Origin of the sequence: Mycobacterium sp. 852014-52450_SCH5900713 (assembly GCF_001667075.1) — a bacterium.
In the GTDB taxonomy this organism is placed as follows: Bacteria; Actinomycetota; Actinomycetes; order Mycobacteriales; family Mycobacteriaceae; genus Mycobacterium.
In genome coordinates this window covers 57,672-114,294 of the sequence record NZ_LZIL01000050.1, presented here as the reverse complement: position 1 = coordinate 114,294, position 56,623 = coordinate 57,672, and the positions used below count along the sequence as shown (strand labels likewise).

The following is a 56,623-nucleotide window of genomic DNA, read 5'->3' as shown; positions in this document are numbered from 1 at the left end:
GCACCATTTCCCGGCTCACCGGGGCGATCCGGCCGAGCCTGGCCGAGGCGAGCATGGCGGCGACACCGTACTCCTTGGTCAACCCGTTGCCGCCCATCGACTGCACCGCCTGGTCGACCGAACGGGTAGCCGCCTCGGCCGCAGCGTATTTGGCCATGTTGGCGGCCTCGGCCGCGCCCGCGTCATCGCCGCTGTCGTAGAGTGCGGCGGCCTTCTGCATCATCAGCTTGGCCAGTTGCACCTCGATGTGGCACTGCGCCAGCGGGTGCGAGAGTCCTTGGTGCGCGCCGATCGGCGTACCCCACACCTGGCGGGTCTTGACGTAATCGGCGGCCCTGTCGAGGGCGAAGCGTCCCATCCCGACCGAGCTGGCGGCGCCCATGATTCGCTCGGGGTTCAGGCCGGCGAAGAGCTGCGCGATCGCCGCGTCCTCGGAACCGACCAGCGCGTCGGCCGGCAGCCGGACGTCGTCGAGGAAAACCTGGAACTGCCGCTCGGGGCTGACTAGCTCCATTTCGATTAATGTGTAGGAGAATCCGGGGGCATCGGTGGGCACCACAAACAGTGCCGGCCGCAGCTTGCCGGTCTTAGCCTCCTCGGTGCGGCCGACCACCAGGACGGCCTGCGCCTGGTCGATACCGGAGATGTAGACCTTCTGGCCCTTGAGGATCCAGTCGCTACCATCGCGCCGGGCGGTGGTGGTGATCTTGTGCGAGTTGGAGCCGGCGTCCGGCTCGGTGATCGCGAAGGCCATGGTCAGGGTTCCGTCGGCAATCCCGGGAATCCAGCGCTTCTTCTGCTCTTCGGTGCCGAACTTGCTGATGATGGTGCCGTTGATCGCCGGCGACACGACCATCAGCAGCAACGCGCTGCCCGCCGCCGCCATTTCCTCCATCACCAGGGACAGCTCGTACATGCCGGCGCCGCCACCGCCGTACTCCTCGGGCAGGTTCACCCCGAGGAAGCCGAGCTTGCCCGCCTCCGACCACAATTCGTCGGTGTGCTCGTGCGCGCGTGCCTTCTTGAGGTAGTACTCGCTGCCGTAGTTGGCGGCCCACGCGGCGACCGACTTACGCAGGGCCTGCCGCTCCTCGCTCTCGATGAAGCTGGTGTCGGTCATTTACGAATCTCCTTCTGCTTGGGGCGATTCCACTCGTGCCAGGACGGCGCCCACCTCGACTTGCTGACCGGTACCGACGTTGAGCTCGGCGAGCACTCCGTCGGAGGGTGCGGTGATGGTGTGTTCCATCTTCATCGCCTCCAGCCAGATCAGTGGCTGCCCGGCGGTAACGGTGTCGCCGACCGCGGCGGCGAGGCGGATGACGTTGCCGGGCATGGGCGCTACCAGGGAGCCCTTTTCGACCGTAGAGCCCGGCTCCGGGAAGCGCGGCAGCGCGACCAGGTGAACGGGGCCGCGGGCCGAGTCGACGTAGACGTCGTCACCGTACCGCGCGATCGCGAACGTGTGCGCCACCCCGGCGTCCGCGAGAGTGACCTGATCGGCCGTGGCGGAAACCAGCTGCACCCCTGCGTCGTTCGGCAGTGCCAATCCGGTTCTGGTGAACCGGTATTCGATGTTTTGCTCGGTGTCACCGTCGTCACGATAGGCCTTGACCTGGTAGCCAGACGCCAGGTTTCGCCAACCGCTGGGGACGGCTCCGAGGACGGGCGCCGCCGCGCGATTATGGGCCGCCTCGGCCAGCGCGGCGGCGATCGCGGACAGCCGGACGACGGCGGCGTCTGCCAGCGGCGCCGACAATTTGTCCAGGCCGTGCGTGTCGAAAAACGCTGTGTCGGTGGCGCCTTCGAGGAATGCCGGGTGCCGCAGCACGTTGACCAGCAGCTCACGGTTGGTGCGCATGCCGTGCAGGCCGGCGCGGGCCAGCGCGTCGGCGAGTACGAGCGCCGCCTGCCGGCGGGTCGGGGCGTACGAGATGACCTTGGCCAGCATGGGGTCGTAGTGGATCGACACCGTGAAACCGTCGAGGATGCCCGAATCGAGGCGGATTCCGGTCCGGTGGCCGAGTGAGGCGAACTCGGTCCGAACCGCCGGTACGTCGATCCTGTGCATCACGCCGGCCTGGGGCTGCCAGCCGCGTGCCGGGTCCTCGGCGTAGAGCCGGGCCTCGATCGAATGCCCCTGGGCGGCAGGGGGTTCGGCGTCGAGTCGGCCGCCCTCGGCGATCATGAGCTGCAGTTCGACGAGGTCGAGCCCGGTGGTCTCCTCGGTCACCGGATGCTCGACCTGCAGCCGCGTGTTCATCTCCAGGAAGTAGAACTCTCCGTCGTCATCGGCGAGGAACTCCACCGTCCCGGCTCCGGCGTAACCGATGGCGCCCGCCGCCAGCCGCGCCGCTTCGAACAGCTTGGCCCGCATGCCCGGGGTGCGCTCCACCAGCGGCGAGGGGGCCTCCTCGATGACCTTCTGATGCCGGCGCTGAATCGAGCACTCCCGTTCCCCGACGGCCCAAACGGTGCCGTGGGTGTCGGCCATGACCTGAACCTCGATGTGATGCCCGGTGGGCAGGTACCGCTCGCAGAAGACGGTCGGGTCGCCGAACGCTGACTGCGCCTCGCGCCGGGCCGCCTCGACTTCGCCGGCGAGAGAAGACAATTCGCGAACCACCCGCATCCCGCGCCCGCCACCGCCCGCGGAGGCCTTGACCAGGACGGGCAGCTGCGCCTCGGTGACCGCGTCGGGGTCGAGCTCGTCGAGCACCGGAACCCCGGCGGCGGCCATCAGTTTTTTGGCCTCGATCTTGGAGCCCATCGCCCGTACCGCGTCCACCGGTGGCCCGACCCAGGTCAGGCCAGCGCCCTGCACGGCGGCTGCGAAATCGGCGTTCTCCGAGAGGAACCCGTAGCCCGGGTGGACCGCGTCGGCGCCCGCCGCGCGGGCCGCGGCGATGATCGCGTCGGCGTTCAGATAGTCGTTGGTCTTGGGCAGCCGCACCCGCGCGTCGGCCTCGACTACGTGCGGCGCGGCGGCGTCGGGGTCGGTGTAGACGGCGACCGTGCCCAGGCCCAGCCGCCGGCAGGTGGCGAACACCCGCCGGGCGATCTCGCCTCGGTTGGCGACCAGCACTCGAGTGACCATGGGACTCACATCCGGAAGACGCCGAAGTTCGACGTCCCCTCGATCGGGCCATTGGCAATGGCGGACAAACACATTCCCAGCACCGTGCGGGTGTCGCGCGGGTCGATCACCCCGTCGTCGTACAGCATTCCGGACAACACCAGCGGCAACGACTCCGCCTCGATCTGCCCTTCGACGGCCGCGCGCATCGCGGCGTCCGCTTCCTCGTCGACCTGCTGGCCGCGGGCCTCGGCGGCGGCCCGGGCCACGATGGACAAGACGCCCGCAAGCTGGGCGCCCCCCATCACCGCCGATTTGGCGCTGGGCCACGCGAACAGGAACCTCGGGTCGTAGGCCCGGCCGCACATGCCGTAGTGGCCGGCGCCATAGGAGGCGCCGATCAACAGCGAGATGTGCGGGACGGTCGAGTTGGAGACGGCGTTGATCATCATCGACCCGTGCTTGATCATCCCGCCCTCTTCGTAGTCCTTGCCCACCATGTAACCGGTGGTGTTGTGCAGGAACAACAGTGGCGTGTTCGAGCGGTTGGCCAGCTGAATGAACTGGGTGGCCTTCTGCGACTCCTCGCTGAACAGCACCCCGCGCGCGTTGGCGAGGATGCCCAGGGGGTAGCCATGCAGGCGGGCCCATCCCGTCACCAGCGACGAGCCGTACATGGCCTTGAACTCGTCGAATTCCGAGCCATCCACGATGCGGGCGATCACCTCGCGCGGGTCGAACGGGACGCGCAGGTCCGCGGGCACGATGCCGATGAGCTCCTCGGTGTCGAACAGCGGCTCGATCACCGGCCCCGGGGCCGGGCCCTGCTTGACCCAGTTCAGCCGGGCCACGATGCGGCGGCCGATGCGGATCGCGTCGAGCTCGTCGGCGGCGAAGTAGTCGGCCAAACCCGAGATGCGAGCGTGCATTTCGGCACCACCCAGCGACTCGTCGTCGGATTCTTCGCCGGTGGCCATCTTCACCAGCGGGGGACCGGCGAGGAACACCTTCGAACGTTCCTTGATCATCACGACGTGATCGGACATGCCCGGAATGTAGGCGCCGCCGGCGGTGGAGTTGCCGAAAACCAGTGCGATGGTGGGAATCCCGGCCGCGGACAGGCGGGTCAGGTCCCGGAACATCTGCCCGCCGGGAATGAAGATTTCCTTCTGGGTGGGCAGGTCCGCCCCGCCGGATTCCACCAGCGAAATGACGGGCAGTCGGTTCTCGAATGCGATCTGGTTGGCCCGCAGTATCTTTTTCAGGGTCCACGGGTTGCTGGTGCCGCCCTTGACGGTCGGGTCGTTGGCGACGATCAGGCATTCCACACCGGACACCACGCCTATGCCGGTGACCGTGCTGGCTCCGACTGTGAACGCGCTGCCCCACGCCGCTAGCGGGCTGAGCTCCAGGAACGGGGAGTCGGGGTCGACGAGCAGCTCGATGCGTTCCCGCGCGGTCAGCTTACCGCGGGCGTGGTGCCGCTCGACGTACTTGGGGCCCCCGCCCGCAAGCGCTTTGGCGAGTTCGGCGTCGATCTCCTCAAGCCTCGAGGTTGCCGTCGACGACGCGTCGGCGTACGCGGGGGACTTGGGATCGAGCGTGGACTGCAGAGTGGTCACGATTGATACCCCAGGGTCTTAGCTGCAAGTGAGGTCAGGATTTCGGTCGTCCCGCCGCCGATGCCCAGGATCCGCATGTCCCGGTATTGGCGTTCGACTTCGGATTCGGCCATGTAGCCCATGCCGCCGAACAGCTGGACGGCCTGGTTGGCCACCCATTCGCCGGCCTCGACGGCGGTGTTCTTGGCAAAACACACCTCGGCGATCAGGTTGGTCTCGCCGGCCAGCTGACGTTCGACCACGTGGTGAGAGTAGACCCGGGCGACGTCGATGCGCCGGGCCATCTCGGCCAGCGTGTTCTGCACCGATTGCCGCGAGATCAGTGGGCGGCCGAAGGTCTCCCGGTCGCGGCACCACTGCAGCGTCAGGTCCAGGCACCGCTGGGCGCTCGAATACGCCTGCGCGGCAAGGCCGATCCGCTCAGCTACGAATGCCTGCGCGATCTGGGCGAATCCGCTGTTCTCGGCGCCGACCAGGTTGGCCGCCGGCACCCGCGCGTCGACGAAGGACAGCTCGGCGGTGTCCGAGGACCGCCACCCCATCTTGGCCAGCTTGCGGCTCACCTCGAAACCCGGTGTGCCCTTCTCGATCACGAGCAACGAAACACCGGCCGCGCCGGCCCCGCCGGTGCGCACCGCGGTGACCACGTAATCGGCGCGGACGCCCGAGGTGATGTAGGTCTTGGCGCCGTTGACCACGTAATGGTCCCCATCGAGCACCGCCGAGGTTCGTAGGTGCCCGACGTCCGAGCCGCCGCCGGGCTCGGTGATGGCGAGCGCGCCGATCTTGTCGCCCGCCAACGTCGGCCGCACGAACTCCTCGATCAGCCGCTGATCGCCGGAGCCGATCATGTGCGGCACCGCGATGCCGCAAGTGAACAGCGAGGCGAACACCCCGCCCGGAGCGCCGGCCTGATGCACCTCTTCGCAGATGATCACCGCGTCCGCGCCGTCACCCCCGCCGCCACCGACCGCCTCGGGGAAGCCCGCGCCCAGCAGGCCGGCCGCCCCGGCGCGCCGGTGCAAGTCGCGCGGCAACTCGCCGATGCGCTCCCACTCGTCGGCATGGGGCAGGATCTCGCGTTCGGTGAAGGAGCGCACCGTCTTTCGCAACTGTTCGCGCTCCGGCGTCGTCCACAGGTTCATAGCAGCCTTTCAGGAATGTCGACATGCCGGCCGCGCAGCCATTCACCCAGCCCCTTGGCCTGCGGATCGAAACGTGCCTGATACGCAACACCCTGGCCCAGAATGCCGTCGATGACGAAGTTGACCGCGCGCAGGTTCGGCAGCACGTGTCGGGTGACCTCGAACTCCGCCGCTTCGGGCAGCAGCTCCTTGAGCAGCTCGACGGTCAGGGTGTTGGCCAGCCAGCGCCACTGTTCGTCGGTGCGGACCCAGACCCCGACGTTGGCCGAGCCGCCCTTGTCGCCGCTGCGAGCCCCGGCGATGCGGCCCAGCGGCACCCTGTCCACCGGCCCGGCGGGAAGCGGCTCGGGCAACGCCGGGGCATCGGCGGGTGCCAACTCCAAAGTGTCGGTTGCGCAAGGGATATCGGTGCGGGTCCCGTCGGCGTGCACCGCGACGTGCGGCACCTCGTTGGCGTCGACGTAGCCGGCGGTGGACACGCCGTAGACCTGGCCGTCGCCGGGTGGGGCGGTCACGTGAAAACCGGGATAGCTGGCGAGCGCCAATTCGACGGCGGCCGAGGAGAACTGGCGCCCGACGTTCGCGGGATCGGGGTCGCGGACCACGCAGTGCAGTAGCGCGCTGGCGGCTTCCTCGGTGTCGGCGTCGGTGTGGTCGGTGCGGGCGAGCGACCACTGCAGCTCCGCGGGCTTGACGGTCAGCGCGGCCTCGAGCTGCCGGCGCACCAGGCCGGCCTTGGCCTCGATGTCCAGGCCAGTCAGCACGAAGGTCATGGAGTTGCGGAATCCGCCGATGCTGTTCAGCGACACCTTGTAGGTGGGCGGCGGCGGTTCGCCGAGCACGCCGCTGATGCGCACCCGGTCGGGGCCTTCGGCGGACAGCTCGACGGTGTCCATCCGGGCGGTGACGTCGGGGTTGGCGTAGCGCGCGCCGGTGATCTCGTAGAGCAGCTGCGCGGTGACGGTGTCGACGCTGACCAGCCCGCCGGTGCCGGGGTGCTTGGTGATCACCGACGAGCCGTCGGCGTGGACCTCGGCCAGCGGGAAGCCGGCGTGGGTCAGGTCGGGCACATCCGTAAAGAAGGAGTAGTTGCCGCCGGTGGCCTGCACGCCGCACTCGATGACGTGGCCGGCGACCACCGCGCCGGCGAGCCGGTCGTAGTCGGTGCGGCCCCAGCCGAAGTGCGCGGCGGCGGCCCCGACGATCACCGAGGCGTCGGTCACCCGTCCGGTGACGACCACGTCGGCGCCGTCACCCAGGCAGTCGACGATGCCCCAGGCGCCCAGGTAGGCGTTCGCGGTCAGGGGCGTGCCCAGCCCGAGGTCCGCGGCGCGCGCCAGCAGATCGTCGCCTTCGACGTGGGCGACCCGGGCCGGGATACCGAGGCGCTCGGCCAGGGCGCGTATGGCGTCCGCCAGCCCGGCCGGGTTGAGGCCGCCGGCGTTGGCGACGATGCGGACGCCCCGGTCAAGGGCCTCGCCGAGGCAGTCCTCGAGTTGGGTCAGGAACGTCTTGGCGTAGCCGCGCTCGGGGTGCTTCATGCGGTCGCGGCCCAGGATCAGCATCGTCAGTTCGGCCAGGTAGTCGCCGGTGAGATAGTCCACGTCACCGCCGGTGAGCATCTCGCGCATCGCCGACAGCCGGTCGCCGTAGAACCCGGAGCAGTTCGCGATCCGGACAGCGTCGCGGCCAGGAGCAGAGGCCATGCGGTCCTCCAATCTGCGTTTCACCGGTGAGCGCAAACCAACCAACCAACCGGTAGGTTAGCGGGTCGCGCCGGTGTCACGTCAAGGACGCCCACCCGGCCCGCGCGGCGAGACTGCCGCCACGGTCGTTGACACGCCGGGATCACAGCCGTCACGGCAATCTCGGCGCCGGTGGGCGTCGTTTTGGTGCCGGGCAGGCCACCGACTATCCTGATAGCAATCGTCGCACGTTCGGCCCCATGGGCCACGCCCGCGCGACAAGCCCCCGACACGAGGAGTTAGGCCCGACCATGGCCGTACCCAAGCGCAGGATGTCGCGCGCGAACACCCGAAGCCGTCGCGCGCAGTGGAAGGCCACCAAGACCGAGCTCGTCGGTGTGACGGTCGCAGGCCAGAAGCACAAGGTGCCCCGCCGGCTGCTCAAGGCGGCCCGCCTCGGTCTGATCGACCTGGACCGGCGTTAGTTAATCTCGGCAAACACCCGGCGCGCCTCTCAGCCCGCTCTCAGGCGTCGGGACGACACTAGGCCCGTGCGGATACTGGTCGTCGACGACGATCGCGCAGTGCGTGAATCGCTGCGTCGATCGCTTTCCTTCAATGGCTACTCGGTCGAGTTGGCCCATGACGGGCTGGAGGCGCTCGACATGATCGCCAGCGACCGGCCCGACGCGCTCGTCCTCGATGTGATGATGCCGCGGCTGGACGGCCTCGAGGTGTGCCGTCAGCTCCGCAGCACCGGCGACGACCTGCCGATCCTGGTGCTCACCGCTCGCGATTCGGTATCCGAGCGGGTCGCCGGGTTGGACGCAGGCGCGGATGACTACCTGCCGAAGCCGTTCGCATTGGAGGAGCTGTTGGCCCGGATGCGGGCGCTGCTGCGCCGCACCAAGCCGGATGACGATGACGCCGAATCGGTGCCCATGCAGTTCTCCGACCTGACGCTGGATCCGGTGACCCGGGAAGTGACTCGCGGACAACGCCAAATCAGCCTGACGCGTACCGAATTCGCCTTGCTCGAAATGTTGATCGCCAATCCGCGCCGCGTGCTCACCCGCAGCCGGATCCTCGAGGAGGTGTGGGGATTCGACTTCCCCACCTCCGGCAACGCGCTGGAGGTCTACGTCGGCTATCTCCGCCGCAAGACCGAGGCCGACGGGGAGCCACGACTGATCCACACGGTGCGCGGCGTGGGCTACGTCCTTCGGGAAACACCGCCGTGATGAGCCGCCTCCGACGATGATCCGGTACCAACGACCCCAACGCGTACCGCTGCGTGCCACCAGCTCGTTGTCGCTGCGGTGGCGCGTCATGCTGCTGGCGATGTCGATGGTGGCGATGGTCGTGGTGCTGATGGCATTCGCCGTGTATGCGGTGATTTCGGCTGCGCTGTATAGCGATATCGACAACCAGCTGCAAAGCCGTGCGCAGCTGTTGATCGCCAGCGGTTCACTGGCCGCCGACCCCGGAAAGGCCATCGAAGGCACCGCCTATTCGGACGTCAACGCGATGCTGGTGAACCCGGGTCACTCGATCTACACCGCCCAGCAGCCGGGTCAGACGTTGCCGGTCGGCGCCCCCGAAAAGGCGGTGATCCGCGGTGATTTGTTCATGTCCCGCCGCACCGCGCTCGATCAACGAGTCCTCGCCATCCACCTGCCCAACGGCTGTTCGCTGCTGATCTCCAAGAGCCTCAAACCGACCGAGGCGGTGATGACCAAGCTGCGCTGGGTGCTGCTGATCGTCGGCGGCATCGGCGTCGCGGTCGCGGCCGTGGCGGGCGGCATGGTCACCAGGGCGGGGCTACGTCCGGTGGCCCGCCTCACCGAAGCGGCCGAACGGGTGGCGCGCACCGACGACCTGCGGCCCATTCCGGTGTTCGGTAGCGACGAATTGGCCAGGCTCACCGAGGCATTCAACTTGATGCTGCGAGCACTGGCCGAGTCCCGCGAGCGGCAGGCCCGGCTGGTCACCGACGCCGGACACGAATTACGCACCCCGCTGACGTCCCTGCGCACCAACGTCGAGCTGCTGATGGCATCGATGGAACCGGGAGCGCCGCGGCTGCCCGAGCAGGAGATGGTCGAGCTCCGCGCCGACGTGCTGGCCCAGATCGAGGAATTGTCCACGCTGGTGGGCGATCTGGTGGACCTCACCCGCGACGATGCCGGCCAGGTGGTGCACGAACCGGTCGACATGTCCGAGGTGGTCGATCGCAGCCTGGAGCGAGTCCGGCGGCGCCGCAACGACATTCACTTCGACGTCGCCATCACGCCCTGGCAGATGCACGGCGACGCTGCGGGGCTGTCGCGTGCGGTGCTCAACCTGTTGGACAACGCGGCCAAGTGGAGCCCACCGGGCGGTCATGTCGGCGTCACCATGCGGCAACTCGACCCGTCGCACGCCGAGTTGGTGGTGTCCGACCACGGGCCCGGCATTCCGCCGCACGAACGCCGGCTGGTGTTCGAGCGGTTCTACCGTTCGACGACCGCACGCGCCATGCCCGGCTCGGGGCTCGGGCTGGCGATCGTCAAAAAGGTCGTGCTGAATCACGGTGGATTGCTTCGTGTCGAGGACACCGTGCCCGGCGGACAGCCGCCGGGAACCTCGTTTTATGTGCTGCTACCCGGTCGGCGGATGCCCCCGTCGCCGTATCCGACACCCGCCGCGGGTGTCCCAGAGGAAGAGTCCGGCACCGATGCCACCGTCCCCGTGGCCGGCGACCAGTCGAACTCTCGGGAACCCGCGAACGTTATCTCAGTGGACTCTCAGTCCGCGCGGGCAAGGTAGGTCTGCAGCTACTGTTGAAGAACCCAGTCGAGCCGACGAGCCGATACTGAGATAGAGGAAGTGCGACCTAGCGACATGACGAATGACCCGAGGTATTCGCCACCGCCGCAGCAGCCGGGATATCGTCCCGCGCCGAATCAGCCTGCGCCCACCCCGACCCACCCGGGGACCTCTGCTTACGGCCAGGGGCATCAGCAACCGTATAGCCAGCCATTCGACTGGCGGCAGCGTTCGCAGACCTCCCAATTCCGGCAGCCCTACGACCCGTACAACGGCACCGGTCCGGGCCGGACGCCGGGGGGAACCGGGGTAGGCCCCCTGCCCGGGGCCACCGGGACCGGCCCGATTCCCGGCATGCTGCCCCCTATGCTGCCGCCGGGCCCCCAAAAACGTTCCCGCGCAGGGCTGTTGACCGTAGGCGCGTTGGCCATCGCGGTGGTGTCGGCGGGCATCGGCGGGGCCGCGGCGACGGCTGTCGAGCTGGGCACGCACACCACCAGCGGCAACGGGCGCAGCGTCATCGGCGCCCCCACCGTCCCGGCGGCGAACATGCCGCCGGGCAGCGTCGAACAGGTCGCCTCCAAGGTGGTGCCCAGCGTCGTCATGCTGGAGACGGATCTGGGCCGCCAGTCCGAAGAGGGCTCCGGCATCATCCTTTCCGCCGACGGGTTGATCCTGACCAACAACCACGTGGTCGCGGCGGCCGCGGGGCCGCCGAAGGGCCCCGCGGCTCCCCCCGGCGGTCCGCCCGGAGGCCCCGGTAGCGGACCCGGTGGTCCGGCGCCCAAGACCACGGTGACCTTCGCCGACGGCCGCACCGCACCCTTCACGGTCCTCGGCGCCGATCCCACCAGCGACATCGCCGTGATCCGCGTGCAGGGCGTCTCCGGCCTCACCCCGATCTCCCTGGGCTCCTCGTCGGATCTCCGCGTCGGCCAACCGGTGGTGGCCATCGGGTCGCCGCTGGGTCTGTCGGGCACGGTGACCACCGGGATCGTCAGCGCGCTGAATCGGCCGGTGTCCACCACGGGTGAGTCGGGCAACCAGAACACCGTGCTGGACGCGATCCAGACCGACGCCGCCATCAACCCGGGTAACTCCGGCGGCGCGCTGGTCAACATGAACGGCCAGCTGGTGGGCGTGAACTCGGCCATCGCCACCCTGGGTGCCGATTCGCCGGATGCCCAGAGCGGTTCGATCGGGCTCGGGTTCGCGATCCCGGTCGACCAGGCCAAGCGCATCGCCGACGAGCTGATCAGCAGCGGCAAGGCGTCCCACGCCTCACTCGGCGTGCAGGTGACGAACGACAAGGGCTCCCCGGGCGCCAAGGTCGTCGACGTCGTGCCGGGTGGTGCGGCCTCGAGCGCCGGCGTGCCCAAGAATGTGATCGTCACCAAGGTCGACGATCGTCCGATCAGCAGCGCTGACGCCCTGGTCGCGGCCGTGCGGTCCAAGGCGCCCGGCGACAAGATCTCGCTGACCTTCCAGGATCCCGCTGGTGGCAGCCGTACCGTGCCGGTGACCCTGGGGAAGGCGGATCAGTAATGCGAGTCGAAGAACCCTCGGCGGCGGGATTGTCGGAGCTCGGTTATACCGTGGCACCCATGGATACGGGTGCGGAGTTGGTAGTCGGCCGGGCCCTGGTCGTGGTGGTCGACGATCGCACCGCTCACGGGGACGAGGACCACAGCGGTCCGCTGGTAACCGAACTGCTGACCGAGGCCGGATTCGTCGTCGACGGTGTGGTTGCGGTCGCGGCGGACGAGGTCGAGATTCGCAACGCGCTCAACACCGCGGTGATCGGCGGCGTGGACCTGGTGGTCTCCGTTGGCGGTACGGGTGTCACCCCGCGCGACGTCACCCCGGAGGCCACCCGCGAAATCCTGGACCGGGAAATCCTCGGCATTGCCGAAGCCATTCGAGGCTCGGGGCTGTCCGCGGGGATCATCGACGCCGGGCTGTCACGCGGCCTGGCCGGGGTGTCCGGAAGCACGTTGGTGGTGAACCTGGCCGGTTCCCGGTACGCGGTGCGCGACGGAATGGCGACGCTGAATCCGCTGGCCGCTCAAATCATCGGGCAGCTGTCGAGCCTGGAGATCTGACCGCCTAGGTCTGTGACTCGGCGTCGGCGCGTGGTCCGTGCTCGGGTGGGGGCGTAGTGGTCGTCCCGCCGTGCTTGCCCGACGAATCTCCGTCGGTCTGGGCGAGCAGGTCCCGGATTTCGGTGAGCAGAACAACCTGGGCGTCGTCGGCCTGCTCGACCTCACCGCGCTTACGCAGCGTGTTGTAGGGCAGCACGACGAAGAAGTAGACGACCGCGGCGATGAGCACGAAGTTGATCGCGGCCGATAGCAGGATGTTCAGGTCGATGGTCTGGCCGCCGCCGATGCTGATCTTCAAGGCGCCGACGTTGGATTGCTGTTTGACGCCGATCCGGTTGATCAGCGGCGCGATGATGCTGTCGGTGAACTTGGTGACCAGTGCGGTGAAGGCGGTACCGATGACCACCGCGACGGCCAGGTCGACGATGTTGCCCCGCGAGAGAAACTCCTTGAACCCTTTGAACATTGAGATGTCCTTCCTGGGATTGGGCAGAGTTTGCTGTCGGCCGCGTGGCCGACGGCGGGGAGGCACTCAGTGCAGGGTGAGGGTCACCGCCTGACCCAGCGCCGAGCCCGCCACCGTATTCGCCACGCGAGCCGGCAGCGCAACTAAGACTACGCGGTCACCGTCCGCGCCCTGCACCTTTGGCTTGGCCGACACGAGCACCACGACGGCGTCGGTGGCCACCACCTTCGGGGCGGCCTGGGGAGTCTCCGGTGAGCCGGTTGTCGGTGCGGCCAGCACGTCGACGACGTCGCCGACGCGGACAAGGTCGATCAGGGCGCTATCCGCCAGCCGCAGCGGCACGATGCGGGCGCCGGGACCCGCCTTCGACGCGATTGCGGCCTCGGCCAGCCGGCTGCCCAACAGCCGCACATCGGTGAGCACCTCGCCGCGCCTCGCCGGGCCGGCCAGCGTCGAACCGGCCACGGCGCTGACGTCGGTCAGTGACCCATCGGGAACGGTTGAGGCCAAACGCTTTTCGAGACGGACATCGGCGGGGGTCAACGCGGCGCCCGGCCGCAGGTCGTGATCGGCGATCAGCACCTCGGCATAGTCACCGGCCGGGTCGGAGCGCAGCGCCGCCAGGGCGGCCAGCACGACGAGCCCGCCGGCGGCGACACGCCGCGCCAGCACGGTCTTGGTCCAATCCGGACGCAGCATCAAGAGGCGGCTGAACAGGCTTGGATTCAGCGATGATTCGCCCACTCCGCGAACGTAAGCGCAACGCGGTCACCGGCGCATGCCGGCGGCAAAAGCGTTTGTGGATAACCCGTTAACTCGAGGCAGCGGCGGCGGACGCCGTCGAGGTACTGCTCGACTTCTCGGTCGAGCCGGATTTCTCGCTCGACCCGGACTTCTCCGCGGATCCCGAGGTCGACCCGGAATCGCTCGACGAGGACCCGTTGGTAGAACTCGTGGACTTCTTGTTGCCGGACTCGCGGCTGTCGGTGCGGTAGAAGCCGCTGCCCTTGAACACCACGCCCACGGAGTTGAAGAGCTTGCGCAGCCGCCCGGAGCAGCGCTCGCAGGTGGTCAGCGCATCGTCGGTGAAGGCCTGCACGATGTCGAAGCGATCGTCGCACTCGGTGCACTGATAGCTGTAAGTCGGCACAAAAACCTCCGGGTGATTGCAAAGTCTGTTAGCACTCTAACGTCTCAAGTGCTAGAACCGCCACGTGACGCCGCTCATTCCCGATCTGTTATCCCAGATCGAGTGGTATTAGTCCCACCCGCGGGGTGAGCGCATCGGTCATCGGTATGTCGTGCGGCTCGGCGGGCAACTCGTCCACCAACTCCGCGTCGCGCACGAGCGCGATCAGCCGGGCGTGGGGGTCGCGGCCGGGCAGGGAGCGATCGTAGAAACCACGACCCCGGCCCAACCGCACCCCGGAGCGGTCGACGGCCAACGACGGCACCAGGATCAGGCTCGCCTCCGCGATCGCCGACGCCGGCAGCCACGGTTCCGGAGGCTCCAGCAATCCCCACCGCGCCGATGCCAATGTGCCGGGCCGGTATTCGCCCCAGCGCAACGGCAGCGGCGTGTTGTCGGCGGTGGTGCGCGCAACCGGTAGCAGCACCCGTCCGGCCAGCCGCAGCAACACGTCCACCATGTCGATCGAGCCGGGCTCGGCGCCGACCGGCACGTATGCGCAGATCGTGCTCCCGCTGCTCAGGAAGTTTTCCGCGGCCTCCAGTCGCTGGCACAACATGCGCGCCTCGTCGGCCCGAACGGCGTCGGCAACGCGACGCCGGGCCGCCTGCAGCTGCCCCCGCAACACGGCCTTGCTGGTGGTTGCCATGGGTTAACCATTGCAGCCGGGTCTTCGGCCGCGCCACATCGACTCGGCAAACCGTGTTCGGGTTATCGTGTGAACAATGTCAAGCCCAAAAGTGGTGGTCCCACACACGGCGATCGTGCCCGCTGCCGGTCTTGGTACCCGCTTCCTGCCCGCGACGAAAACGGTTCCCAAGGAGCTGCTGCCGGTCGTCGATACCCCCGGCATCGAGCTGGTCGCCGCCGAGGCGGCTGAGGCGGGCGCCGACCGCCTGGTGATCATCACCTCCGAGGGCAAGGACGGCGTCGTCGCGCACTTTGTCGAGGACCTGGTCCTCGAGGGCACGCTGGAGGCCCGCGGCAAGAAGGCCATGCTCGACAAGGTGCGTCGCGCGCCGCAGCTGATCAAGGTCGAGTCCGTGGTGCAGGCCGAGCCCCTGGGCTTGGGGCACGCCATCAGCTGCGTGGAGCCCGCGCTGACGTCCGACGACGACGCCGTGATGGTGCTGCTGCCCGACGACCTGGTGCTGCCGACGGGCGTGCTGGAGGCGATGGCGAAGGTGCGAGCGGACCACGGTGGCACGGTGTTGTGCGCCATCGAGGTGACGCCCGAAGAGATCAGCGCCTACGGGGTTTTCGATGTCGAGCCGGTGCCCGGCAACGACAACCCCGACGTGCTGAAGGTCAACGGCATGGTCGAGAAGCCCAAGCGCGAGGACGCCCCATCGATGTTGGCCGCGGCGGGCCGCTACGTGCTCGACCGCGCCGTCTTCGACGCGTTGCGCCGCGTCGACCGTGGGGTGGGCGGCGAAGTGCAGCTGACCGATGCGATCGCCCTGCTCATTTCGGAGGGCCACCCCGTGCATGTCGTCGTGCATCACGGATCCCGACACGACTTGGGAAATCCCGGCGGCTACCTCAAGGCTGCGGTTGACTTTGCATTGGATCGTGACGACTACGGCCCGGATTTGCGGCGATGGTTGGTGGCGCGGTTAGGCCTGGCCGAGAAGTAGCCGGCCGATGCGCCCGGCCCGACACGGCGCCCGTCTAGGGCAGAGAGGCGCGCTGTGCGTTCTGTGGAGGAGCAGCAGGCCCGGATAACGGCCGCCGCGGTGGCTCCGCGGCCGATCCGGGTGGCCATCGCCGAGGCGCAGGGGCTGATGTGCGCCGAGGAAGTAGTCACCGAGCGCCCCATGCCCGGGTTCGATCAGGCCGCGATCGACGGTTATGCGGTGCGCAGCGTCGACGTGCTGGGCATCGGCGAAGTGGGCGCCGACAGTCTGGGCGAACCGCCCGGCGATGCGGAGCTCGACGAAGACCGGCGCGAGGGCCTGGTCCTGCCCGTGATGGGGACCGTCGAGGCCGGTGCGCGCACGCCCAGCCGCCTGCAGCCCCGCCAGGCCGCCCGCGTGCACACCGGGGCCCCGCTACCCACGCTGGCCGACGCCGTCATCCCGTTGCGCTGGACCGATGGCGGCAGCTCGCGGGTGCGGATCCTGCGCGGGGCACCATCGGGCGCGTACGTGCGCCGCACCGGGGACGATGTGCAGCCCGGTGACGTCGCGGTGCGTGCGGGCACGGTCATCGGCGCGGCCCAGGTCGGCCTGCTGGCGGCGGTCGGGCGCGAACGGGTGCTGGTGCATCCGCGGCCGCGGGTGACGGTGGTCGCCGTCGGCGGCGAACTGGTCGATATCTCGCGCACCCCGGGCAACGGCCAGGTGTATGACGTCAACTCCTACGCGTTGGCGGCGGCGGCCCGCGACGCCGGCGCGGAGGTCAACCGCATCGGCATCGTCAGCAGCGACCCCGGCGAATTCCGCGAAGTCATCGAGGGCCAGGTCAACCGGGCCGAGGTGGTGGTGATCGCCGGCGGCGTCGGGGGTGCCGCGGCCGAGCGGGTGCGGTCGGTGCTTTCCGAGGTCGGGGAGATGGAAGTCGTCCGCGTAGCGATGCATCCCGGGTCCGTCCAGGGATTCGGGCAGCTGGGCCGCGATGGTGTCCCGACGTTCCTGCTGCCCGCCAACCCGGTCAGCGCGCTGGTCGTCTTCGAGGTGATGGTGCGGCCGCTGATCCGGCTTTCCCTGGGCAAGCGCCAGCCGATGCGCCGGATCGTGCAAGCCCGCACGCTGTCGCCCATCACTTCGGTCGCCGGGCGCAAGGGCTACCTGCGCGGCCAGCTGATGCGCGACCAGGAGACCGGTGAATATCTGGTGCAGGCGCTGGGTGGAGCCCCGGGGGCGTCCTCCCACCTGCTGGCCACCCTCGCCGAAGCGAACTGCCTCGTGGTGGTGCCCAGCGGCGCCGAACAAATCCGCACCGGCGAGATTGTCGACGTCGCCTTCTTGGCTCAGCGCGGTTAAGTGCAACGACTCCGCGCGTTCGTGAACCTGTTGCGTACCAACGCCCGTCATCCGGGTTGGCCGCTGGACGTCGGGCCGTTGCGCGTCCCGGCGGGGGTGGTCCGGTTGCGGGCGGTGCGAATGCGCGACGGCGCCCAGTGGAGCCGCATCCGGTTGGCCGACCGCGCGCACCTCGAGCCGTGGGAGCCCAGCGCGGAGGGCGATTGGACGGCCCGGCACACGGTCGCCGCGTGGCCGGCGCTGTGCTCCGGCCTACGCGCCGAGGCCCGTGCCGGCCGCATGTTGCCCTACGTCATCGAGCTCGACGGGCAGTTCTGTGGCCAGCTGACCATCGGCAACGTCACCCATGGGGCGCTGCGGTCGGCGTGGATCGGCTACTGGGTGCCGCGGTCGGCGACGGGGGGCGGCGTGGCCACGGCGGCGTTGGCGCTGGGCCTGGACCATTGCTTCGGCCCGGTGATGCTGCACCGCGTGGAGGCCACCGTGCGGCCCGAAAACGCCGCCAGCCGAGCCGTATTGGCGAAAGTCGGGTTCCGCCAGGAGGGGCTGTTGCAGCGCTACCTCGAGGTGGACAAGGCGTGGCGGGACCATCTCTTGATGGCCATCACCGCCGAAGAGGTGTCCGGATCGGTGGCCTCGACCCTGGTCCGGGGCGGACACGCCAGCTGGGCTTGACGGCCCCTCGCGATGTGGCTACCGCGACACGAGTGACTCATGGTGCTTGTGAGAGGCAAATTACAGGTGTGTAATTGTCCTGGTCACCAAGACCCGGCCGCGCTGGACCCGGTGGGCCTCGCGGGGATCGGAACCGAAGAGAGCAGGTCGTCATGCCAAGCATTCCGCAGTCACTGTTGTGGATCTCGCTCGTTGTGCTCTGGCTGTTCGTCTTGGTGCCGATGCTGGTCAGCAAACGCGACGCCGTGCGGCGCACCAGCGACGTGGCCCTGGCGACCCGGGTCCTCAACGGTGGCGGGAACTCGCGCCTGATCAAGCGCAGCGGTCCGGCCGCCGGTCACCGCACCGACCCGGACTGGAAGCCACCGGAAGAGTCGGCCGAAACCGAGCTCGACGAGGACCGCGACCTCGCCGAGGAGGAGAACGAAGAGGACGCAGACGACCACGACACCGAGGAACTGCGCCAGTTGCGCCCGGTGGTCATGAAGGTTGCGGCGCCCGAGCGCACCGAGCCCGACTACCTCGACGTCGACGTCGTCGAGGATTCACAGGCGCTTCCGGCGGGCGCGGCGGTCGAGGAGGAAGCCGAGGACGACGAGGATTCCGACACCGATATCGTCGCCCACGCCGGCGACGAAGAAGACGACGAAGGCTTCGAATACGTCGAGGACTCTTCGGGTCTGGAGCCGGAGGCCGAGGCCGACGACGAGGAAATGCCGGCGCCGATCCCGCGGAACTCCTCCCGTCGCCGCCGGTTCGACGCGAAGACCGCCGCCGCGGTCAGCGCCCGCAAGTACAAGTTCCGCAGGCGCGTGCTGATGGTGATGGCGGTCGTCCTGGTCGGCACGGCCACAGCCGCGTTCAAGATCTCGCCGAGCGCGTGGTGGGCGTGCGGCACCGCCACCGCGGTGACGCTGCTGTACCTGGCGTACCTGCGGCGCCAGACCCGCATCGAGGAGAAGGTGCGCCACCGCCGCATGCAGCGGATGGCGCGGGCGCGGATGGGCGTGGAGAACGCCTACGACCGCGACTACGACGTGGTCCCGTCTCGGCTGCGGCGTCCCGGCGCGGTGGTGCTGGAAATCGACGACGAGGATCCGATCTTCGAGCACCTGGACTACGCGATGCCGATGCGGAACTTCGGTTGGCCCCGGGACCTGCCGCGCGCCGTCGGCGAGTAGTGCCGGCAGTTCGGCGGTTCGTGCCGCGGCTGGTAGCCTGCTAGCGGTCAGGGGCTATGGCGCAGTTGGTAGCGCGACTCGTTCGCATCGAGTAGGTCAGGGGTTCGAATCCCCTTAGCTCCACAGAGTTTGAGCAGGTCAGGCCATCGTTCGAGCAATATCGGGAGCCGTCTGCGGAGACCGCGCGGCAGTTTGGCCGGCCGCGCGCGGCGGCCAGGTCCGGCGTGGTCGCGGTGACTGGCAGGCGTAAATTCGCCTGCATACACTTCGCTCGTGTCTCAACCATTGCGTGTGGATACGGCCGGTGTGCAGGCGATGGCCACCCGTTGGAGCGCCTTGGCTGGCGATCTCGGTGAGACGCTGGCGGCCCCGACGCTGGGTTTGTCCTGTCAGGCCAGCGCGTCTGCGGTCACCGCCGCCCACAGCGACGTGGCCCGGTTCAGTAGCGGATTGGCCGCACGGGTGGGGACACGCGCCACTGCTGTCGCTGAAGCGGATCACCGCTATGCGTCCAGTGAAGCCGCTTCCGCCACGGAATTCGCTGCGGTGGCACCGTCGGTGAACGGCGGGTAGCAATGGCGGGGGTCGCTGGGGTTCCCGGCTTGTCCGCGCTGTTGGCTTGGCCGACCGACCACCTGACCGAGGCGGCCGATTACTGGGAGACCGTCGGCGAGCGCAGTTATGGCGTCGCGCACCAGGTGTGGCGGGACGCGCTGTCAGTCGATTGGCGCGGCGATGCCGCTCTCGCGGTGCGCAGCGCGACGCACTCCGATATGACAAGCACCAGCGCGGTCGTCGACCAACTCCGAGCCGCGGCAGGCGTCGCACGCGGCGCCGCTTCAGATCTCACCGCGGCTCGCTCCCGGGTGCGTTACGCCGTCGAAGACGGGCGCAGCGCGGGGTTTGTTGTTGGCGAAGATCTTTCAGTTAGCGATCGTATGGTCGGCGGCTCGACCGTGCAGCAGGCCGCTCGGCAAGCTCAGGCGCAGGCCTTGGCGAGCGATATCCGCCAGCGCGCCGTGCAACTCGTGAGCCTCGACCAAGAGGTCGCCGGCAAAATCAGTGTCGCGGTCGCCGGCATCCGCGATACCTTCCCGGCCGACAACCACGTTCGTGGCGTCGCCAACCACACGTTCAAAGACGCTCCGCAGCCGGCGATGTCACGCGAGCAAGCCAAGGCGGGCCTGCGGGATGTCAACCGGAGGATTTGGGAGCACAACAATATCGATAAGCTGGTCATTGATCGGCTGCCGCCCAATGATCCGCGACGAGCCGATTTCAACTTCGAGGCTGAGCAGCTGAACTCGGAAAAGCGGCAATATCTTGACGTCCTATTCCATCAGCATCCGCCGGAAACCGTCGCCGGCCCGCACGGGGAGCAGCTGCCGGGCGTTCCTGCCGGCGAAAGTTCAACCGGGCCAGCAGATTCCGGTAAGGGGTGGCTTTTCCCCATCCAGCCCGGACAGGCGGGCTGCGATCCGCGGGTGACAACTATTCGCGTCATGGAGCCGACGCCCCAGTATCCGAATGGTTATGTAGTGTATATGAATGGCATGGGGCAAACGGTGAATCCTTTTACCGGACGGACGATTCCACCATCCGACGACTTCGCACATATACCGTTGCCGGAGTGAGGAGAAGCTACTACCCATGAGTCTTTATCCGGTCAGTCAGCTTTACGAATTCACACCGGAGGTGGAGGCAACAACGTCCTCGCGACGAAATCCCCTCGTCTTGGTAGGCGCGCTGGATGAAGCCGAGTTCATTGATATGCGCCTGTCACCCCAGCGCTCCCGCGTCGGAGTTCTGTGCGCCATTCAATGGTGTCGCGACTTCGAGGGTTCGAACGCGGCCCTGGTCGTGCTGAACGGCGTGGGAGGCGTGACCTGGTCGAACGACGACCAGGTGCGTCAGCGCCCCTGGCACGCTCAATATGGTGATTGGGAGCCGACGCGATCTGCACGGGCCGGGGGGCCATTCCCGACGCGGGATGCCGGGAACGAGGATTCGTGGGCTGTTGATGCGGCCGGCGCGCCACTGCCTCTTGAGGGTTCGAAGGGCGCTGAACCGCCGGACTATGTTCTGCGGTTCGGTCGTTTGACCGTGTCGGGTCAAGCAGCTCGTGTTTACATCGGGCAGATCGAGGGGTTGGGCGATACTCCGCCCGATATGGGGGAGTTGGGCGATGCCGAGATTATCGCTGGATTTCCGCAGTGGTCATCGGTAATGGAAGTCCGGGAGTACTACACGTATTTCTGGTCCGCGGAATAGCCGACCACGCGACCTATTTCTTGTCGCGGGGCAGCCGGCAGCCGGTGTAGCCCGCGACGACGAGGTTCCCCCGGTAGCCGACCTTGATGAAGATCCCGGTGGGGCCGTAGAACCCCACGTCGTGGTTTCCGGGGCTGTTCTGCATCACCTGCACGTCGGTGGCGTCGATCTTGGCGGCCGCCTGTTTGGCGGTCTCTTGGATCGTCGCCCACTGTTGCTCGGAGACCGGCACGTTGGCGGCAACGGCGTCGGGGAGGAAGTAGCGTTTGCCGTCGGTTTGCTCGTACGGTCGCTCGCAGTTGTCGCCGGAGCCCTCGTGCGGTGTCTCCCACCTGATCGAGGGGATCAATTTGCTTGCCGCGGCGGTGATCTCGTTCATCGCGGCCTGCACCTGGGTTTGGGTGTCCTCGAACGAGGGCAGGGACTTGAGCACCTGGAGGGCCTTGGTCGCGTCGTTGGGTGGGGTAGGCGCGTAGGGCTGGTTCACGTGACATCCTCCTGCGGCTAGTGCGATTGCGGCCATGGCGATGCACAGCATGCCGTGGCGTTGCAGGTTCCGGGCGCTGGTCTGGTTGTTGCTCACTTCGTGGGAACCGCCTTATCTCCGAGTCCGGCGAGGACGGCGGCGATGTTGTAGTTGGTCGTTCTGAGTCCGCCGCCGTCGGGAAAGCGAGGGTAGTCGCTGTGGCCGTGCGCGTCTTGAAGGGTGAGGGTGCCGCCATGGCCGTCAGACACGGTGGCGGGACCGGTGGCCAGGTGGGTGAAGTTCGGGTTGGTCGCCGGGTTCGGGCCGAAGTGGCCGGCGCCGGAGGCGTCCGCCGCGCCCAGGACACTTGTAGCGAGGTCCCGGAAGGGCGGCGGCAGGAAGGGGGCGACGTCGTGGGCGATGGCCGGGCCGTCGTAGGTCCACTGGATCGGGTCGTCGGGCGTTTCCATGGTGAACACGTGCCCGGGCTGCAGGTGGAGCTGTTGCGGTGTGGAGGCTTCGATGCCGGGTGAGCCGTAGAACAACGCTCGCGACACCCCGTGATCGCCGGGCTCTTGCAGGGCAAGGCCGGTGGTCAGGGAGCCGTAGGAGTGTCCTATCGCCGTGAGGTCGGCCGGGCCGCCGTGGTGGGCGGCCTGAATCCCGTCGTAGAAGCCGGCCAGGTCATGGGCACCGGCTCTGGCGACGGCGTCGTGGCTGACATCCCACCCGCCGGCAAGCGATTTGCCGATGTCGTCGAAGCCCGGCACCTGCGGCGGGTCATAACCGATCCACGCGATGGCCGACACGGTGTCGTGTTCGTGCCCAGGGGTCAGGCTCAATTGGCGGAGCGCTTCCTTTCTCGCGTCGGTCGCCTCGGACACCATGCCCCCGATGGCGCCGTGGACGGTGGTGTTCAAGCCGGGCGCGGTGACCGATACGTGGGTGGCCGCGTCGGGGTCTCCGACCGCGATCGCGGCGCGGGCCTGCTTACCGGTTTTGGTGTCGAGCAGCATGAGCTTGCGATCGGGGCTCGCTTTGACGGTTCTGTCGACGGCCTGCAGGTCGGGCAGGTACTTGGCCCCGTCCCGGGCGGCATCGTATTGGCGTTGCCACGCCTCGTAGGCGAGGCGGTCGTCGAAAATCGCCCCCGGCTCGTTCGGCGGCGGAATGTTCTTGCCCGCCGCCCAATCGGGATGCTGGGCCTTCAGCGCGTCGGCCTGTGCAGCGGCCGCCTGGGCGCGGCCCAGTTCGTCGGCCAGGTTGAGCCGGTTGTAATGATCCCGGTCCACCGCGGGCATCCCATTGTGATTTCCGATCATTGGGTTCCGTTGGTACTCCCGGTCCTTCTGCGCGGGCGTGAGAGTGTTCCAGACGTCCGCAAATTCCTTGGGGTCGTCCGGCAGGTCCGGTACCGGCGACAGCGGACCCTCGACCGCCTGGATACCCGACTGGTCGTATCCGTCGCCGTGCAAGGCGCCCAGTGACCTCTGCAGCGTGTTGAAGTAGCCGTCGCGGATCGACTGCAGCTGGTGCAGAGCATCCCTGGTCTCGTCGGCGGCGTCGGCACGGGCGTCTTCGATCAACGACTCCAGCTGGGAACGACTGCTCGGGTCGAGTTTGGGGTCCTCCAGATCCTTCATCGCCGCGCCGATGAGCTTGTCGAGCAGCTGCAACTGCCGTTCCAGCGCGGCGATCTGGGCGGCGCCGGCCTTCTGCGCCTCGGCCAAGGCGGCCGCGATGTTCTCCAGGTCGACCCCGATCTTGGGTAGCTTCAGGCATTGCGCCCCAAGCGATTTGACCGTCCGCTGCACCTCGGCCGAATCGTTGATCGGGTGGTCGCCGTTCTGGTGGTTCCAGGCCGCGTCGAATCGGTTACGGGCTTGCTCGAACGCATGGTCCGCCTCGGCGGTGCACACGCCGGCCTGGTGGAAGGCGTCCGCCAATTGAGAAATCTCGAACGGGTTGCCGGCCTGCAGACTCCGGTTGATCGCCCACGGGTCACCGCCGGCCTGGCCGATCAAATCGGCAACGTTGAGCCAGACCAGCTGCATCGCACCGCCAGAAAGTTCGCCATTCGTTCCCCGGACAGGCTGATGACGTTACTCCCCGAATTGGGATCCCGTGTTCAAGCGCTCAACCCGTCACGGGTGAGCGACGAGATACGTTTCGTTGTCCAGGTCGGCGGTCAGTTCGTCGACGTTGAAGGGGCGGTTGAGCCGGGCGTGCAACGCCTTCGGGTCGATCAGGAGGCTGATCTCGGCGGTCTGGCGAGCGAACATTCGTCCAATGAGTGGATAGAGGCGCCGCATGATCGCCCGCTCCCCGGCGGTGCAGCGCGATGCGCAGTAGCCGACGTGTCCGATCTCGTCCGTCAGGATCTCGCTGTACAGCAGTTCGATTCGCTCGGCGACTTCCGGTTCGTCCGCGAACAGTTTGATGCCGGCGCGCCGTAGCTCGTCGAACATGATGCAGCCCGCCATCTCAGCGGCTCCGACGAAGAGAAAGCTCGGCCGTTCGGGTAGGAAAACGCCGGTCTTCACGAACTGGCGCATCACGAACGGTGGGGGAACGACTTGAAACGTCAGATCGAAGATGTCGAGGGCGTACGCGAGCAGCCGCGTGTGGTAGTGCTCTTCGAGTTCGAGGTAAACGTTCTCGGGCGGCAGGTTCTGATCGCTGTTGCGCCCGTAGGTTTCCCCGAGTCCGACTCCGAACCTCTCAGCCTGGTTCAGTTTGGCCGTTGCCAGCAGGAACAGCATCTTCGGATCCAGCCCGGCTTCCGGTCGCCGGCGGCGCAGGTTGCGAAGGAACGTGTCTCGGTCGGCGGGATGGGCTGACCGGACGGGGTTCGCCTCGAGCTCGTTGAAGAAATGCTCGCGATTCGCCAACCGCCTGTTGAGCAGGTCGGCTTCGCCGTCACGCCGGGCCAGAAAGTCCCGGTACCCTTCGATGCCGTTCATCGTTTCTCCATTCCTTTGACAATCGTTGTCACGTAACGGCTTAACTGCGCAGGATCGTGTGTTCCGGTGGCCAGCAGCGCGAAGAGCCCGGTGAGAAAGAACGTGCCGAGCTCCGCGGCGTCTACCTCGGCCGAGACTTGCCCCGCGGATTGCGCCCGGCTGATGAGGCCCACCAGAAACCGTGCGAGCGGGTGTTGCGCGAACTCGTCTTCGACCGGACGGGACGACGAGAAGTGTAGGCCGAGCATATCCCGGAAAACTGCTGCGCCCAAACGTTTTTCGGCATCCAGGACGTGGGCCACGAGTTGCGAGAGGATCGACGACAGGTCGCCGTTGGCGGCGCCGAGTTCGCTGATGATCCGCGTCTCCTCGCTGCGCTCCAACTCGGCGAGAACGTGCTCCTTCGTCGGGAAGTGGAAATAGAAGGTTCCCCGCACCACGCCCGCCGCGGCGGCGATGGCGCTCACGTCGGCGGCGGCAAGCCCGCGCTGCGCAATCTCGGCCAGCGCGGCGTCGAACAAGCGTGCCCGGGTCTCGAGTCGTCGAGCCTCCCGGACGCCCCGCGCCGATGTTGCGGCTCCGAGAGGGGCCTGTGCCTCCATGGCTGCACGGTACGGCAAGTCGCTGACGCCCGTCAATGACGGCCGTCAACGAATCGAGGGGCGATCGAAGAGCCGGACCGACTGCCCTTAGCGGCCGGCTGATTCACCCTTCGGTGAAGCCGGGAGCAAGAAACCGGTGCAGCACTTTTCGTTCGACGCGACTGCTCGCCAGCGGCCAGTAGGCCAGGGACAGCACCACCCGTACGATCCACTGCGCCGCCTCCGGGTCGTCGGTGATTCCCGTGAGCTCGGCCGCCAGATGACTGAGCACCGGCGAGGAATGCAACTCGCCCAAGTCCGGAGAACTGCCCGGACTGAGCATCAACCGTCGCAACGGGTCCGATCTGATCTGCTCGAGTGCGACGGTGACGGCGGTGATGACGCGTTCGGGCCCACTGAGCCCCTCCACGGCACGGCGAACCGTCTCGATGATCCCCGCTGCCAGGCGAATCAGCACCGCGTCTCGTATCTGGGCTTTGCCGCCCGCATAGCGGTAGATGGTGGCTCGCGAGCAGTGGACCCTCGTCGCCAGGGTGTCGATGTCGAAGGCATCCAGCCCTTCGCGCACTACGAGGTCGGTTGCCGCGGCGTAGATACGTTCAGCCGCCGCGGTCCGGCGATCGCCACCGACGACCCAGTCGTCTCGGACCACGGCCTCCACCCCCTTGAGTCGCTGAATGTATATCTTCTCAGAATTGAGACGATCTTGGCGATATGTTTCACCGTGTCCGCAGGTCATGTCCCGCTGGTGAGACGACGCGGTCGGGAGGCGGGTACCGGGGATTGCAACTTCGTCGATTTCGATTGACTCGGCAGGTCTTCGCCGCTCAGCGTTGAGGAATGACATCGAGAGACGGTGGTCTTGGCCTGGCGCTCTTCGACGACGAGTTCATCCAGAACCCGTATCCGCTCTACGAGCGGATGCATCAGGCCGGACACGTCCATCGCATCGGAGATTCGGACTTCTACGCGGTGAGTAGTTGGGCTGGTGTGAGCGAGGCGGTAACACGCTGCGCCGATTTCTCGTCGAACCTGACCGCGACGATGATGTATCAGCCAGGAGGGGGCGTCGCAGCTTTGCCGATGGGCGAACTCGGCGGACCCACCCAAGCGTTGGCCACGGCCGACGAGCCGGTCCACTCCGTGCATCGGAAGGCGTTGCTGCCACAACTCGCGGCGAAGCGCATCCGCGCCTTCGAACCATTCATCGCCGACACCGCAGCCCGGATCTGGGATGTCCGGGCGCGAGACGGACGCATCGAATGGATGAGCGCAATGGCGAACCGGCTGCCTATGATGATCGTTGGCAGGATCATCGGCGTTCCCGACGCCGACATCGACAAGCTCATCCGGTGGGGTTACTCCGCGACCCAAGTGGTCGAAGGGCTGGTCACCCAAGATCAGCTGGATGCCGCGGGCATCGCGGTGCTGGAACTCAGCGGCTACGTCACGGAACTGTTCCAGCACGCGGCCGGCAATCGACAAGACAATCTGCTCGGTGATCTCGCTAGCGCCTGCGCCTCCGGCGATCTGGACGACTTAGCGGCACTCGCCATAATGATCACACTGTTCAGCGCGGGTGGCGAGTCCACGGCCTCCCTGATCGGTTCTGCCGCTTGGGTTTTGGCGACTCGGCCGGATATCCAGCGGCAGCTGCGGGATCGGCCGGACGCGCTCGGGGCGTTTCTGGAAGAGGTGCTGCGCTACGAACCGCCCTTCCGCGGTCACTACCGGCACGTCGTCGACGACACCGAACTGTGCAGCGCCGAATTGCCGGCGGGTTCGCGCCTGATCCTGTTGTGGGGAGCCGCCAATAGGGACCCCTCGCACTTCGACAACCCCGCAGAGTTTCGACTCGACCGGCCTGCGGGGAAGGGCCACATCAGCTTTGGGAAGGGAATCCACTTCTGCGTCGGAGCCGCACTCGCCCGGTTGGAGGCGACCATTGTGCTGGGCCACCTCCTCGAGCGAACCTCGAACGTCACGGCCGCCGCCGTCGGGAGGTGGCTCCCCAGTCTGCTGGTTCGGCGCCTCGAACGGCTGGAACTCGCGTACGCGTAACCGCCGCGCCGAGCAGGCCCGAGGTTGCACACCACACCAGCGGGGTACTGATCCTTTCGGACGAGCCGCGAACCTGAAAGGACCGAATGGCGACGCGCGAGGACAACGCCACCGACGGCCTGCTGCAAGAACTCCTGTGGGCCTACGGGCCGTGCGGCCAGGAAGCCGACGTGCGCGCCGTGTGTGCCCGGGAACTGCGACCGGTCGTCGACGACATGTGGACCGACGACGCCGGGAATCTGATCGGGTACATCGCCGCCGATCCGCCCGCCGACGGCGTCGGGCGCGCCCACCGGCACCGGGTGTCCTCGGCGGCCGAACCCGGCGTGGCGACGCGGATCATGGCGCACATGGACGAACTGTCCATGCTGGTCAAGCGCGTGGAGCCGGACGGCACGCTGCACCTGACCCAGCTGGGCACGATGTATCCGGGCAACTTCGGCCTCGGGCCCGTCGCCGTGCTCGGCCAGCACGAGACGCTGACCGCGGTGCTCACGCTCGGTTCCGAGCACACCACGCAGGAGAGCCAGCGGATCTGGCAGACCAAGCCCGACCAAGGCGATAAGGCGCTGGACTGGGATCACGTCTACGTCTTCACCGGGCTGAGCACCGACGAGCTCGAGGCCGCCGGCGTGCGCCCGGGCACCCGGGTGTGCGTCGACCGCAGCAAGAGGACGCTGGTCGAGTTCGGCGGCTACCTGGGCTGCTACTTCCTCGACGACCGGGCCGCGGTGGCCGCCCTGCTGCGCGCGGCCGCCCAGCTGCGCGACCGCGGCCAGCGGCCCGTCGACGACGTCTACCTCGTGTTCACCACCAACGAGGAGATCGGCGGCGTGGGCGGCACCTACGCCAGCGGGTCGCTGCCCGGCACCCTCACCCTCGCGCTGGAGGTGGGCCCCACCGAGCAGGAATACGGCACCACCGTCACCGGCGGCCCGATCGTCGGCTACAGCGACGCCTTGTGCGTCTACGACAAAGACGTCGCCGACCGGCTGATGAGCATCGCCACCGAGTTGGGGCTGTCGCCCCAGGCCGCCGTGCTGGGCGCGTTCGAATCCGATGCGTCGCATTCGAAGGCCAACGGGCTGACGCCGCGCGCGGGCCTGCTGTGCGTGCCCACGCTGAGCACGCATGGTTACGAAGTCATACCCCGCCGGGCCATCGACGACATGGCGGCCGTGATCGCCGAGTTCGTCCTGCAGCCCGGTGCGCATGCGCGCGGCGAAGATTAATACGGTCCCAAAATTTGCCTGAACATTGCTTAAGAGGCGCGTGGCGGCCCCCGGCGCGCCGGAATACCGGTCCTACGGTCGACGGATGAACGTTGACTACTACCTGCAGAAGGTGCCGGTTGAGTCGGTGCGGCCAGGGTTCTCACTCGCCATCGATCAGGGCGGTGATTATCGCCTCTTCCAGGTCGAATGCACGCAGATGACCCAGCGCAGCGGGCAGCCGGTGAGTTTCACCCTGACTTCGGAGCCCATCGACGACGGCGACCCCTGGGTGCTGGAATGCGCGGCTGGCACGCCGGTCGTCCGGGTCCTCGGCGTGTGCAAGGTGGCCTCCTAGTCTCGTCAGTCCGGCTTTGCGGCGGCGACGAATTGCAGCGCCCGCTGCGTCTGTTGCTCGACGTCGACCAGCCCGGCCGAGGAGAACAGGTCGACGAAGGCGCGCCGGTCGAACATGGTGAGCCCGATGACGCCGGCGCCGGCGGTCATCGCATGCCGCACCGGCGGCAGGTCCGGGACGTAGCTGGTGAGGACCGCGATGCGGCCCCCGGGCTTGAGCACCCGCACCATTTCGCGAGCCACGCGGAACGGCTCGGGCATCAGGTACAGGGCCCCGAAGCAGCAGACCGCGTCGAATGTCGCGTCGGCGAACGGCAACGCGCGGGCGTCTCCGCGGACATAGCAGGTGCGCGGGGTGCTGTTGTCCAGGACGGCGCGCGTCAGCATCGGCTCGGAGATGTCGAAACCGACGGCCAGGCCACCGTCCGGTAGCTGTTCCGCCAGCGATCCGGTGAAATTGCCTGGGCCGCAGGCGACGTCGAGCAATCGTCCCGCAGTGGACAGCCGCAACGCCGTAGCCGCGCGCCGCTGCTCGGCGCCGGTGGTGACGCCACTGGCCGCATAGAACGCGGCGGGGCGCCACAGCCGCTCGTAGACCGTCGCGACGAAGGGGCTGTTCATGGCTCGCTGCGCGAACGTCGGGGCCGGGGAACTCATCGATTCGCCCAATACGTCGAGGAAACCGTGCCGCGGTACCGCGGCCTCGGTGAGCAGACCACGGGTCAATTCGACTGCATCCTGGGTCATTTCATCGCTTTCGTGAAGGCTTGGACGGGTTGGCATAATCCGCAGGTGAATCCCGATTTTTCTGCCGATCCGGCTGTTACGCTAGGGCTCTTCGTGAGAGGCGACGCATTGGGGCCTCGCGCAGGCAACGGATGGGATTAGGACGTGGCGCACCTTTCGCAGACGATCGCGGGACGCGCGTCGGCCGGCTGATCGGATTACGTCGAGTGAATCCCCTGCCCCGGCCCCGAATCCGCGCGCGTGCGCCGCTGCGGATTTCATTCGCGGGGGGCGGCACCGACGTACCGCCGTTCCCGACCACCGAAGGCGGCTGCGTCCTCTCCGCGACCATCGACCGATACGCGCAGGGATCGCTGTCCCCGCGCACCGATCGCCGGGTCACGATCGAGTCGGTGGACTTCAAGACCACCCACGAGATGACGCTCGACAGCGAGATCCTCTACGACGGCAGCCTGGACCTGATCAAGGCCGCGGTGCGCAGGTTCGGCAAGGAGGGCACGGACGGCTATGACCTGGTGCTGCGTTCGAGCGCTCCGCCAGGATCGGGTCTGGGCTCGTCGTCGACGATGATGGTCGCGCTGACCGGCCTGCTCGCCGAGCACTACGGCGTGCCGATGGGCGAATACGAGACCGCGCAGCTGGCCTGTGCCATCGAGCGTGAGGACCTGGGCATCACGGGCGGCATGCAGGACCTGTATGCGGCGACGTTCGGCGGGTTCAACTTCATCGAGTTCACCGACCGCGTGATCGTCAACCCGCTGCGTATCCGCGAGGAGACCGCGTTCGAGCTCGAACTGAGCCTGCTGCTGTGCTTTACGGGGATCACGCGGGACTCCGCCCGCGTGATCGAGGACCAAACGCGGCGCGCCACCACCGGCGCCGACGACACCCTGGCCGGACTCCGGGCACAAAAGGAGCTGGCCGTTGCCATGAAGGCCGCCCTGCTGACGAACAAGCTGAACGATTTCGGCGTCCTGCTGGGCGAGGCCTGGACCCAGAAGAAGCGCATGTCCCCGTACATCACTAATGAGCGCATCGACGAGCTCTACGACCTGGCCCTGCGCAACGGCGCACTCGGCGGCAAGATCACCGGGGCGGGCGGCGGCGGTTACATCCTGCTGTTCTGCGACTTCGCGAAGAAGCACCGCCTGATCGAAAGCCTCGAGTCGGCCGGGGCCACCATCACCGAATTCGCTTTTGAGAGCAAGGGATTGACCACATGGCAGGCATGAGCCGCTCGGATGTCGTCACGCCGAGCGTCGAGCTGGTCCAGGAGCGACTGGCCGACACCATCGCGGTCAAGCAGCAGATGCTGTCGGGCGCCATCGCCGAGCAGACCGTCGAGATCGCGCGACTAATGATCGAGTCGTTGCGAGCCGGAGGAAAGGTGATCTTCTTCGGCAACGGCGGATCCGCACAAGACGCGGGGCATCTGGCCGCAGAGTTGATGGGGCGCTTCGCTTTTGACCGCCCGGGTCTCGCCGCGTTCAGCCTGCCGGACGCCACGGCGGCGATGACGGCGATCGGCAACGACTACTCCTATGACGAGGTGTTTGCCCGCCAGGTGCTCGCCGCCGGCCGCGCGGGGGATGTCGTGGTCGGCCTCACCACCTCGGGCAACTCACCGAATGTCGTCCGCGCGCTCGAGGCGGCCGCCGACGCCGGGATGACGACGGTGGCGCTCACCGGTGCGCGCGGGGGAAAGGTGGCCGATGTGGCCGAGTTCTGCATCCGGGTACCGAGCGATAACACCGGGCGGGTCCAGGAGGCGTGCCTGCACCTGGGCCACTCGATCTGCGAGATGGTCGAAGCGGCGTTGTTTCCGCGGCCCTGCTGAGACCGTCGCGACTGATGCTCGATCTACGGAAAGTGAGCACCGTCTTCCTGGATCGGGACGGGACCATCAACGTCAAGGCCGCCGACGGCGAGTACATCCGGTTCCCCGAAGACCTGGTGTTGTTGCCGGGCGCCGCCCGATCGGTGGCCGCCCTGAACGCGGCCGGTCTGCGCACCATCCTGGTGACCAATCAGCGTTGGCTATCGGAGCCGGCCGCCGACGCGGCGCGTTTCGCCGCCGTGCACGACCGCCTGGAACAACTCCTGGCGGCCGAAGGCGCCCGCCTGGACGCCGCCTACCACTGCCCGCACGCCGCGGCCAGTTGCGACTGTCGCAAGCCGGGTGCGGGCATGCTGGTGCGCGCGGCACAGGAGCATGGGTTCGCCCTGGCCGAGGCGGTGATGATCGGCGACAGCGAGAGCGATGTGGAGGCGGGCCGAGCGGCCGGCACGGCGACGGTTCTGCTTCGCCGCGGTGACGGAGATGCTGCGGGCGCCGACGTTGTGGTCGATGACCTCGCCGCCGCCGTGCGACTCATCTTGAGCGCCAAGGAATCTAGCCCCGCCTAAACCGTTGGGCCGCAGAGCGGATCACCAGTGCCAGCGCGAACGGTAGGTCGTCCCGCAGGTACCGGCGGGCGAGGCGGCGCGGCTCGAGCGCCAGCCGGTGCACCCACTCGAATCCGAGCCGTTGCAGCACGGGGGAGGCTCGGCGGACGACCCCGGCGGTCATCGCGATGCCGCCGCCGCAGGCAAGGCACCAGGCATGGGGGAGCTCCTGGCGCACCAGCTCGATGAGGCGCTCCTGCCTGGGGAAGCCCAAACCCACGAAGACCAGATCGGGTGCGGCGGCTGCGACGGCGGCGACCGCCCGCCGCGCCCCGTCCTCCGTGTCGTCGAAGCCGAACGACGGCGAGCACGTGCCCGCGACGCGCAGGCCGGCCGATTGCGCGACGAGCGCCGCGGCCGCTTGCTCCGGGACGCCCTCGGCGCCGCCGAGGAGGTAAACCGACTTGCCGTCGGCGGCCGCCGCGGCGCTCAACGGGAAGATCAGCGACGAGCCGGCGACGCGCTCGGGCAGCCTGTCCCCCTGGGCCCGCGCCGCCCACACCAGCGGCATGCCGTCGGCGACCACGAGGGTGGCCCGGGCGATCAGCTCGGCGAGTTCGGGGCGGCGCGCGGCCGCCCGGGCCACGTCGACGTTCACCGGGACGATCGAGCCGCCCCGACCAGCGGCCCACGCTTCGCGCACGACGTCGACGACCTGGTCTTCGGTCAGGGCATCGAACCAGAGACCGCCGACCTGAATCTTGTCCGGGCCCGCGCTCACCCGGACATCATGCCCCGCGGCATCATCCTGGCGAAGCGGTTCAGCCTTGCCGCGGCCGGAACCGAGCCCATAACCTGGGCAACATCCGACCGCGTCGGAAGTTCGGGGACTGGCGGGGTAGACGACGGCAACGCAGGCGGGCAGGTCATGGCACAGCGGTCACCGCGATGCGCAGACCCACGGCGCGACGGTGGGATCGGCGGGCTATCGCAGTGGCCTTGACCGGCGCGCGGGCCGACGAGCTGGCGACAATGGACATCTTCGAGGGATGTCCCGCCTCCGATCTGGTGCCGTTGGCCGCCTCTCTGCAACCGCTGCGCGCGACGGCCGGCCAGGTGCTGATGCAGCAGGGCGAAGAAGCGGTCTCTTTCCTGCTCATCTCGTCGGGCATCGTCGAGATCACCCACGTCGGCGACGACGGCGTGGTCATCGCTGAACACGCATTGCCGGGCATGCTCATCGGAGAGATCGCCCTGCTTCGTCACATCCCGCGGACCGCGACGGTCACCACCGCCGGGCCGCTGACCGGATGGATCGGCGACAATGACGCCTTCGCCCGCATGGTCCACATTCCCGGGGTCATGGAACGTCTGCTGCGCACGGTGCGCCAGCGCCTCGCCGCGTTCATCACGCCGATCCCGATCCGGGTCCGCGACGGCTCGCATCTGATGCTGCGACCGGTGCTGCCCGGTGACAGCGAGCGAACCGTGCACGGGCACATCGAATTCTCCAGCGAGACGCTGTACCGGCGCTTCATGACGCCGCGCCTTCCCACTCCGGCGTTGATGCACTACCTCTCGGAGGTCGACTACGTCGACCACTTCGTCTGGGTGGTGATCGACGGGAAGGACCCGGTGGCCGACGCGCGATTCGTGCGCGACGAAGGTGACCGCAGCGTCGCCGAGATCGCCTTCACCGTCGCCGACGCTTACCAGGGACGCGGGATCGGCACGTTCCTGATCAACGCGCTGTCCATCGCGGCCCGGGTCGCCGGGGTCGAAAAGTTCTCCGCGCGAATGCTTTCCGACAACCTGCCGATGCGCACAATCATGGACCACTACGGAGCGGTCTGGCAGCGCGAAGACGTCGGCGTCATCACCACCGTCATCGACGTGCCCGAACGACGCGACCACGGGTTTCGGCGTGACATGGCCGCAAAGATCGAGCACGTCGCCCGCCAGATGATCGAGGTGGTCGGCTGAGCCCGCTCGTTGTGCTATCAACGGGCATGCGGCCGTTCCGGTTTGGCCCGGTGACGACTTGCGCGATCGCGTTGCTGGTGGCGGCGTGCGCTCACGCTCCGGCGCCCACACCGTCGCGGGCGCCTGCAAAGGCGCCGCCGCCGACGGCGGTCAACCCCGCCAACATCAAACGGGTGGTTCGCGACCTGCCGCCCGGTTACGAGGCGACCACGGGCATTCCCAGCGGAGCTTCCCCCGGAGTGATCTGGAGCCTGGGGCCCGACGCGTCGGATAGCAAGACGCGGCCGCCCCAGTGCGGGACCCTCGCCGACCCCGGGAATGGACGCGACCAGTCGGCGCAGGGCGTGTCCGGTTCCGGCAGCGGCGGCATCGTCGACGCGGTGGTGGTGGCTTTGCCGGGGCCCGTTGACCTGCCCGGCGAGGTCGTCGCCGCGTGTGGCCAGTGGACCATGACCGCCGGGCGCACCACAGCAAGCGTGCACCTCGTCGACGCCCCGCGCATCGATGGCGCCCAAACCGTCGGGATGGTGGCCGACGTCAGGTCGGCCGTCGAGTCGGGCACCGAGATCGATTCGCGCACATACACGTTCACCGCCTACCTGGGCAACTTCTACGCGTTCACCACGTTGACCACCGACCCGGGTTCGGTGGTGGCCGCACTGCCCCCGCAATTCGCCGCCGATCTGCTCGTCAAAACGGTGTCCACGTTGCGCAGCTGACGCATCGGCCTTGGGTAGATTGGCCACGATGTTCAAGGTGGCGTTCACAGTCGCGGTGGTGGGTGTGCTCGCCGGCTGCTCAACGGGGGCCACCTCGGCGAAGGTCGACATCAAGAAGGTCTCCGAGGTCAAGTCGAGCTTCGGGCCCGACTTCAGGGTCACCGACATCGGTGAACGGGGGATCGATCCCAAGGTGTTGTCCGGCCGCAAGCTCCCCGACGGGCTGACGTTCGACCCCGCCAATTGCGCGAAAGCGGCGGCGGGGCCGGAAATGCCACCGGACCTGCAGGGCAACATGGCCGCGATTTCGGCCGAGGGCAAGGGCAACCGGTTCGTGGTCATCGCCGTGGAGACCTCAAAAGCCCTGCCCTTCAACGACCCCGGTAAGGACTGCGCCAAGGTGGCCTTTTCCGGTCCGCAACTGCGGGGCGGCATCGAGGTGGTCGACGCGCCGCAGATCGACGGAACCCACACGCTGGGGGTGCACCGCGTCCTGCAGGCGCTGGTCGCGGGGGGCCCCCGCACCGGCGAGCTCTACGACTACTCCGCCCAATTCGGTGATTACCAGGTGATCGTCACCGCCAACCCGCTGGTGACCCCGGGGCAGCCGGTCGTCCCGGTCGACACGCAACGCGCCCGCGACTTGCTCGTCAGCGCGGTGAAGGCGGTCCGGACCTAGCGCGATGACGGTGAGCGCCGGAACGGCGCGAACAAGGAATCGCGCAACCGGACCTAGCGCGATGACGGTGAGCGCCGGAACGGCGCGAGCAAGGAATCGCGCAATCGGACCTAGCGCACGCCGCGGGGCCGGAACTGGATGCTGACGCGCGGGCCCACCGGTGCCGACGTCTTGGGCACGGCGTGCTCCCAGGTGCGTTGACAGGATCCGCCCATCACCAGCAGATCCCCGTGCGCCTGCGGCAGCCGCAACGATGGACCTTTAGAAGGACGTGCGCGCCGGCGCATGGCGAAGGTACGGGTGGCGCCCAGGCTGATGATCGCGACCATGGTGTCCTCGGAGCTGCTGCGGCCGATGGTGTCTCCGTGCCAGGCGACGCTGTCGGAGCCATCCCGGTAGCAGCACAACCCGACCGTGGTGAAGGGCTCGCCGAGCTCGCCCGCGTAGATGTCGTTGAGCCGGCGCCGCAGCCGGGAAAGCAGCGGATGGGGCGGCTCGTCGACGGTGAGGTCGTGAAAGCTGACCAGCCGCGGCACGTCGACCACCCGGTCATACATCTGGCGGCGTTCCTCCCGCCAGGGCACGGTGGATAGCAGGCCTTCGAGCAGGTCGTCGGCCTCGGTGAGCCAGCCCGCGCGGATCTCGATAAACGCGCCGTCACCGAGTTCTCTGCGCTCGGTGTGCTGGAACAGGGAGCCTTGTACCGCCATCTCCACGGGGCCGAGTCTATCGCACATCCGTTCGATGAAGAGGGGACCGGCGGCGTGAGCGGCTACCGTTTTCAGTGTGGATGTGGTTGAGCTGGGCACCAATTCCGAGGTTGGCACGCTGCGGGCCGTCATCCTGCACCGCCCCGGCGGCGAGTTGCGTCGGCTCAATCCGCGCAACATGGACCAGTTGCTCTTCGACGGGTTGCCCTGGGTCGCCCGCGCGCAAGAGGAACACGACCAGTTCGCCGAGCTGCTGCGTTCCCGCGGCGTGCAGGTGCTGCTCTTGTCGGACCTGCTGGCCGAGGCGCTGACCCACAGCGGGGCCGCGCGGATGCAGGGCGTCGCCGCCGCGGTCGACGCGCGCCGGCTCGGAGTGCCGCTGGCGCAATCTCTTTCGGCGTACCTGCGGGGGCTGGACGCGGGCAGGCTGGCCCAGGTGCTGATGGCCGGCATGACGTTCAACGAATTGCCGTCGGACATCCGCACCGACGTGTCGTTGGTGCTGCGCATGCACCATGGGGCCGACTTCGTCATCGAGCCACTGCCCAACCTGGTGTTCACCCGTGACTCGTCGATTTGGATCGGCCCGCGGGTGGTCATCCCCACGCTTGCGCTGCGCGCTCGGGTGCGCGAGGCGTCGTTGACCGATCTCATCTACGCCCATCACCCGCGGTTCACCGGGGTGCGGCGCGCCTACGAGTCGCGCACCGCTCCGGTCGAGGGAGGTGACGTGCTGCTGCTCGCCCCCGGTGTGGTCGCGGTCGGCGTGGGCGAGCGCACCACCCCGGCGGGAGCGGAAGCGTTGGCCCGTAGCCTTTTTGACGACGACCTCGCGCACAAGGTGCTGGCCGTGCCGATCGCCCAGCGGCGCGCGCAGATGCACTTGGACACGGTGTGCACGATGGTCGACACCGACACCGTGGTGATGTACGCCAACGTCGTCGACACGCTCTCGGCGTTCACGATCGAGCGCACGCCGGACGGCGTTGCCATCAGCGACGAGGCGCCGTTTCTGGAGGCCGCCGCCAAGGCCATGGAGATCGACCAGCTGCGCGTGATCGACACGGGGTTGGACCCCGTCATCGCCGAACGGGAACAGTGGGACGACGGCAACAACACGTTGGCGTTGGCGCCCGGCGTCGTCGTCGCCTACGAGCGCAACGCGCAGACCAACGCGCGGCTGCAGGACGCGGGCATCGAGGTGCTGACCATCGCGGGGTCCGAGTTGGGCACCGGCCGCGGCGGGCCCCGCTGCATGTCCTGTCCGGTCGCCCGCGACCCGCTTTAACGTCGACATTGCCGCGCGCACACTACCGCCAGCTGGGCAGCCAGATCTCCATGTCCCAAGTCTGCTGCGAAATCGGCAGGCCGGTGAGCACCGGGAAGAGCCAGGCGAAGTTCGTCACCACCAACGCGACGTAGCAGCAGACGGCGATCAGCCCGAGCGTGCGTCGTTCCGAGCTGAACCCGCGGGCGCGGCCCGGCTGGTAGAGGATGTCCCCACAAATCAGCGCGATCCCCATCACCAGGAACGGCGCCATCGTCGCCGCGTAGAAGAAGTACATCTGGCGGTCGATGTCGGCGAACCAGGGCAGCCACCCCGCGCAATATCCGGTCAGCACAACGGCGTAACGCCAGTCGCGGCGGACGAAGGTGCGCCAGGCCGCATAGAGCAGGACCGGGACCGCGAGCCACCACATGGCCGGTGTGCCCACCAGCATCTCCGCCTTGACGCACGACTGCGCGCCGCACCCGGAGACGTTCTGCTGATCGATCGCGTACAGCACGGGCCGCAACGACATCGGCCAGCTCCACGGCTTGGACTCCCATGGGTGGTAGTTCCCGGCGGCGTTCGTCAGGCTTTTATGAAAATCGAAAGCCTTGACGGTGTAGTGCCATAGCGAGCGGATGGCGTCGGGCAGCGGCACCACCGAGTGCGGGCCGATCGACTGGCCCACCTCGTGTCGATCGATCGCCGTCTCGGACGCGAACCACGGCGCGTAACTGGCCAGGTACACCGCGGACGGGACGAGCGCGAGTGCGTAAGCGGTGGGGAGCAGGTCACGCCGCAAAACGCCCCGCCACGGGTTGGGCACCTGGTACTGGCGCCGCGCCGCGACGTCGAATGCCAACGACATCACGCCGAAGAACAGCACGAAATACAGCCCGGACCATTTTGTCCCGCAAGCCAATCCGAGCAGGACGCCCGCCAGGAAGCGCCACCAGCGCACACCCAGCCGCGGGCCCCACACCGTCTCGGCGGCGCGCCCCTCGAGCAGCGCGACGTGCATGCGCTGGCGCACCTGATCCCGGTCAACGATGAGCGCGCCGAACGCCGCGACCACGAAGAAGGTGAGAATGCCGTCGAGCAGCGCGGTGCGCGCGGCAACGAAGCTGACACCGTCGCAGATCACCAGCACGCCGGCGATGGCGCCGACGAGCGTCGAGCGGCTGATTCGCCGGACGGTCCTCATCACCAAGACCACCAGCACCACGCCGAGCAGGGCGCCGGTGAACCGCCAGCCGACGCCGTCGTACCCGAAGATGGCCTCGCCGAGCGCGATCAGCTGCTTGCCGACCGGCGGATGGACCACCAAGCCGAACCCGGGGTTGTCCTCCACGCCGTGGTTGTGCAGCGCCTGCCAGGCCTGCGGCGCGTAGTGCTTCTCGTCGAAGACGGGGGTGCCGGCATCGGTCGGCGAACCGAGATTGAGGAATCGGGTGATCGCCGCCAGGACGGCGACCACCCCCGTGACGACCCAGCCGCGGATTTGATCGGTGGGCCCGAAGTCGGCCACCGGAACCATCGGACCCGGGCTGACGACGGGCACGACACGCTCCGGGCCGGCATCTTCTACGTTCAAGGACGCTTCGCGGGGCGGGGCGGACATCGGTGTCGATCGTAGGCTGTCCGTCATGACCACTGGCCGCCTGTTGCTGGGCGCGACCCCGTTGGGTCAGCCTTCGGACGCCTCGCCCCGCCTAATGGACGCCCTCGCCCACGCGGACGTGGTGGCGGCCGAGGACACCCGCAGGGTGCGGACGCTGGCGAAAGCGCTGGATGTCGCCATTTCCGGCCGGGTGATCAGCCTGTTCGACCGGGTCGAGGCGGCCCGGGTGGACTCGCTGATCGCCGCCCTCAAGGCGGGCGCGACGGTGCTGGTGGTCAGCGATGCCGGGATGCCGCTGATCAGCGACCCCGGCTTTCGGCTGGTAGCGGCGTGCGTGGAGGCTGACCTTCCGGTGACCTGTCTGCCGGGCCCGTCGGCGGTGATGACCGCGCTGGCGCTGTCCGGTCTGCCGGCGGAGAAGTTCTGTTTCGAGGGTTTCGCCCCGCGCAAGAAGGCGGCGCGGCGGACCTGGCTGGAGTCGCTGGCCGACGAGCGACGCACCTGCGTCTTCTTCGAATCGCCGCGCCGGTTGGAGGCGTGTCTGCGCGATGCCGTCGACCGGCTCGGCGGTGACCGTCGGGCGGCGATCTGCCGGGAACTGACCAAAGTGCACGAGGAGGTGGTGCGCGGATCGCTCGACGACCTGGCGGCGTGGGCGGACGACGGGGTGCTCGGCGAGATCACCGTCGTGCTCGCCGGCGCCACCCCCCGCGCCGACCTGCCGTCGCTGGTCGCGCAGGTGGAGGAGCTGGTCGCCGGCGGCGCCCGTGTCAAGGACGCCTGCGGTGAGGTGGCCGACGCGAATCCGGGCGTGCGTTCGCGGCAGCTCTACGACGCGGTCCTGCAGTCCCGCCGCGGGTGAGGGGTCAGCCGGCCGAAAACGCGGCGGCGATGCGCGGCTGCCCGACAATGGGGGACGCCTTGTGCAGGCATTCGGCCCATTCGGCGTCGGGATCCGAGTCGGCGGTGATTCCCCCGCCGACGCCGAGCACGGCGCCGCCCCGGGGGTCGAATTCGACCGTGCGGATGGCGACGTTCAGCTCGCATCCGGCCACGGGGGATGCTAAACCGATTGTGCCGCAATATATTCCGCGACGATGCGGCTCCCATTGCGAGAGCAGTTGGCGGGCCCGGTGTTTGGGTGTCCCGGTAACCGAGGCCGGCGGGAAGGCGGCGTCGAGCAGCGCCGAAGTCGGCAGTTCGACGGGAACCCGCGCCGAGACGGTGGACACCAGGTGCCACACGCCGGGGGCGCGCCGGACCACCAACAACTCGGGCACGGTCACGGTGCCGACGAGCGCCACCCGGCCGAGGTCGTTGCGCACCAGGTCCACGATCATGATGTTTTCGGCCACCTCTTTCGCCGACGCCCGCAGCGCGGACGGCCAGGCGTCCAGGGGCAGGGTGCCCTTGATCGGGCTGGAGGTCACGAGCGTGCCGCGCCGCCGCAGGAAGAGCTCCGGGGACAGCGACGCCACCGCGCCCCACGGCCCGGCGAGATACGCCGCGCGAGCCGGGGAGGTGCGGGCGATGCCGTCGGCGAAGAAGTCGAGCGGGGCGCCCGAGACCGTACCGGTGAAGTGCGTGCACACGCACGCCTGGTAGACCTCGCCGGCGCGGATGGCCTCGAGGCAGTTAAGCACCCCGTCGCGGTGAGCCGCCCGATCGGAGGGCCCCCAGTCGATCCGGCAGTCGCGCTGCGGCGGCGGCGCGGTCGCGAGCGCGGCCGCCAGCCAGCCCGGCATCGGCGCGCCCGACAGGCTTTCGTACCACCACTGCCCGTCCCGGTCGCGGCGCAGGACGCAGTCGGTCCAACCGCCCGCGGCTTCGGGGATCCGGTTCGGACCGCCCTCGGCGCCGGGATCGGGATAGGAGAGGTAGCCGATCCAGCCGCCGCCCACCGCTTGCGAGTCGACCGTTTGCGAATCGAGCCGGACCGCGAAGGCCGCGCCGGGATCGACCGGCTGCGCCGACACGCTCGGGGCGATCACCGCCAGCGCGCCGAACCAGTCGCCGGTCAGCGCGGCCGGCGGCGGCAGGCCGAGGCGTGCCGTGGCCTCGCCCACGGCGCGCAGCACCTGCGGTGCGGCGCCATAGTCGCCGAGCCGGTCGATACGCACCGCCCTAGCTTGACAGAAGTGCGGTCACCTAGCCGCGGCTGACGTCACGGGCGGTCGCCAGCGCCACCAGCTTGTCCGGGTTGCGGGTCACGTAGAAGTTGGTGATCTTGTCGTCGGCGATTTCCAGCGTGATCACCCCTTCGAGGTGATCGCCGAGGTAGAGCAGCACGGCCGGCGCGCTGTTGCACGTCACCATGTCGACGCGGAACTCCGCGAGCTCCGTCGCCTTGCGGATCAGGCCGACGATGGCCCGGGCCACCCGATCGGCCCCCACCACCGGCCGGCGCGCCGCGGACACCTTGCCGCCGCTGTCCGCCGTCCAGGTGGCGTCGGGCGCGAGCATCGTCATCAGCGTCTCCACATCGCCGGTGGCCGCCGTCGCGAGGAACTGCGCGGTGATCTGCTCGTTGCGTTGCGGGTCCGTCGCGTCGAACCTCTTCCGCCGCGCCCGCACGTGCTCACGCGCCCGGTGCGCCACCTGCCGGACCGTCGGTGCCGGCTTGCCCACCGCCTCGGCGATCTCGCCGTAGTCGAAGCCGAACACCTCGCGTAATACGAACACCGCCCGCTCGTCGGGACTCAGCGTCTCCAGCAGGACCAACATCGCCATCGAAATCGATTCCGCCAGAACGACATCGGTGGAAGGATCCTGCTCGTCGAGCAACAGCGGCTCGGGCAGCCACGGCCCCACATAGTCCTCGCGGCGACGCGCGTCGGCGCGCAGCGCGTTGAGGGCCTGGCGGGTCACCAGCTGGGCCAGATACGACTTGGTGTCGCGCACCGTCGACAGGTCGACCGCCGCCCACCGCAGATAGCTGTCCTGCAGCACGTCGTCGGCTTCGGTGGCCGAGCCCAGCATCTCGTAGGCGATGGTGAACAGCAGCGGCCGCAGCACGGTGAACCGTTCCGCGTGCTCACTGCCGGCCGGTGGGGGCGTCATCGCAGGGCGATCTCGGCCGGTGTCTGCGCGGGCCTCTTGCCGCCCTTGAGCCAGAGGTAGGAGCCGGGCTTGGCGGCCTCGCGCCGGATGGCCCACAGCGTTCCCTTGCAGATGGCCTCTTTGATGGACGCGCCGGTCCGGCCGCCCAGCGCCATGTTCACCGGGGTGTCGTCGGTGCGCGACAGCTGCACCGTGCCGTAGGTGCGGCCGAGGCTGATGCACTGACCGACGAACGCCTGACTGAGCGGGGCCGGGGCGGTTCCGGCGATGCGGTTGAGCACGGTGTTGGCGGCTTGCGCGCCCAACGGCCCGGCGGCCTGGCAACTCATCCGCAGGGGCTGTCCCGACGGCGCGGCGGCGTCCCCCGCCGCGACGACGTAGGGGTTGTCCACACTGGTCAGCGTCTCGTCGGTGAGCAGCCGGCCCACCGCGTCCGTGCTCAGCCCGCTGCGCGCGGCCAGGTCCGGCACCGTGAATCCGGCCGTCCAGATGGTCGCCGCGCTCGGCAGCACGGCGCCGTCGGCGAGCACCACCGCGTCCCAGCGCACCTCGGTCACCATCGCGGATTCCAGCACGATGACTCCGAAGCCGCGCAGGCGCTTGGCGACCGAGCGCCTGCCCCGCTTGCTCAGCGACGGGCCGAGCGCGGCGCCGCACACCAGGGTCACTTGGCGGCCCTGTTCGGCCAGCTCGGCGGCCGTTTCGATGCCGGTCAGGCCGCCGCCGACGACCGTGACGGGCGCGGCCAGCGGCAGGTCGACAAGCGCATAGCGCAACCGCTGCGCGCTTTCCAGGTCGGACACCGCGTACGCGAAGTCCGCGAATCCGGGCACCGCCACCGGCGTCGCGCCGGTGCTGCCGACCGCATAGATCAGGTAGTCGTAGTCGAGCTCGGCGCCCGAGGACAGCAGGACCCGCCGCGCGGTGGCCTCGATGCGGTCGACGGTGTCGACGACCAATCGGATGCCCTCGCCCAGCAGAGTGGCGTAGTCGGCGGTCGCGGCGCCGGTGTCGGCCACCAACTGATGCAGGCGGATTCGCTCCACGAAGACGGGGCGGGAGTTCACCAGGGTGATGTCGATGTCCGGACGTTGACGTAGATGGTTGGCGGCCAGTGTTCCGGCGTACCCGCCTCCGACCACGACGACATGAATTTTCTGGGCGGTCACCTCGGTCATTGCTGTCTCCTGTTCTCACGGGCCTGATGCCCTCGAGACACCGCAGGCCGGCCGAGCGTGACAGGCCCGCCCACATTGTGACGCGTCTCACGGGAGCCGCCTCCCGGGCAGGACCGCACTGCGTCGGACCGGGGGCGGCCCAGGCCGTGCGTGTTACGCTGCGCTACGCCAATTCGTGACCTGCCCCGCGTCGGATACACGCACCGGAAAACCCAGGCAGTATGGGCCCACTTCAGTGAGCACCGGTGTGTGTTGGGAGAAGCAAGCGTGAAGACGAGGAAGAGCGCGCTGGCCGCTGTCGCGTGCACGGCGATGGTGCTGAGCGGATGCGGTGGCAAAAGCGACCCCGGCCCGCTGTCCGCGATGGTCAGCCCGCCCATTCCGCCCACCGCTCAGGAGATCCCCAACCCACTGCGCGGCCAGTACGAAGAAGGCTTGAATCCGCTTTTCCCACAAGGCAATTCGGCGCAACAACGGTACGCTGCCTGGCCCGCGTCGGATGACGCCAGCTTGCGGGTTTCGTGGCGGCAGTTGCAGCCGGTCGACCCGCGCACGCTGCCCCCCGACGCTGCCGACGATCGCAGGTTCGACTTCAGCGTGATCGACGACGCGCTGACGAAGCTCGGCAGCCGGAACATGCGGCTGACCCTTGGCGTGTACGCCTACAAATCCTGTTGCAACGATTCCTATCCGGACAACACCAACATCGCGATTCCGGACTGGATCCGCTCCGCGGCCACCAGCTATTCCGGCGCACCGAACGGTTCCGGACCCGGTGTGGCACAGGTGGTCCCGAATTGGAATGACGCCGCCTACCTGAACGGTTTCGAGCAGCTGCTCGCCGCGCTCGGGCGGCGCTACGACGGCGATGAGCGCCTCAGCGTGTTCGAGTTCTCCGGATACGGTGATTTCGGCAAGACCAGCCTCGCGTACGTGCGTGACGCGCTCGGTGCCCCCGGACCGGCGCCGGACGACAGCGTGCCGAAGTTGGGCTATTACAGCCAGTTCCGTGATCAAAGCATCACCAAAGCGTCCATCGGGCAACTGGTCGCGGCGAACGTCGGCGCGTTCCCCCATACCCAACTGGTGGTCACCGGCGAGAATCCGGAGATCGTCCGCGAGTTGTTCGCCGACGACGTGACGAAAAAGCTGTCCGCACCGATCGGCGTCCGCGCGGATTGTCTTGGGGTGCAGTCCCCCCTGCCGGAATGGGCCGAGTCCAGCGACTCGCACTACGTGCGGTTCAACGACGCCGCCGTCAACGCGATCAAGCAGCGGCTCACCTCGGCGCTGGTGATGAGCCAGTGGTGCCGGTTGCCTAACGGGACCGACCCGCGGTCGTACTACGAGAAGGCGCTGCACGACGTCGTCAGGTATCACGTCTCGATGACGGCGAGCGCCGACTTCCCCGACCGGGATGCGACGTCGGCGATGGACCCCAAGCTCTACCTCCTGTGGGCCAAGGCGAACACCTCGGCCGGTTACCGGTATTCGGTGGAGGCCAAGCCGGGATCGCAGTCCATCCAGGGCAAGGTGGCTTCCATCTCGGTCGTCTGGACCAACTACGGCTCGGCGGCGGCCACCGAGCAATGGGCACCCGGTTACAAGCTGGTCGATTTCTCGGGAGCGGTGGTGCGCACCATTCCGGCGACGGTCAATCTCAAGACGCTGTCGCACGACGACTCCAGTCAGTCACGCGAGGAGGCGGTTCCGGAGTCGTCGACCGAGTCGGTGCGCGTCGACGTCACGGGCCTGGCGCCCGGGCACTACACGCTGCGCGCGTCCGTGGAATGGCAGCAGCACAAGCCGGGCGCCTCGCACGTGGTGAACTACACGCCGATGGCGCTGGCCCGCGACGGCCGCGACGGTTCCGGCCTGTATCCGATCGCCACCCTGGACATCGCGAGCGACGCCTCCGGTCAATGACGCGCAGCGGCCCCGCGAGGACCGCCTTTGTCACCGTCAACCAGCGCCGCGGGAAGTTGCTCGTTAGCCCGGATGCCACGGGTACTGCGTGATACGTTTTGCTGACTGAAACCGATCGTGACCTGCCCGGGTCCGCGTAAACACGGGATCCGCCCCGAGACCGTCCCCCGCCCGGCTGGGATGCATGCCCGTATCGGAGGAGACCGTGCCGCGCAGCCTGGACCTGGTCGTCACCTCCGTCGCCACGCAGCTGATGGAAGCCACGGCAGCCACGGCCACCCTCGTCAGCCAGAAGGTGCTCGCGCAACTCGTCGAGCAGTTCGACGTGGACGCCAGCTTCCTGCGTCACCACGACCCGCAGACCCGGGCCTCGGCGCTGGTCGCCGAGTGGCCACCCAGGACGGACGCCGCGGATCCGGATCCGACGACCTTCGCCCAGCTGGACATCGCGGAGTCGGTCCTCGCGCAGTGCGGGCACGGCCGCAAACCGGTGGTGATCCGGCCGGCGCAGTCGAAACGCTATTTTCGGCGCCGGCCGGGCAGCGCCAAAGTGGCCGCCTCGCCCTCGGTGGCCGCCGCACCACTGGTCTCGGGTGAGACCACCACTGGCTTGCTCGGCTTCGTCAAGTTCGGCGCCCGCAAGTGGGAGCAAGATGAGATCAACACGCTCGAGGCCGTCGCCGCGCTGTTCGCACAGGTGCAAGCGCGCATCGCGGCCGAAGAAAAGCTCCGCTATCTCGCCGAGCACGACGATCTGACCGGTCTTTACAACCGTCGTGCCCTGGTCGCGCACCTGACCGAACGGCTGTTGGCGGGAAACCCGGGGCCCGTGGCAGTGCTGTACCTCGACCTCGACCGGCTCAAGCCGATCAACGACTACCTCGGGCACACCGCCGGTGACTGGTTCATCCGGGTCTTCGCGCAACGCATCCGGATCTGCGCTCCCAACAGCACGATCGCCCGGTTGGGCGGGGACGAGTTCGTCGTCGTGCCCGACCAGCCGATGACACCGGAAGCCGCGGAGTCGTTCGCCCGTCGCCTCTCGGCGATGCTGTGCGAGCGCCTGGCCGTCGGCGGCCACGTGATCAGCCGGACGGTCAGCATCGGGCTGGCGGTGGGTGCTCCGGGGCTGGACAACTGCACCGACCTGCTCCGCCGGGCCGACGAGGCGGTGCTGACGGCGAAACGCGGTGGCGGTAACCAGATTGCGGTGTCCACCGACGACATGTCCCTCAAACGCGCGTTCCGCAACGACATCGAGCTGCATCTGCAGGGCGACATCGGCAGCGAGGCGTTGCTGCTGCACTACCTGCCGGAGGTGGACCTGTCGACGGGCGCCATCGTGGGCGCGGAGGCGCTGGTGCGGTGGCGGCACCCGATTTGGGGGCTGCTGCTGCCGGATTCGTTCATCGGGATCGCCGAATCGACCAACCTGGCGATGGAGTTGGGCCGCTGGGTGCTGCGCAGCGCATGCGCCGAGTTCAGTCGCTGGCAGGCCAACGGTGTCGGGCGGGAAGCCGTCATGCGGATCAACGTGTCGCCCATCCAGCTCATCAGCCGCGGGTTCGTGCGCGACGTCGCCGACACCATCGAGGAGTTCGGCATCGAAGCCGGCTCGATTTGTCTGGAGATCACCGAGCGCGCCGTGGTCCACGACATCGATACCACTCGAAAAACCCTGGCGGAGCTCAAGGAAGTCGGGGTCCAGCTGGCCATCGACGACTTCGGCACCGGTTATGCGGTGTTGTCGCACCTGAAATCCCTGCCGGTCGACATGCTCAAGATCGACACCGGATTCGTGCGCGATCTGGGCAACAACGCCGGTGATTTGGCGATCGTTCGCGCGATCATCGGGCTGGCCGAGGCGTTTGGCCTGGAAGTGGTGGCCGAGGGAGTTGAAACACCGGACGCGGCAATGATTTTGATGCAGCACGGGTGTCGCCGGGCGCAGGGTTTTCTGTTGTCGCGCCCCGTCCCCGGCGATGAGATGGAAGCGCTGCTGGCCGCGCGGTGGCTGCCGATGCCCTTTTTGGCCGACCTCAAGGCGTTGCCGACGAGCGCCATCTAGCATCGCACCGATGGTCGGAAAACTGAGGAACTGCGCGGCGGTGATCGTCGCGTGCTCGGCGCTCGTGCTGAGCGGCTGCGGTGGCCGCAGCGACCCCGATCCACTGTCTGCCGTGATCAGTCCCGCCATCCCGCTCAGCGTTCAGGAGGTACCGAATCCGCTGCGCGGGCAGTACGAAGACCTGATGATGCCGCTTTTCCCGCAAGGCAATTCCGCGCAGCAGCGGTATCCGGCGTGGCCGGCGTCGTACGACGGCAGCTTGCGCGTCTCTTGGCGGCAGCTGCAGCCCACCGACCCGAACACGCTGCCCGCCGACGCGCCCGACGATCGCAAGTTCGACTTCAGCGTGATCGACGATGCGCTGGCGAAGCTCGCGAGCAGGAACATGCGGCTCACGCTTCGCGTGTTCGCCTACAACTCCTGTTGCGACGCCACCTATGCGAACAACACGAACATCGCCATCCCGGACTGGATGCGCTCCGCGTCCACCAGCTACACGGGGCCGCAACGATACTGGTGGACACCCGGGGTGGCGCACGTGGTGCCGAACTGGAACGACCCCGCGTACCTGAACGCCTTCGGGCAGCTGCTCGCCGCGCTCGGTCGCCGCTACGACGGCGATGAGCGCCTCAGCGTGTTCGAGTTCTCCGGTTACGGGGACTTCAGCGAGAACCACGTCGCCTATCTGCGCGACACGCTGGGGGCACCGGGTCCCTCCCCGGAAGAGAGCATCGCAAAGCTCGGTTACTACAGCCAGTTTCGCGATCAAAGCATCACCAAAGCGGCCATCGCACAGCTGGTCGCGGCGAACGTGAACGCGTTCCGCCATACCCGATTGGTGACCACCGCGCTGAATCCCGAGATCGTTCGCGAGCTGCTCGCCGACGATGTCACCAAGAAGGTGTCCGCGCCGGTGGGCATCCGCTCGGATTGCCTCGGCGTGTACGCGCCGTTGCCGGTGTGGGCGGAGTCGGATGGCTCGTACTACGTGCACACGAAAGATCCGGTCGTCGGCCAGCTGAAAGACCGGTTGGCCTCGGCATTGGTGATCACCGAATGGTGCCAGCTGCCCGATGGGACCACTGCGCAGTCCTACTACGAAAAGGCCCTGCGCGACGTGGTGAAGTACCACGTGTCGATGACGTCGAGTTTCAACTTCCCGGCCGTGGATTCGAACACCCCGATGGACCCGGCGTTGTACCTGCTGTGGGCACAAGCCAACGTGTCGGCCGGCTATCGGTACTCCGTGGAAGCGCGGCCCGGTTCGGAACCGTTCCGCGGCCGGGTGGCGACCATATCGGTGGTTTGGACCAACTACGGCAGCGCCGCGGCGGTCGAGAAATGGGTGCCCAGCTACCGGTTGGTGGATTTCTCCGGCGCGGTGGTCCGCACGCTGCCGACCACCGTGGCCTTGCCCAAACTGGTCCCCTCAGGGGAGAACTCGGGTAATCAACCTGTCCCGGCGTCGTTCACCGAATCGGTGACCGTCGACTTGGCGGGGTTGGCGCCCGGGCACTACACGCTGCGCGCATCCGTGGATTGGCAACAGCACAAGCCGGACGCGTCGCACGTGGTGAACTATCCGCCCATGCTGCTGGCACGCTCCGGACGCGACGAATCCGGGGGGTATCCGCTCGCAACCCTCGACATCCCGCGCGAGGCGCTGACTTCCGCCCCGCGCCAATGATCGTGGGCGCCAGCAAATGCCTCCAAGCGTGGGGCGAGAACGCATTGCGATTAGGACGATGCTGCGTGGCGAGTGCTGCATAATGTGCACTGGGCTTTGCGCGGCGGGTGTAAGGCAAATCAATTCGACGCTATTGGCATGGCGTCGCCCCAGAGAGGTTAGTGGATGGATTTCCGCACCTTTGTCCGGACTCTCCTCACGCATTGGAAACTCGCCTTGGGGGCATTGCTGGCGTGCACGATCGGCGCCGCGGCGGTCACGGCATTGCAGACGAAGCATTACCAGTCGACGGCCACCATCCTCATTTCCTTTCCCGGTGCCACCGACCTCACCGAGTTGTACAACGGCACGCTGACCGCGCAGGAACGGTTGTCGTCCTACGCGCAGATCGCGGGCGGCCGGACGGTGGCCGAGCGCGCGGTCAACCAGCTGCAAGCCCCGATCAGCGCGGACGCCCTGGTGACCCAAACCCAGGTGAAATACACCGCCAAGTCCCAGCTTTTCACGATCACCGTCAAGGACACCGACCCGAACCGCGCCGCGGCCCTAGCGGGAGCGATGGCCGATCAGTTCGCCGCGCTGGTGCCCACGCTCGGCGCGACCACGGGTCCGAACGGCCGGCCCGTTCCGGTGACGCCCGGTTCGCGGCCCGACGTCGGCGAGCCGAATCCACCCGCGGCCCCGCCGTCGGAAGCGCCCGGCCAACCGGCGGCCAAGCCCATGCCGGTGGCCAGAGCGCGGGTGGTGGAGGCGCCGCGGGTGCCCGACCACCCCGTGACGCCGGTGCCGGTGCGCAACATGGCGATGGGATTTGTCGCCGGAATACTGCTGGCCATCGCGGTTGCGGTGGCCCGCGAGGCCAGCGACCGCACCGTGCGATCCCGGGAGAAGCTGGAACAGCTTTCGGGACTGCCGACTTTGGCCGAGCTACCCGGCAGGCGCGGGAACACACCGCGGTTCGGCGTCGACTCCGCCCTCGATGACGCCGTACGGGGCTTGCGCGCCCGGCTGCTCAGGGCGATGGGCTCCGACGCCCGCCGAGTGCTGGTGGCGGCGCCGTTCGGTGGGGAGGGGACCACGACCACGGCACTGAACCTGTCGCTGGCCCTCGCCGAGATCGGCGAGGACGTCCTGCTTGTCGAGGGCGATACGCGCCGGCACGTGATCGCCGGTCTGCTGCGGGTCGAGTCGGGGGAAGGGCTGGCCAACGCGCTGGCCAGCCCCGAGATCGCCGCGGAAGCCGTGAAGCCGACGCCGATCGCCAAGCTGTTCATCCTTGCGTCCCGGTCTGCCCGCCGCGAGACCCCGCCCTGCAGCGCGTTTCTGCCGGAGGTGATCGACAGGGTGATGCTGGACTTGTCGTCACGCTTCGACCGGATCGTGGTCGACGGGCCGCCGGTGCTGGCGACCCCGGACAGCGGCCTGCTGGCGGGCGCCGTGTCGGCCACGGTGCTGGTGGTGCGGGCGCGCCGGACCACCGTCGACGAGCTCAACGACGCGCTGAGGGCCTTGCGCTCGGCCGGTGCACAGGTGGTCGGCACCGTGCTGACCGACGCCCGTCCGTCGCTGCACATCAGGGCCGCGGCCAAGACCTATCGGACGAAGGTCGGCGGGCCGGCGTGATTCCCTACCTGCCCGGTCGCCCCCGCCTGGCAGTAGACGGCGTCCTGCTGACGGTATTCCTGTTCGGCTGCTTCGTCTTTGGCGTGCTCTCGGTGCGCCGAACCACCGAGGGAGTGTTGCTCATCGCGGCAACGTTCTGCCTGGTCGTCTACTGGGTGAAGCGCGAGGCGCTGGCGGGGGTGACGCTGTTCCTGGCGTTCGCGGCGCTGCCGGAAGGATTGCACATCGGCAAAGTGATCGGGCCCGCGGCGATCTATGCGTACCAGGTGGCCGCGGTGCTGGCGATCGGCTACCTCATGCCGATCGTCAGACCGCGGTTCAAGGATTTCCTGCTGCCGGGGATGTTCGTGCTGACGGTCGTGTACTTCACCGTGGTCGGGTTTCAGATGGGACATGACGCCACGATGGTGCTACACGAATCGACGACTTTGATCGAGATGGTCATCGGGTTCGTGCTGGCGCTGTTGATCGTGTACGGCGGCTACCTGAAGTTCTGCATGCGCGTGATGGTCGTGACGCTGTGGTTCTCGGCGGCGATGGCGATCTTCAGTTCGTTGCATGCCATCCGACTGGCCGGCCGGGCCGAAAGCCTGGAGGGCGCGACGGGCGCAGGTCAAGCCCTCCGCATCGTCCTATCCACCCAGACGCCGGCCACCGCCGCGCTCACCGCGCTGGTCGCCGCGTCGATCATCGGTCGCGTCCGGCCGATGACGTACCTCGCCTTCGGCCCGCCCGCGCTGATCATCTCGCTGCTGGCCTTCTCGCGGAACACGCTGATCGCCGTGGCGGTGGGTGCGACCGTCGCCTTCTTCGCCAATTTCGGCTGGCGGGCCCTGCGGCGGACGTCCGCCGTGGCCGCTGTCAGCGCGGGCGTGGCCGCGCTGATATTGCCGGGGTCGCTGTTCCTGCTGCAGCAGTCGGAGGCGGGGTCATGGCTCAGCGACCAGTTCACCGCGTTCAATCAGCGAGTGTTCGGCGGGGTTTCGGCCAGTGCGCTCGCCACCGACGAATCGACACTGGACCGGCTGCGGGAAGTCGCGCGGCTCAACGCCGCAATCGCCCAGGCGCCGGTGTTCGGCCACGGCCTGGGTTACGCCTACCAGCTGCCGTCCGGCAACGATCCGAAGGCCTTCGCCTGGACGCTGGGTCCCACCTACTCCCACCTCTTCTACCAATGGTGGCTGGCCAAGGCCGGGGCCGTGGGCATGGCGGCGTTCGCGTGGATCGCGTTGACACCGATCGTCCGGGCGCTGCGCTGCGCGACGATGCCGGCGAAGATCAGCGCCGCGGTCTGCGCCGGTCTGCTCGCGATATCCGCGGTCTGGCCACTACCCGAAATGCCCATGGACGCACTGGCTTTGGGGCTGGCACTCGGAACGGCCATGGGATTCGCCGGCCTACGGCACAGGAACTCCGAAGCGGACCAGGCGGACGCCGACCCGGCGCCGGCGCTGGCCGCTGCCGGCGGAAAATGATTGCGGTCACTCACGTCGGGCCCGACATATACAGCTTCGGCGGCACGCAGTCCGTGATACGAGTCATCCGCGACAACAGGATCGGTGCCGACGAAATTCGCGTCCTGTCGACGTGGAACGGGCGCCACCACGCCAAAAATCTGTGGCTCACCGCGCGTGCGGGGGCCGCGCTGGCTAGGGCGCCGCGCGGGAGCGTCGTGCACTTCCACATGTCGAACGGCGGCGCCTGGCTGCGCGAAGGGCCGCTGATCCGCCTCGCGCGGGCGCGAGGCTTCCGGGTCGTCGTGACCATCCACGGCTCCGACTTTCCGCAATTCTCCCGGTCGCACCCCCATTTCGTGGGGTCGACGCTGACGAAGGCGGACCATCTCATCGTCTTGTCGGAGGAAGCGCGTGCCGCCGCGAAACGGGTTGCACCCGGGGTGCCGGTGTCGATCGTGGCCAACCCGGTCGTCATCGATCGAGACGCGCCCGGGGCCGGCTCGACACCGCCCGTCGTGCTTTTCGCCGGCACCATCGGTCGCCGCAAGGGCGTCGACACGCTGGTCTCGGCCTGGCGGCTGCTGCTGGCCGAGGGCGTCGAAGGGCGTTGCCGCATAGTCGGTGTCGTCGACGACTACACGCCGCCGCCAACGGAGCGCCTCAGCGTCGAGCCCCCGGTACATCCGGATCGGGTCCGCGAGCTACTCCGCTCGGTCCGCGTGGTGACGCTGCCTTCGTTCGCCGAGGCAATGCCGATGATCCTGACCGAGGCCCTCGCCGGCGGGCGGCCATTCGTGGCGACCCCGGTCGGCGGCACACCCGAGATCGCCTCGGACCCGGGCATGCTCGTCCCCGCCGGTGACGCGTCCGCGTTGGCGGCGGCGATCGGCCGGTACCTGCGCGACCCGGAGCTGGCCGAGCGTGACGGGCGTCGCGGTCAGGAACACATCGCCGCGACACGGAGCCCGCGGATCATCGACGCGGAGCTGCGCCGGATTTACGAGGGTTGCGGTGTTGGAGCAAGTTGAGCTCGACGGGCCGCAGCTGAGAGTGAGCGCGGTGGGCTTCGGATGCGGCGGTCTGATGCAGTCGCCGTCCCGCCGGGAACGGATGGCCGTGCTGGGTGCCGCGGTGCACAGCGGCATCACGCACTTCGACACCGCACGGATGTACGGCCTGGGCAGGGCGGAGGCCGAGCTTGGGGCGTTCCTGCGGACGGTCCCGCGCGACACCGTCACCGTCGCAACCAAATTCGGCATCGACGTCGGGGGAATGGCCAGGCGCTTCGGCCGGTTTCAGGCTCCGGCGCGGGCGCTGCTGCGCAAGGCCCCGGCGCTGCGGCGCGCCGTCAAGCGGCAGCAGGCGGCACCCGAAACCGCCCGCCTGTACGACGCGGCCACCGCGGCCCGCAGCCTCGACGAGAGTCTCGCGGCGCTGGGCGTCGACTACGTGGACATCCTGTTCCTTCACGGCCCGCGGCCGGGGGACACCGTGGCCGGCGGCGAACTTCGCGAATTCTTCGAACGCGCTCGCCAGCAAGGCAAGATACGCGCCTGGGGTGTCTCACAGGACGAGGGGCTCGACACGGACTTCGCCGCCTCCTTCGCGCCGGAAGGGGTGAGCCAGGTGCGCGCCGACCTGTTCCATCCCCCGCCGCGCCCAGCGGATCTCGCATTCGGCGTGTTGCAACGTTCGTACGCGGTGCTCTCGAACGCTTTGCGGGCCGACGCGGAGTTGGCGCGGCGCTGGCGCCAGACCCTCCACCTCGATCCGCTCGCTCCCGGGGCGCTGCCCAAGCTGATCCTCGGCTCCTCGGCCGTCGCAACAGGTTGCCGCGCAATCCTTTACAGCACCACCGACCCGCTCCGGGTCGCCGAAGCGGCCGGCGCGGTCTCGGCGCCGCCGGACCCGGAGACCCTGGCGCGGTTCCTCGCTCTGGTGGCGGAGGTGCCCGGGGGTGCTGCCGCGTGATCCGTGGACCCCGAGAGTTCGCCCCGAACACGACGATCCGGACCGACGTCGTGGTCGTCGGGGCCGGCGCGATCGGCATTGCGACGGCGCTGGAACTCGCGCGATCCGGCGTCCAGGTGGCGTTGATCGAGAGCGGCCTGGAACGCAAAGACGAAGCGGCCCAAGAGCTGTCGGCCCTGGATTCCCGGCAGGACGACGATCTCCATGCGCGTAGTGAGCTGATGATCCGCCGGCAGGTTGGCGGGACAACGGCGCTCTGGGGTGGTCGCTGCGTCAAGTTCGACCCCATCGACTTCGAGGACCGCCCGCTCACCGCGCAGGCGCCCTGGCCGATCCGATACGACGACGTCGAGCCCTACCTGCAGCGTGCCTGTGATTGGGCGGCGTGTGGCCGGGCGGCATTCAACGCGCGGGAGGTTCCGGAGCTTGCGCACCGCGACCTGATCGCCGGGCTGCCCGACGGCGACGTGCGCACAACCGATCTCGAGCGCTGGGCACTTCCAACGCGTTTCGGCCACGAGTACCGGGCGGCGCTGCGCGACGCGACTTCCCTGATCGTGTGGACCGGACTTACCTGCACCGAGATCGTGACGACACCGGCCGGTGATTGTCTTGACCACCTCGTGGTCAAGACGCTCGACGGCCGGCAGGGGAGCGTGGTCGCCGCGGACTACGTCATCGCGACCGGCGGCTTGGAGGCGACCCGCCTGCTGCTCGCCTCGGACCGCCATCACCCGGCGGGTCTGGGAAACTCGGGCGGCCACCTGGGCCGCTGGTACATGTCGCACGTCGAAGGCCGGGTCGCGCGCGTGCAATTCGCCACCGATCAGGTCAGCTACGCCTACGAGCGGGACGGCGACGGGGTGTACGTGCGCCGGCGCTTCACCCTCGATCCCGGCCTGCAGCGCGACGCCGCGTTGCCGAATGCCGCTGTGTGGCTGGTCAATCCGCCGATCAGTGACCCCGGGCATGGAAGCGGAATCCTGTCCGGCGTCTATCTCACCCTGATCTCCCCGATCGGCCGCTTCCTGCTCGCGGAGGCCATTCGTGCGAAGCACACCCAAACCGACGGTCCGCCGCGGATACTCGCGCACCTGCGCAACGTCGTGCGGGACCTGTTCCCGTCGATCCGGTTTGCGATCACGTTCTCCTATGCCCGCTTCTTCCGCAGGGGCCGCAAGGCGCCGGGCTTTTTCGTGAAGAGCGCGGACAATCGATATCTGCTGCACTACCACGGCGAGCATCTTCCGCACTGGGAGAGCCGCGTCGAGCTTGCCGACGACCGCGACGCCCTCGGCATGCGCAGGATCCGCACCCATATCCACTTCTCCGACGACGATTACCAAAGCGTGCGCAGGGCCATCGCCGCGATCGATGAACACCTACGTCGCCACGGCGCCGGACGCGTGGAGTGGCTGACCGACGATGTCGAGGGCGCGGTGCGCGAGTTCTTGGCCGGGCACGCCGGCTACCACCAGGCCGGAACGACGCGCATGTCGCAGACGCCCGATGGCGGCGTCGTCGACCCAGACCTACAGGTTCACGGCGTGCGTGGGCTGTACGTGGCGAGCACGTCGGTCCTGCCGACGTCGAGCCAGGCCAACCCGACGCTGGTGGGCATTGCACTGGGTGTCCGGCTCGCCGATCGCCTTAAGAAGGCTCGAATGGCCTGCGAGCGTTCAGATCCCAAGATGGCGTAGTAAGTCAGCGCCGACTGGCCAGCACCCGGGCGATGACATCCAAAAAGCGCTCCGCGACGATGTCGACGTCGCAATGCTGCGCGTAGTAGCGCGCCGCCTCGACGCCGCGCTGCGCCGCGACCGACGGGTCGGCCAGCAGGTCGAAGGCGGCGGCGAGCCCGGCGACATCGTCGATACCGATCGGGGGACAGCCGGGCGGCTGGTACTCGGGCAGGCCGCCGGACGTTGACACGATCGGCATCACCCCCAGCTGCATGGAGAGCACCTGCACGCCGCTTTGCGACGCGCGCCGGTAATGCGAGACCGAACCTTTCGCGGCGGCCAGGACCGGGATGACGTCGGCGTAGCGGTAGCTGCCGTTGCGCCAGCGCGTGTGTTTGGGCAGGGCGGCGGGGTCCAGGGGCCCGTCGCCGATGAGCACCAGGTTGTCACCGCGCCAGCCGCCGCCGCCGATATGGCGCTGCCACGCCTCGAGCACGACGTCGACGTTCTTGTACGGGTTGAGCCGGCCGAACATGACGAAATCCCGGCGTCCCTCGGGCGCCACGAATGGTGGAACGCGATGCGGGTCAATATCACTGGCGAGCGGCACAACATACACGGGCGTGCCGGCGACGTCGCGGCGCGCGGCGACGGCCGTCGCGACGTACTCGCTGTAGGTGATGGTGGCCGCCGAGCGGGCGCCCCACCGGTCGAACACCGCGAGTTCGTAGGACGGGACCCGTTCGCCGGGGTCGTGCGGCCGGTCGTCATGCACCACCTGGATGCGGGGAACCCGCCCGGCCAACGCGATCCAGCGCGGATCGCGGACGATCTCGGCGATCACGACGTCGGGCCGAAATTCACGGATCCGGCGCCACGCCTTGAGGGTCGGGAGCCAAGTCGCGGCGGTTTTGAACCGCGGGTCGAGCACGAGTTCGTACTCACGGGCGGCGTCCGACTCGGGGTGCCGGTCGGAGGTCACCAGCAACACGT

The 56,623-nt window shown here is 68.2% G+C and carries 53 protein-coding genes and 1 tRNA gene (2 of these 54 only partly in view); 32 read left to right on the top strand and 22 right to left on the bottom strand.

Annotated features, from left to right (window positions below; genetic code table 11):
• The 5 genes in view from A5773_RS14730 to A5773_RS14710 are tightly spaced (at most 5 nt apart) and all read right to left on the bottom strand, a layout consistent with a single transcriptional unit that may run on beyond the window.
• Positions 1-1,120, bottom strand: partial view of an acyl-CoA dehydrogenase family protein gene (locus A5773_RS14730; protein WP_067791413.1) — the 5' portion only. Its footprint begins 47 nt before the window's first position; the window shows 1,120 of its 1,167 coding nt (coding positions 1-1,120); it begins with the start codon at positions 1,118-1,120; its stop codon lies beyond the left edge, outside the window.
• On the bottom strand, positions 1,121-3,097 hold the full coding sequence (locus A5773_RS14725; RefSeq protein ID WP_067791411.1) for a biotin carboxylase N-terminal domain-containing protein: 1,977 nt from the start codon (positions 3,095-3,097) through the stop codon (positions 1,121-1,123).
• 5 nt (positions 3,098-3,102) lie between these two features.
• On the bottom strand, positions 3,103-4,698 hold the full coding sequence (locus A5773_RS14720) for an acyl-CoA carboxylase subunit beta (RefSeq protein WP_066957458.1): 1,596 nt from the start codon (positions 4,696-4,698) through the stop codon (positions 3,103-3,105).
• Positions 4,695-5,843, bottom strand: a complete 1,149-nt coding sequence (locus A5773_RS14715; protein WP_067791410.1) for an acyl-CoA dehydrogenase family protein — start codon at positions 5,841-5,843, stop codon at positions 4,695-4,697. The genes A5773_RS14720 and A5773_RS14715 overlap by 4 nt, the downstream gene beginning before the upstream one ends.
• A complete protein-coding gene (locus A5773_RS14710; RefSeq protein ID WP_067791408.1) occupies positions 5,840-7,549 on the bottom strand; it encodes an acyclic terpene utilization AtuA family protein in 1,710 nt (569 codons plus the stop codon). Before A5773_RS14710 ends, A5773_RS14715 begins: the two co-directional genes overlap by 4 nt.
• Before the next feature lie 290 nt (positions 7,550-7,839).
• Between A5773_RS14710 and rpmF the strand changes: the two genes are divergently transcribed.
• The 5 genes from rpmF to A5773_RS14685 all read left to right on the top strand — a co-directional run bounded on the left by rpmF (position 7,840) and on the right by A5773_RS14685 (position 12,438).
• Complete coding sequence (gene rpmF / locus A5773_RS14705) at positions 7,840-8,013, top strand: 50S ribosomal protein L32 (protein WP_007168835.1); 174 nt, start codon at positions 7,840-7,842, stop codon at positions 8,011-8,013.
• 66 nt (positions 8,014-8,079) lie between these two features.
• A complete protein-coding gene (mprA, locus tag A5773_RS14700; protein WP_067791406.1) occupies positions 8,080-8,769 on the top strand; it encodes a two-component system response regulator MprA in 690 nt (229 codons plus the stop codon).
• A gap of 16 nt (positions 8,770-8,785) precedes the next feature.
• The gene (locus tag A5773_RS14695; RefSeq protein ID WP_067265429.1) at positions 8,786-10,336 is read left to right on the top strand and encodes a HAMP domain-containing sensor histidine kinase; all 1,551 of its coding nucleotides are present in this window, start codon (positions 8,786-8,788) and stop codon (positions 10,334-10,336) included.
• 75 nt (positions 10,337-10,411) lie between these two features.
• The gene (locus tag A5773_RS14690; protein ID WP_067791405.1) at positions 10,412-11,881 is read left to right on the top strand and encodes a S1C family serine protease; all 1,470 of its coding nucleotides are present in this window, start codon (positions 10,412-10,414) and stop codon (positions 11,879-11,881) included.
• Positions 11,881-12,438, top strand: a complete 558-nt coding sequence (locus tag A5773_RS14685) for a molybdenum cofactor biosynthesis protein B (protein WP_066957446.1) — start codon at positions 11,881-11,883, stop codon at positions 12,436-12,438. Before A5773_RS14690 ends, A5773_RS14685 begins: the two co-directional genes overlap by 1 nt.
• Positions 12,439-12,442: 4 nt before the next feature.
• Here the strand turns inward: A5773_RS14685 and mscL are convergent, their stop codons facing one another.
• The 4 genes from mscL to A5773_RS14665 all read right to left on the bottom strand — a co-directional run bounded on the left by mscL (position 12,443) and on the right by A5773_RS14665 (position 14,742).
• Complete coding sequence (gene mscL / locus A5773_RS14680) at positions 12,443-12,904, bottom strand: large-conductance mechanosensitive channel protein MscL (protein WP_066957443.1); 462 nt, start codon at positions 12,902-12,904, stop codon at positions 12,443-12,445.
• 66 nt (positions 12,905-12,970) lie between these two features.
• On the bottom strand, positions 12,971-13,648 hold the full coding sequence (locus tag A5773_RS14675; protein WP_067791403.1) for an SAF domain-containing protein: 678 nt from the start codon (positions 13,646-13,648) through the stop codon (positions 12,971-12,973).
• 67 nt (positions 13,649-13,715) lie between these two features.
• Positions 13,716-14,054: an FmdB family zinc ribbon protein gene (locus A5773_RS14670; protein ID WP_066957439.1), complete on the bottom strand. Its 339-nt coding sequence runs from the start codon at positions 14,052-14,054 to the stop codon at positions 13,716-13,718.
• Between the two features lie 88 nt (positions 14,055-14,142).
• Positions 14,143-14,742, bottom strand: coding sequence for a 5-formyltetrahydrofolate cyclo-ligase (locus A5773_RS14665; protein ID WP_067265423.1), 600 nt, complete (start codon positions 14,740-14,742; stop codon positions 14,143-14,145).
• A 76-nt stretch (positions 14,743-14,818) separates the two neighbouring features.
• On the opposite strand from A5773_RS14665, the gene A5773_RS14660 reads away from it, so the two are divergent.
• From A5773_RS14660 to A5773_RS26065, 8 genes are all read left to right on the top strand, one after another.
• The gene (locus A5773_RS14660; RefSeq protein WP_066957434.1) at positions 14,819-15,730 is read left to right on the top strand and encodes a UTP--glucose-1-phosphate uridylyltransferase; all 912 of its coding nucleotides are present in this window, start codon (positions 14,819-14,821) and stop codon (positions 15,728-15,730) included.
• A 54-nt stretch (positions 15,731-15,784) separates the two neighbouring features.
• Positions 15,785-17,077: a gephyrin-like molybdotransferase Glp gene (glp, locus tag A5773_RS14655; RefSeq protein ID WP_067791401.1), complete on the top strand. Its 1,293-nt coding sequence runs from the start codon at positions 15,785-15,787 to the stop codon at positions 17,075-17,077.
• A gap of 21 nt (positions 17,078-17,098) precedes the next feature.
• On the top strand, positions 17,099-17,752 hold the full coding sequence (locus A5773_RS14650; RefSeq protein WP_197505487.1) for a GNAT family N-acetyltransferase: 654 nt from the start codon (positions 17,099-17,101) through the stop codon (positions 17,750-17,752).
• Between the two features lie 152 nt (positions 17,753-17,904).
• Entirely contained in the window at positions 17,905-18,933 is a 1,029-nt protein-coding gene (gene glpR, locus A5773_RS14645) for a gephyrin-like molybdotransferase receptor GlpR (RefSeq protein ID WP_067265417.1), read from the top strand.
• A gap of 50 nt (positions 18,934-18,983) precedes the next feature.
• Positions 18,984-19,056 (top strand) — tRNA-Ala (locus A5773_RS14640).
• Positions 19,057-19,206: 150 nt separating this feature from the next.
• Positions 19,207-19,506, top strand: coding sequence for a hypothetical protein (locus A5773_RS14635; protein ID WP_231989269.1), 300 nt, complete (start codon positions 19,207-19,209; stop codon positions 19,504-19,506).
• A 2-nt stretch (positions 19,507-19,508) separates the two neighbouring features.
• Complete coding sequence (locus tag A5773_RS26535; protein WP_067791399.1) at positions 19,509-20,567, top strand: hypothetical protein; 1,059 nt, start codon at positions 19,509-19,511, stop codon at positions 20,565-20,567.
• A 16-nt stretch (positions 20,568-20,583) separates the two neighbouring features.
• The gene (locus A5773_RS26065; RefSeq protein WP_156659759.1) at positions 20,584-21,204 is read left to right on the top strand and encodes a hypothetical protein; all 621 of its coding nucleotides are present in this window, start codon (positions 20,584-20,586) and stop codon (positions 21,202-21,204) included.
• Between the two features lie 13 nt (positions 21,205-21,217).
• Here A5773_RS26065 and A5773_RS14625 read toward each other — a convergent pair whose 3' ends face one another.
• From A5773_RS14625 to A5773_RS14605, 5 genes are all read right to left on the bottom strand, one after another.
• Positions 21,218-21,787, bottom strand: coding sequence for an LppA family lipoprotein (locus A5773_RS14625; protein ID WP_231989268.1), 570 nt, complete (start codon positions 21,785-21,787; stop codon positions 21,218-21,220).
• Complete coding sequence (locus tag A5773_RS14620) at positions 21,784-23,724, bottom strand: alpha/beta hydrolase (protein ID WP_067791397.1); 1,941 nt, start codon at positions 23,722-23,724, stop codon at positions 21,784-21,786. The genes A5773_RS14625 and A5773_RS14620 overlap by 4 nt, the downstream gene beginning before the upstream one ends.
• Before the next feature lie 90 nt (positions 23,725-23,814).
• Positions 23,815-24,633, bottom strand: a complete 819-nt coding sequence (locus tag A5773_RS14615) for a hypothetical protein (RefSeq protein WP_067265410.1) — start codon at positions 24,631-24,633, stop codon at positions 23,815-23,817.
• The gene (locus A5773_RS14610; RefSeq protein ID WP_067791395.1) at positions 24,630-25,235 is read right to left on the bottom strand and encodes a TetR/AcrR family transcriptional regulator; all 606 of its coding nucleotides are present in this window, start codon (positions 25,233-25,235) and stop codon (positions 24,630-24,632) included. Before A5773_RS14610 ends, A5773_RS14615 begins: the two co-directional genes overlap by 4 nt.
• A gap of 103 nt (positions 25,236-25,338) precedes the next feature.
• Positions 25,339-25,887 carry a TetR/AcrR family transcriptional regulator gene (locus A5773_RS14605; RefSeq protein WP_066957791.1) on the bottom strand — a complete coding sequence of 183 codons (549 nt, stop codon included), beginning with the start codon at positions 25,885-25,887 and terminating at the stop codon, positions 25,339-25,341.
• Positions 25,888-26,075: 188 nt separating this feature from the next.
• Here A5773_RS14605 and A5773_RS14600 point away from each other — a divergent pair, with 188 nt between their 5' ends.
• The 3 genes from A5773_RS14600 to A5773_RS14590 all read left to right on the top strand — a co-directional run bounded on the left by A5773_RS14600 (position 26,076) and on the right by A5773_RS14590 (position 28,865).
• Positions 26,076-27,296, top strand: a complete 1,221-nt coding sequence (locus A5773_RS14600) for a cytochrome P450 (protein WP_067265407.1) — start codon at positions 26,076-26,078, stop codon at positions 27,294-27,296.
• An 86-nt stretch (positions 27,297-27,382) separates the two neighbouring features.
• Positions 27,383-28,528, top strand: a complete 1,146-nt coding sequence (locus A5773_RS14595) for a M20/M25/M40 family metallo-hydrolase (RefSeq protein ID WP_066957417.1) — start codon at positions 27,383-27,385, stop codon at positions 28,526-28,528.
• An 85-nt stretch (positions 28,529-28,613) separates the two neighbouring features.
• Positions 28,614-28,865 (top strand): hypothetical protein, encoded by a 252-nt coding sequence (locus tag A5773_RS14590; protein ID WP_066957415.1) that lies wholly within the window; start codon positions 28,614-28,616, stop codon positions 28,863-28,865.
• Positions 28,866-28,870: 5 nt separating this feature from the next.
• On the opposite strand, the gene A5773_RS14585 is transcribed toward A5773_RS14590, so the two are convergent.
• On the bottom strand, positions 28,871-29,611 hold the full coding sequence (locus A5773_RS14585) for a class I SAM-dependent methyltransferase (RefSeq protein ID WP_066957413.1): 741 nt from the start codon (positions 29,609-29,611) through the stop codon (positions 28,871-28,873).
• Between the two features lie 215 nt (positions 29,612-29,826).
• Between A5773_RS14585 and A5773_RS14580 the strand changes: the two genes are divergently transcribed.
• From A5773_RS14580 to A5773_RS14570, 3 genes are read left to right on the top strand one after another with little or no spacing between them, the layout of a single operon-like run.
• On the top strand, positions 29,827-30,843 hold the full coding sequence (locus A5773_RS14580) for a GHMP kinase (protein ID WP_067791483.1): 1,017 nt from the start codon (positions 29,827-29,829) through the stop codon (positions 30,841-30,843).
• The gene (locus A5773_RS14575; RefSeq protein WP_197505486.1) at positions 30,831-31,448 is read left to right on the top strand and encodes an SIS domain-containing protein; all 618 of its coding nucleotides are present in this window, start codon (positions 30,831-30,833) and stop codon (positions 31,446-31,448) included. Before A5773_RS14580 ends, A5773_RS14575 begins: the two co-directional genes overlap by 13 nt.
• 14 nt (positions 31,449-31,462) lie before the next feature.
• Positions 31,463-32,017: an HAD-IIIA family hydrolase gene (locus A5773_RS14570; RefSeq protein ID WP_066957409.1), complete on the top strand. Its 555-nt coding sequence runs from the start codon at positions 31,463-31,465 to the stop codon at positions 32,015-32,017.
• Here A5773_RS14570 and A5773_RS14565 read toward each other — a convergent pair.
• Positions 32,004-32,777 (bottom strand): WecB/TagA/CpsF family glycosyltransferase, encoded by a 774-nt coding sequence (locus A5773_RS14565; protein WP_066957408.1) that lies wholly within the window; start codon positions 32,775-32,777, stop codon positions 32,004-32,006. The genes A5773_RS14570 and A5773_RS14565 overlap by 14 nt on opposite strands.
• 251 nt (positions 32,778-33,028) lie before the next feature.
• On the opposite strand from A5773_RS14565, the gene A5773_RS14560 reads away from it, so the two are divergent.
• From A5773_RS14560 to A5773_RS14550, 3 genes are read left to right on the top strand one after another with little or no spacing between them, the layout of a single operon-like run.
• Positions 33,029-33,979 carry a GNAT family N-acetyltransferase gene (locus A5773_RS14560; RefSeq protein WP_369817364.1) on the top strand — a complete coding sequence of 317 codons (951 nt, stop codon included), beginning with the start codon at positions 33,029-33,031 and terminating at the stop codon, positions 33,977-33,979.
• Between the two features lie 26 nt (positions 33,980-34,005).
• Positions 34,006-34,698 carry a DUF5642 family protein gene (locus A5773_RS14555; RefSeq protein ID WP_066957404.1) on the top strand — a complete coding sequence of 231 codons (693 nt, stop codon included), beginning with the start codon at positions 34,006-34,008 and terminating at the stop codon, positions 34,696-34,698.
• 28 nt (positions 34,699-34,726) lie between these two features.
• Positions 34,727-35,377, top strand: a complete 651-nt coding sequence (locus A5773_RS14550; protein ID WP_066957402.1) for a DUF5642 family protein — start codon at positions 34,727-34,729, stop codon at positions 35,375-35,377.
• A 110-nt stretch (positions 35,378-35,487) separates the two neighbouring features.
• Here A5773_RS14550 and A5773_RS14545 read toward each other — a convergent pair whose 3' ends face one another.
• The gene (locus A5773_RS14545) at positions 35,488-36,093 is read right to left on the bottom strand and encodes an alpha-ketoglutarate-dependent dioxygenase AlkB (RefSeq protein WP_197505485.1); all 606 of its coding nucleotides are present in this window, start codon (positions 36,091-36,093) and stop codon (positions 35,488-35,490) included.
• A gap of 70 nt (positions 36,094-36,163) precedes the next feature.
• Between A5773_RS14545 and arcA the strand changes: the two genes are divergently transcribed.
• Entirely contained in the window at positions 36,164-37,375 is a 1,212-nt protein-coding gene (gene arcA, locus A5773_RS14540; RefSeq protein WP_067265403.1) for an arginine deiminase, read from the top strand.
• Positions 37,376-37,397: 22 nt separating this feature from the next.
• Here the strand turns inward: arcA and A5773_RS14535 are convergent, their stop codons facing one another.
• Positions 37,398-38,978, bottom strand: coding sequence for a dolichyl-phosphate-mannose--protein mannosyltransferase (locus A5773_RS14535; RefSeq protein WP_067265400.1), 1,581 nt, complete (start codon positions 38,976-38,978; stop codon positions 37,398-37,400).
• A gap of 25 nt (positions 38,979-39,003) precedes the next feature.
• Between A5773_RS14535 and rsmI the strand changes: the two genes are divergently transcribed.
• The gene (gene rsmI / locus A5773_RS14530; protein WP_066957395.1) at positions 39,004-39,840 is read left to right on the top strand and encodes a 16S rRNA (cytidine(1402)-2'-O)-methyltransferase; all 837 of its coding nucleotides are present in this window, start codon (positions 39,004-39,006) and stop codon (positions 39,838-39,840) included.
• A gap of 4 nt (positions 39,841-39,844) precedes the next feature.
• Here the strand turns inward: rsmI and A5773_RS14525 are convergent, their stop codons facing one another.
• The 3 genes from A5773_RS14525 to A5773_RS14515 are packed head-to-tail and all read right to left on the bottom strand — an operon-like array spanning position 39,845 to position 43,216.
• Positions 39,845-41,098: an aminodeoxychorismate synthase component I gene (locus tag A5773_RS14525; protein WP_067791393.1), complete on the bottom strand. Its 1,254-nt coding sequence runs from the start codon at positions 41,096-41,098 to the stop codon at positions 39,845-39,847.
• Positions 41,099-41,126: 28 nt separating this feature from the next.
• Positions 41,127-42,038 carry an RNA polymerase sigma-70 factor gene (locus A5773_RS14520; protein WP_066957391.1) on the bottom strand — a complete coding sequence of 304 codons (912 nt, stop codon included), beginning with the start codon at positions 42,036-42,038 and terminating at the stop codon, positions 41,127-41,129.
• Positions 42,035-43,216: an NAD(P)/FAD-dependent oxidoreductase gene (locus A5773_RS14515; protein ID WP_067265394.1), complete on the bottom strand. Its 1,182-nt coding sequence runs from the start codon at positions 43,214-43,216 to the stop codon at positions 42,035-42,037. The genes A5773_RS14520 and A5773_RS14515 overlap by 4 nt, the downstream gene beginning before the upstream one ends.
• A gap of 312 nt (positions 43,217-43,528) precedes the next feature.
• Here A5773_RS14515 and A5773_RS14510 point away from each other — a divergent pair, with 312 nt between their 5' ends.
• The 8 genes from A5773_RS14510 (at position 43,529) to A5773_RS14475 (ending at position 55,648) form a co-directional block, all read left to right on the top strand.
• Positions 43,529-45,142, top strand: a complete 1,614-nt coding sequence (locus tag A5773_RS14510; protein ID WP_067791481.1) for a hypothetical protein — start codon at positions 43,529-43,531, stop codon at positions 45,140-45,142.
• Positions 45,143-45,347: 205 nt separating this feature from the next.
• Entirely contained in the window at positions 45,348-47,210 is a 1,863-nt protein-coding gene (locus A5773_RS14505; protein ID WP_066957787.1) for a bifunctional diguanylate cyclase/phosphodiesterase, read from the top strand.
• Between the two features lie 10 nt (positions 47,211-47,220).
• The gene (locus tag A5773_RS14500; protein ID WP_067791391.1) at positions 47,221-48,897 is read left to right on the top strand and encodes a hypothetical protein; all 1,677 of its coding nucleotides are present in this window, start codon (positions 47,221-47,223) and stop codon (positions 48,895-48,897) included.
• A 165-nt stretch (positions 48,898-49,062) separates the two neighbouring features.
• Positions 49,063-50,520: a polysaccharide biosynthesis tyrosine autokinase gene (locus tag A5773_RS14495; protein ID WP_066957388.1), complete on the top strand. Its 1,458-nt coding sequence runs from the start codon at positions 49,063-49,065 to the stop codon at positions 50,518-50,520.
• Positions 50,517-51,995: an O-antigen ligase family protein gene (locus A5773_RS14490; RefSeq protein ID WP_066957387.1), complete on the top strand. Its 1,479-nt coding sequence runs from the start codon at positions 50,517-50,519 to the stop codon at positions 51,993-51,995. The genes A5773_RS14495 and A5773_RS14490 overlap by 4 nt, the downstream gene beginning before the upstream one ends.
• Complete coding sequence (locus A5773_RS14485) at positions 51,992-53,005, top strand: glycosyltransferase family 4 protein (RefSeq protein ID WP_066957386.1); 1,014 nt, start codon at positions 51,992-51,994, stop codon at positions 53,003-53,005. The genes A5773_RS14490 and A5773_RS14485 overlap by 4 nt, the downstream gene beginning before the upstream one ends.
• A gap of 16 nt (positions 53,006-53,021) precedes the next feature.
• Entirely contained in the window at positions 53,022-53,948 is a 927-nt protein-coding gene (locus tag A5773_RS14480; RefSeq protein ID WP_067791478.1) for an aldo/keto reductase, read from the top strand.
• Positions 53,945-55,648: an FAD-dependent oxidoreductase gene (locus tag A5773_RS14475; protein ID WP_067791388.1), complete on the top strand. Its 1,704-nt coding sequence runs from the start codon at positions 53,945-53,947 to the stop codon at positions 55,646-55,648. Before A5773_RS14480 ends, A5773_RS14475 begins: the two co-directional genes overlap by 4 nt.
• Positions 55,649-55,652: 4 nt before the next feature.
• Here A5773_RS14475 and A5773_RS14470 read toward each other — a convergent pair whose 3' ends face one another.
• A protein-coding gene (locus tag A5773_RS14470) for a glycosyltransferase family 4 protein (RefSeq protein WP_197507883.1) crosses the window boundary here: on the bottom strand, positions 55,653-56,623 show its 3' portion. The gene runs 73 nt beyond the window's last position; the window shows 971 of its 1,044 coding nt (coding positions 74-1,044); the start codon falls outside the window, past its right edge; its stop codon occupies positions 55,653-55,655.

What these genes read in the sequence shown, in the direction of transcription:
- A5773_RS14725 (WP_067791411.1), bottom strand. Translation starts at nt 3,097, where the DNA reads ATGGTCACTCGAGTGCTGGTCGCCAACCGAGGCGAGATCGCCCGGCGG.
- A5773_RS14495 (WP_066957388.1), top strand. Translation starts at nt 49,063, where the DNA reads ATGGATTTCCGCACCTTTGTCCGGACTCTCCTCACGCATTGGAAACTC.
- mscL (WP_066957443.1), bottom strand. Translation starts at nt 12,904, where the DNA reads ATGTTCAAAGGGTTCAAGGAGTTTCTCTCGCGGGGCAACATCGTCGAC.
- A5773_RS14690 (WP_067791405.1), top strand. Translation starts at nt 10,412, where the DNA reads ATGACGAATGACCCGAGGTATTCGCCACCGCCGCAGCAGCCGGGATAT.
- A5773_RS14595 (WP_066957417.1), top strand. Translation starts at nt 27,383, where the DNA reads ATGGCGACGCGCGAGGACAACGCCACCGACGGCCTGCTGCAAGAACTC.
- A5773_RS26065 (WP_156659759.1), top strand. Translation starts at nt 20,584, where the DNA reads ATGAGTCTTTATCCGGTCAGTCAGCTTTACGAATTCACACCGGAGGTG.
- A5773_RS14585 (WP_066957413.1), bottom strand. Translation starts at nt 29,611, where the DNA reads ATGACCCAGGATGCAGTCGAATTGACCCGTGGTCTGCTCACCGAGGCC.
- A5773_RS14510 (WP_067791481.1), top strand. Translation starts at nt 43,529, where the DNA reads ATGGTGCTGAGCGGATGCGGTGGCAAAAGCGACCCCGGCCCGCTGTCC.
- A5773_RS26535 (WP_067791399.1), top strand. Translation starts at nt 19,509, where the DNA reads ATGGCGGGGGTCGCTGGGGTTCCCGGCTTGTCCGCGCTGTTGGCTTGG.
- A5773_RS14520 (WP_066957391.1), bottom strand. Translation starts at nt 42,038, where the DNA reads ATGACGCCCCCACCGGCCGGCAGTGAGCACGCGGAACGGTTCACCGTG.
- rsmI (WP_066957395.1), top strand. Translation starts at nt 39,004, where the DNA reads ATGACCACTGGCCGCCTGTTGCTGGGCGCGACCCCGTTGGGTCAGCCT.
- A5773_RS14620 (WP_067791397.1), bottom strand. Translation starts at nt 23,724, where the DNA reads ATGCAGCTGGTCTGGCTCAACGTTGCCGATTTGATCGGCCAGGCCGGC.
- A5773_RS14610 (WP_067791395.1), bottom strand. Translation starts at nt 25,235, where the DNA reads ATGGAGGCACAGGCCCCTCTCGGAGCCGCAACATCGGCGCGGGGCGTC.
- A5773_RS14485 (WP_066957386.1), top strand. Translation starts at nt 51,992, where the DNA reads ATGATTGCGGTCACTCACGTCGGGCCCGACATATACAGCTTCGGCGGC.
- glpR (WP_067265417.1), top strand. Translation starts at nt 17,905, where the DNA reads ATGCCAAGCATTCCGCAGTCACTGTTGTGGATCTCGCTCGTTGTGCTC.
- A5773_RS14590 (WP_066957415.1), top strand. Translation starts at nt 28,614, where the DNA reads ATGAACGTTGACTACTACCTGCAGAAGGTGCCGGTTGAGTCGGTGCGG.
- A5773_RS14500 (WP_067791391.1), top strand. Translation starts at nt 47,221, where the DNA reads ATGGTCGGAAAACTGAGGAACTGCGCGGCGGTGATCGTCGCGTGCTCG.
- A5773_RS14685 (WP_066957446.1), top strand. Translation starts at nt 11,881, where the DNA reads ATGCGAGTCGAAGAACCCTCGGCGGCGGGATTGTCGGAGCTCGGTTAT.
- A5773_RS14570 (WP_066957409.1), top strand. Translation starts at nt 31,463, where the DNA reads ATGCTCGATCTACGGAAAGTGAGCACCGTCTTCCTGGATCGGGACGGG.
- A5773_RS14695 (WP_067265429.1), top strand. Translation starts at nt 8,786, where the DNA reads ATGATCCGGTACCAACGACCCCAACGCGTACCGCTGCGTGCCACCAGC.
- A5773_RS14715 (WP_067791410.1), bottom strand. Translation starts at nt 5,843, where the DNA reads ATGAACCTGTGGACGACGCCGGAGCGCGAACAGTTGCGAAAGACGGTG.
- A5773_RS14600 (WP_067265407.1), top strand. Translation starts at nt 26,076, where the DNA reads ATGACATCGAGAGACGGTGGTCTTGGCCTGGCGCTCTTCGACGACGAG.
- A5773_RS14710 (WP_067791408.1), bottom strand. Translation starts at nt 7,549, where the DNA reads ATGGCCTCTGCTCCTGGCCGCGACGCTGTCCGGATCGCGAACTGCTCC.
- A5773_RS14535 (WP_067265400.1), bottom strand. Translation starts at nt 38,978, where the DNA reads ATGTCCGCCCCGCCCCGCGAAGCGTCCTTGAACGTAGAAGATGCCGGC.
- A5773_RS14515 (WP_067265394.1), bottom strand. Translation starts at nt 43,216, where the DNA reads ATGACCGAGGTGACCGCCCAGAAAATTCATGTCGTCGTGGTCGGAGGC.
- A5773_RS14660 (WP_066957434.1), top strand. Translation starts at nt 14,819, where the DNA reads ATGTCAAGCCCAAAAGTGGTGGTCCCACACACGGCGATCGTGCCCGCT.
- rpmF (WP_007168835.1), top strand. Translation starts at nt 7,840, where the DNA reads ATGGCCGTACCCAAGCGCAGGATGTCGCGCGCGAACACCCGAAGCCGT.
- A5773_RS14550 (WP_066957402.1), top strand. Translation starts at nt 34,727, where the DNA reads ATGTTCAAGGTGGCGTTCACAGTCGCGGTGGTGGGTGTGCTCGCCGGC.
- A5773_RS14560 (WP_369817364.1), top strand. Translation starts at nt 33,029, where the DNA reads ATGGACATCTTCGAGGGATGTCCCGCCTCCGATCTGGTGCCGTTGGCC.
- A5773_RS14615 (WP_067265410.1), bottom strand. Translation starts at nt 24,633, where the DNA reads ATGAACGGCATCGAAGGGTACCGGGACTTTCTGGCCCGGCGTGACGGC.
- A5773_RS14575 (WP_197505486.1), top strand. Translation starts at nt 30,831, where the DNA reads ATGGCAGGCATGAGCCGCTCGGATGTCGTCACGCCGAGCGTCGAGCTG.
- A5773_RS14665 (WP_067265423.1), bottom strand. Translation starts at nt 14,742, where the DNA reads ATGGCAACCACCAGCAAGGCCGTGTTGCGGGGGCAGCTGCAGGCGGCC.
- A5773_RS14555 (WP_066957404.1), top strand. Translation starts at nt 34,006, where the DNA reads ATGCGGCCGTTCCGGTTTGGCCCGGTGACGACTTGCGCGATCGCGTTG.